This is a genomic window from Methylobacterium aquaticum (assembly GCF_001043915.1).
GTDB lineage: Bacteria > Pseudomonadota > Alphaproteobacteria > Rhizobiales > Beijerinckiaceae > Methylobacterium > Methylobacterium aquaticum.
This window is the reverse complement of record NZ_LABX01000129.1, coordinates 1-57,338: the sequence shown is the minus strand read 5'-3', so window position 1 is coordinate 57,338 and position 57,338 is coordinate 1. Positions and strand designations below refer to the sequence as shown.

Sequence of the window (57,338 nt, the reverse complement as noted above, 5' to 3'; positions counted from 1 at the left end):
GGCCCTGCGATGCCGAGATGGAGAAGTTGCGCGACGATTTCGCCCGCGAGGTCGATCCGGTGAAGCAGAAGGCGATCGCCGAAGCGGTGCAGATGCGCTGGCGCGAGGTCGTGCCCTACATCCCGCTCGGCCAGTATTACATCCCGATCGCGGCCCGCAAGACCATCACCGGCATCCTGACCGCACCGGCACCGGTGTTCTGGAACGTCGAGAAGAAGAAGTAAGCCTCACGCCATGCTCGGCTACGTCCTGCGGCGGTTGCTCGCCGCCATCCCGGTCCTGGCGATCGTCGCGGTGCTGGTCTTCCTGATGCTGCGGCTCACCCCCGGCGATCCGGCGGCGGTGATCGCCGGGGACAACGCCTCGAGCGAGCAGATCGCGCAGGTGCGCCAGCAGCTCGGCCTCGACCAGCCCCTGCTGGTCCAGTTCCTGATCTGGATCGGCAACCTGCTGAAGGGCAATCTCGGCGAGTCGTTCTTCTTCAAGAAGAGCATCGGCGAGCTGATCCTCGGGCGGATCGAGCCGACCCTGTCCCTCGCCGCCGCCACGATGCTGATCGCGGTCTGCGTGGCGATCCCGCTGGGAGTCGTGGCGGCCTACCGCCACGGCTCCTGGCTCGACCGGATCGTGATGGGCGTGTCGGTGCTGGGCTTCTCGGTGCCGGTCTTCGTGATCGGCTACGGGATGATCTACGTGTTTTCGATCACGCTCGGCTGGTTCCCGGTCCAGGGCTACCAGCCGCTCTCCGGCGGTCTCGGCGGCTACCTGCACCGGCTGGTCCTGCCCTCGGTCACCCTGTCGGTCGTCTACATCGCGCTGATCGCCCGGATGACCCGGGCGAGCGTGCTGGAGGTGCTGAACGAGGACTATATCCGCACCGCCCGGGCCAAGGGCCAGGTCGAGCGAAAAATCCTCTTCCGCCACGCCCTCAAGAACGCCGCGGTGCCGATCGTCACCGTGGTCGGCATCGGCATCGCGCTCCTGATCGGCGGGGTGGTGGTGACCGAGAGCGTGTTCGCGATTCCCGGCCTCGGCCGCCTCACCGTCGATGCGGTGCTGGCCCGCGACTACCCGACGATCCAGGCGCTGATCCTGCTGTTCTCGGGCGTCTACGTCCTCATCAACCTCCTGATCGACCTGAGCTACAGCCTGTTCGACCCGAGGATCCGCCATTGAGGTCCGACCCATGAGTGCCGAGCCGACCCTGCTGGCGCCCGCCATCGCGACCCTGCCGCCGCCCAAGACCCTGGCCGCGCGCCTGCTGCGCAACCCCGTCGTGGCGATCGGCGCCGGATTCCTGCTGCTGATGGCACTGGTCGGGCTCCTCGCCCCGTTCCTCGGCACGATCGATCCGACCGCGATCAACCCGGCGACCCGCAACCGCCCGCCGGGCTTCGAGCGCACGATTCGGAACGATGATGGAGGCACCACCACCTACCGCCACCGGATGGGCACCGACAGCCTGGGGCGCGACGTCTACAGCCGGGTCCTCTACGGCGCCCGGGTGTCGCTGGTGATCGCCGTCACGGTGGCGGTCCTGGCGCTGGCGATCGGCCTGCTGCTCGGGCTGGTCGCCGGGTATATCCGCCCCCTCGACGGGCCGATCATGCGGCTGATGGACGGGCTGATGGCGATCCCCGGCATCCTGCTCGCCATCGCGGTGGTGTCGCTGTTCCGGGCCGGGCTGCCTGCCGTCATCGCGGCGATCGTGGTCCCGGAGATTCCCCGGGTGGTGCGGCTGGTGCGCTCCATCGTGCTCTCGGTGCGGGAGGAGCCCTATGTCGAGGCCGCGATCATGGCGGGCACCCGCCTGCCGCTGCTGATGGCGCGCCACATCCTGCCCAATACCGTCGCGCCGCTGATCGTGCAGGGCACCTTCATCGCCGCCTCGGCGATCCTGGTCGAGGCGGTGCTCTCGTTCCTCGGCATCGGCATCCCGCCGGAGACGCCGAGCTGGGGCAACATCATGGCGGAGGGCCGCAACCTGTTCCGGGTCTACCCGCACAACATCCTGTATCCCGGGATCTTTCTCGGCCTGACGGTGCTCGCCGTGAACATGCTGGGCGACGGCCTGCGCGACACCCTCGATCCGAAGATGACAGGCCGGTGACCTTGCCGATGACCTTGCCGATGAGCACCGTCCCCGCTCCCGTCCTCGAGGTCGAGAACCTCGCCATCGCGCTGCCGGGCGGCGGCGACCGGCTCCGCGCCGTCGACGGCGTCTCCTTCACGGTCGCCCCCGGCGAGATCGTCTGCGTCGTCGGCGAATCGGGCTCCGGCAAGTCGGTCACCGCCTTCTCGGTGATGGGGCTGCTCGCCCGGGTGCTCAAGCCCGTCGCCGGGGCGATCCGGCTGCTGGGCGAGGACGTGCTGACGGCGAGCCCGCAGCGCCTGCGGGCCCTGCGCGGCGACCGCATGGCGATGATCTTCCAGGAGCCGATGACGGCTTTGAACCCGGTGCTGACCGTCGGCGACCAGATCGAGGAGGTGCTGCGGATCCACACCGATCTCGGGCCGAAGGAGCGCCGCGCCAAGGTCCTGGCGATGCTGGAGGCGATGCACCTGCCCGATCCGGAGCGGATGCACGCCTCCTATCCGCACCAGCTCTCCGGCGGCCAGCGGCAGCGGGTGATGATCGCCGCCGCCCTGATCCTCGATCCCGCCCTGCTCATCGCCGACGAACCGACGACGGCCCTCGACGTCACCACCCAGGCCCAGATCCTGCGGCTGATCCGCGAGATGCAGGAGCGCCGCAGCACCGGCGTCCTGTTCATCACCCACGATTTCGGCGTGGTGGCCGAGATCGCCGACCGGGTGGTGGTGATGCAGAGCGGCCGCATCGTCGAGCAGGGGCCGGCGATGCAGGTCCTCGACGCTCCGCAGCACCCCTATACGAAGATGCTGATCGCGGCGGTGCCGACCATGAGTCCGGCCCGGCGCACCCCGGTGACCGGCGCCCTGGCGCTGGAGACCGCGGGCCTGGGCAAGACCTATCGCAGCCGCAGCCTGTTCAAGAAGGAGCGGGTGGTTCAGGCCGCCGCCGACGTGGCGTTGCGCATCCGTCGCGGCGAGACGGTCGGCATCGTCGGCGAATCGGGCTCGGGCAAGTCCACCGTCGCCCGCTGCATCGCCCGGCTGATCGCCCCGAGCGAGGGACAGATCATGGTGGGTGACCAGGACATCGCCCGCCTGCCCGAACGCCGGCTCCGGCCCCTGCGGCAGAAGATCCAGGTCGTGTTCCAGGACCCGTTCCGCTCCCTCAACCCGCGCCGGTCGGTCGGCGCCTCGATCATCGAGGGGCCGGTGAATTTCGGCACGAGCCCCTCCGCCGCGATGGCCCGGGCCGGGGAGCTGATGCGCCTCGTCGGCCTCGATCCCGCGGCGCTCGCCCGCTTCCCGCACCAATTCTCCGGCGGCCAGCGCCAGCGCATCGCGCTCGCCCGGGCGCTGGCCATGGAGCCCGAGATCCTGATCGCCGACGAGGCGGTCTCGGCCCTCGACGTCTCGGTGCAGAAGCAGGTTCTCGCCCTCCTCGACGACGTGCAGAGGCGCTTCGACCTCGCGATCCTGTTCATCACCCACGACCTGCGGGTGGCGGCCCAGATCTGCGACCGGCTGATCGTGATGCAGCGCGGCCGGATCATCGAGGAAGGCCCGACGGCGGAGATCTTCGCCCGGCCGGCGGCCCCCTATACCCGGGCCCTGATCGAGGCGGCGCCGGGGCGGGATTTCGGGCGCGGCGCGGAGCGCTTTCGGGAAGCGGCCTCCGCCTGATGCGGACGAACGACGATGAAGCCCCTCCCCTTGTGGGAAGGGGCACGGGCCTCGTCGTGAAACGAAAACTGAAACGATAACAGGATCGAGACAATGACCCTCGCCATGACGTGGGAGGAATGGGCGCAGCACGATGCCTGCGCGCTCGCCGCGCGGGTGCGCGCCGGCGAGGTGACGGCGGCCGAACTCGCCGCCCAGGCGGCGGCCGGGGTGGCGCTGACGAACCCGGCGACGAGCGCCGTGATCGAGCTGTTCGACGATTGCATCGCCGACCCGGCGACGGACGGGACCGATCTGGATGGCGCCTTCGCGGGCGTGCCGTTCCTGATGAAGGATCTCGGCCCGACCCTGAAGGGCCGCTTGCAGGAGATGGGCTCGCGGCTGATGCGGGGCCATCGCGCCGCGAGCGACAGCTACCTGACCGGGCGGATGCGGAAGGCCGGGCTCAACCTCGTCGGCCGCACCACCACGCCGGAATTCGGCGTGTGCAGCTCGGCCGAGAACCCGGCGGTCTACGTCACCCGCAACCCCTGGAACCTCGACTACACCACCTGCGGCTCCTCGGCCGGCGCGGCGGCGGCGGTGGCCGCCGGCGTGGTGCCGATGGCGCATTCCACCGATGGCGGCGGCTCGATCCGCATCCCGGCCGGCGTCAACGGCAATCTCGGGCTCAAGCCCTCCCGCGGCGTGTTCTCGATCGCGCCCTACGGCTCGGATCTCACCAGCGTCGTGTCGATCCAGGGGTGCCAGTCGCGCAGCGTGCGCGACACCGCGACCTTCGTCGATCAGTGCCGCGGCGGCGCACCGGGCGAGTTCATGCCCTACTGGACCGCGCCCGAGCCCTATGCCACCCTGATCGCGCGGGATCCCGGCCGCTTGCGCATCGCGCTGTCGCACGAATGGGGCGATTACCGCGCCGTGCCCCACCACGTCGCCGAGCTGGAGCGGATCGGCCGCGTCCTCGAAGGGCTCGGCCATCACGTCGACTGGGCGCTGCCGGCGGTCGACATCCGGGCCGCCTTCCAGGCCCAGACCACCTGCTACATCACCAACTTCGCCCAGACCATCAACGGGCTGATCGCCCTGAAGGGACTCGAGCGCCCGCCCGAAGACCTGATCGAGCCGATGAACATCCGGATCTGGGAGGCCGGGCGCCACACGAGCTACGCCGAGCGCGCGGCGATGCAGGCGGCGTTCAACACCACGGCGCGCGGCTTCGGCGCCTTCTTCGAGGAGTGGGACATCATCCTGACCCCGATCACCGCCGTGCCGACGCCGCGCGTCGGCACCACCGAGTACCTGACGATCAGCGACAACCCGTCGGTCCACGACTGGTTCGAGAACCTGTGGCGCAACTTCGCCTATACGCCGCTCGCCAACCTGTGCGGCCTGCCGGCCCTGTCCATGCCGCTGGCCTGGAACGAGCACGGCCTGCCGCTGGGCATCCAGGCCCAGTCGCGCCAGGGCGCCGACGGCCTGCTGCTGCAACTCGCCGCGCAGGTCGAGCGGGCGATCGGGGGCCGGTGGAACGACGGCAAGCGACCCGGCGTGCACGTGACGGCGGGAGGCTGACAGGTCGCGCGAACGAGCCAAAACGAAGAACCGACGTCATTCCATCCGCCGAGCCGGCGTCGCGGGCGCCCGAGTGGCGACGCTCGACACGGTCCGTGCCAGCCGGCCATCAGGAGACCCGCCCGTGAAGCTCTTCATCGCCGCGCTCGGCACCGAGACCAACACCTTCTCGCCGATCCCGACCGGGCGCGCGGCGTTCCTCGAGGATCTCTACGTCGAGACGAACGCCTCCCGCACCTCCGACCATTGGTTTGCCGGGCCGCTCAAGGTCTGGCGGGCGCTCGGCGAGGCCGGCGGCTATGAGGTGGTCGAGAGCCTGGCGGCCTTCGCGCCGCCCGGCGGGCCGACGCGCCAGGACATCTGGATCTGGCTGCGCGACCGCATCCTGACCGACCTCACGGCGGCCGGCCCGGTCGACATGGTCCTGTTCGATCTCCACGGCGCGATGATCGCCGAGGGCCAGGACGATTGCGAGGGCGAGCTGGTCGCCGCGGCCCGGGAGATCGTGGGGAGCGGGGTGACGATCGGCGTCGAACTCGACCTGCATTGCCACCTGACCGATCGGATCGTCGACGCCTGCGACGTGCTGCTCACCTACAAGGAATATCCGCATATCGACGTCGACGACCGGGCCCGCGACCTGTTCCGCCTGTGCGAGGACGCCAGGACCGGCCGCACCCGGCCGACCATCGCCGTCGCCGACTGCCGGATGCTGGCGGTGTGGCGCACGCCCAACCAACCGACCCGTGGCTTCGTCGACCGGATGATCGCGGCGGAGGGGCGGGACGGCATCCTGTCCCTGTCGCTCGCGCACGGCTTTCCCTGGGCCGACATCCCGGATGTCGGCGCCAAGGTGGTGGCGGTGACCGACGGCGACCCCGACCTGGCGCAACGGACCGCCGACGCGCTCGCCCGCGAGCTGTGGCAGATGCGGGAGGCGACTACGGACCGGCTGCTGACCCTCGACGAGGCCGTGCAGGTGGCGCTCGCGCCCCCGGCGGGCGTGACGGTGCTGGCCGACGTCTCCGACAATGCCGGGGCCGGCTCGGCGAGCGATTCGACCTTCCTGCTGCGGGCGCTGGTCGCGGCCGGCGCGACCCGTTGCGCCATCGGCAGCATCTGGGATCCGGTCGCGGTCCGGCTCTGCCGCGAGGCCGGCGAGGGCGCTCGCCTGCCCTTGCGGATCGGCGGCAAGACCGGGCCGATGTCGGGCGACCCCGTCGACCTCACCGTGCGGGTGATGGGCATCCGGCCCGACGCGGTCCAGACCTACGGCAACGGCAAGCAGCCGATGGGCGATTGCGTGATGGTCGAGGCCGGGGGCCTGCACATCGTGCTCAACGCCTTGCGCACCCAGGTCTTCCAGCCGAGCGTGTTCGAGCAGTTCGGCGTGCGGCTGACCGACTACGCCACCGTGTTCGTCAAGTCGGCCCAGCACTTCAATGCCGGCTTCGCGCCGCGGGCCGACCGCATCCTGCACGTCGCCGTGCCGGGCAGCGCCAATCCCGACTTCGCGCGGCTACGCCTGCCGAAGGCCGCCCGTCCGCTCTGGCCGATCGTCGCCGACCCGTTCTGACGGGCGGGATCGGATCGACGCTCCGGGGCGAGGCGCCGCCGCGTCGCCCCACCCACCGTCTTGACCGGGGTTCACCGCGCGACCGCCACGAGCCGCCCGTCCTCGCCCATCCGGCAGCGGACCCACTCGCCGTTGGCGAGGCTGCATCCCGTGACCGCCATGATGAATCCCCAGTGGCACACGACCAGGGTCTGAGCCCAATCGGGATCGTCGGCCATCCCGGCCCGGAAGGACGCGGTGCGCGCCGCGAACAGGTGGTCAGGCTCCTCCTCCGCCTCGTCCTCGGCCTCGCGCCACCAGACCTCGTCGATGTGGCTCAGGTCGAGCTGCGGCCAGGCGCGGGCGAGGTCGGTGCGGCAGGTGCCGATGTCGCAACTCGCCCCCCGGCGCTCCCGCACCGCCGGCGTGACCAGGACCGGCAGATCGAGGCGGGAGGCGACCGGGGCGGCGGTCTGGAGCGCGCGGGTGAGCGGCGAGCAGAGGATGCGCCGCAATCCCTGCGCCGCCAGGGCGCGGGCGGCCGCCTCCGCCTGCTGGTGCCCGAGCGGCGTCAGCGGCGCATCGACGATGCCGGGATCCATGCCGGTGGCATGGAAATGGAGGTTGAACTGGCTCTGGCCGTGGCGAAGCAGGATCATGGCCGAGAAGGTAGGGCGCGGCGTCACGCCGGGCTCGCGACGCGGAGCCGCGCCGCGAGGTGCCGGCGGTAGCGCGCGGCCTCGGCCATGAGCCTTGGCCGCTCCGCGGCGTCGGCACTGTCGCCGGCCATCGTCGCCGCACCGAGCTGGAAGGCCGCGTAGGCGATCTCCAGCCAGGCGACCAGGCCGGGATCCAGGTCCCGACCGGTCCGGTGCGCGATGACCGCGCGCAGGTGCCGCCCGGCCGCGCCCTCCAGCCCCAGCTCGATCGCGGCCCCGGCCACGTCCCAGGCGATGTCCTGGCAGCCGACGAGATCGTGGGCGGCGTGGTGGTCGACGGCATCGGTCTTCAGGATCGTGCCGTCCGGCAGGACGAGCCATTCCCACAGGTGAAGGCGGTTGTCGGTCTCGACCGGCCGCACCCGGGTGGCAAAGCCCGGCACAGCCGTGCGCCAGCCGTCGATCGCCCGCACCGCGGGGTCGCCCAGAGCCTGCGCCGCGTTGTGCCGCGCCATCTCCCACATCTCCTCGACGGACGCCCCGCGCCCGGGCCCACAGGCGAAGGCCGTGGCGCGAAACCCGAGATAGTCGCCGACCCGCTCGGCGAGGCGAAGGGGATCAGGCTGAGTGCGGTCGAGCGGCGTCGCCCCCTCGATCCAGCGTTCGACCAGGAAGCCATGGCAGAATCCGGCAACCTCGGGAGTGAAGCCGGCTCTGTGCAGAGCCCGGCCGCGCGCGACCTTCCGCTCGCCCTCCGCCCCGAGGCCGACGAACTTGGCGAGCCAGGTCCCGCTCGCAGTCCGGGCCAGGACCTTGCGGCGCTCCTGCATCGGGTTGGCGGGCGGCCAGGCCGCCCGGTCATCCTGATGATGGGCCCGCCAGGCTCCGCCCGAGATCTCTTCGAGCGGCGCGGTCAGCGGCCCGACGAGCGGGGCGAGCCAGGTCTCCAGGCGGTGCTCCGGCCGCTCCGCCCGGAGCACGAGATCGTCGAAGGTGCGGATGTGGCGCCGGGCCTGCCCGTAACGCCGCCGCGTCGCCTCGTCCGCGGCGTGACCCGGCTCGCCGCCGTGGCTGGGGAACAGCGCGACGCGCTCAGCGGGAACTCCCCGCTCGTCCAGCACGCCGAGCACCGCCCCGAAGGAACTGCCCGACAGCCCCGGTCCCTCGTCGGCGACGGCAAAATCGCGGCGCGGGCCGAGCCGGTCGCGCAGCGTCTCCGACAGGCACAGCACGCGCCGGAACGGGTGGCCGGTCGGCCGCACGGTGACCAGATCGGTCGCCCCGATTCCGGCCGTCACCATCGCGCCGAGGGTCGTCCCGATGCTGCGCAGGCCGATCACCGTCGTGCCGGCACCGAGCCCCGAGGCGGAGGCGGCCCAGGCATAGGCTTCCGGGTAGACGGCATAGAAGGCAAAGCCCTCGGGCAGACGGATCTCCAGGGGATCGGGCGCCAGCCCCGCGCAGGCGAGGGCGATCGCGTGGCGATCCGGAATGTCTGCCGCCGCAAAGCCGCTCCGCCACGACGCCCAGACGCTGCCGGCGAGCCGCACCAGCAGCCCGGTGAGCCGGGCCGTCGCGCCGTCCGGCGCGTCGACGCCGGTCTCCCGGAACGCCGCATCCGCCACGCCCTGGACCAGTTCGCCCGCTCCGATCAGCGCACCCACCAGCGCGGCGTGGCGCGTAAGGCCGGGGGCGAGATAGCGGGCGGCGTCGAGGGAGTCCTTGAGGCGGGCGATCGCGTCGCGGGGATCGGCCTGGCGTCGAGCATCGCCGTAGACGAGCATGAGGGGAATGCACCTCGTGGCGAGGATGAGCAGGTGGCGATCCGACCGCCGGCAATATTCGAGTGGCAATCAGGTTTCACATTCAGAGGGCCATCCCGGTGCTCGTCGAAAGCAAGAGCCCGGAATGACGATGGGGGGCGAAATTTCTCCCGTCCAACTCGGATCCTCTGCCGAGACAACTCGCCCTGATCCCCACTCACGGCGCCACCGCCCGATCCGGCGCCTCCGCCGCTTCACACCCCACCCCCGGGCTCATCAATTCCCGCAGGGTGGCCGCCAGGTCGGCCATGCCCAGGCCCGCCTTCGGGAGGATGCGGTCGGCCTGGCCGGCGAGGCGGCGGCGGTCCTCGGCGGTGACGTCCTTGGCGGTCAGGACGACAACCGGGATGTCGCGCCAGTCCGGCCGGTCGCGCAAGGCACGCAGGAAGCCGAACCCGTCCAGCTCCGGCATCATCAGGTCGAGGAGGATCAGGCCCGGCTTGCGCACACCGACCGCCTCCAGGCCGGCCAACCCGTTCTCGGCGCTCGCCACCCGCCAGCCCTCGCGGGTCAGCATGGTGGTCATGCGCTCGCGCACGTCCGGGTCGTCGTCGACCACCAGGACCGGTCCCTCGTGGATGGCGGGGCGGAAGCGCTCCATCGCCTCCTTGAGCGCCCCCCATTCGACCGGCTTGTGCAGGTAGTCGGTGGCGCCCAGCGAGAAGGCGAGATTCTGTTCGTCGAGCACCGTGACCATGATGACGGGCGTCGCGCCGAAATCGGGATCGGCGCGCAGCGCCCGCAACACCGCCCAGCCATCCATGCGCGGCATCGTCACGTCGAGGAGGACGACGCGGGGACGCAAACGCCGCGCCTGCTCCAGGCCGGCGCGGCCATCCGCGGCGGTCGCGACCGTGAAGCCGTCCCGACGCAGGAAGCGGGCGAGGAGGTCGCGGGTCGCCGGATCGTCGTCGACGACGAGGACGAGGTTTGAGCCAGGCTCGGGATGTGGCCCGGCCCCGGCCGGTGCCTCGGGCACGATCGGGCCGGCGGGCTCGGCCGGGCTGTCCTCCTGGTAGAGGGCCGGCAGTTCCAGGGTGAAGGTGGTGCCCTCCCCGAGCCGGCTCGCCACCGAGATCTCGCCGCCGAGCATCCGCGCGAAGGCGCGGGTGATGGCAAGGCCAAGCCCGGTGCCGCCGAAGCGGCGGGTGGTCGAGGCATCGGCCTGGGTGAAGCGCTGGAACAGCCGGGCCTGCTGCTCCTCGCTCATGCCGATGCCGGTATCGGTGACGGTGAACGACAACCGGTCGCCGCCCTCCCGGTGCTCGCGGCTTGCGGCAAGCGTGATGCTGCCGCCCTCGGTGAACTTGGCGGCGTTGCTCAGCAAGTTGATCAGGCATTGCCGCAGCTTCGTCGCGTCGGTCCGCGCCCGCCCGAGGCCGTCGCCGAGAGTCAGGCTCAAGCGATTGCCCTTCTTCACCACCAGGGCGTCGACCGTGGTGGCAACCTCCCGGACGGTCTCGGCGACGTCGATCTCCTCGGCGAAGACCTCCATCCGCTCCGCCTCGATCTTCGAGAGGTCGAGCACGTCGTTGATGAGGCCGAGCAGGTGGCGGGCATTCGCCTCGATCTTGCGCATGTCGGCGAGCAGGCTCTCCTCGCCGAGATCCTCCAGCTCCTCCTGCAACATCTCCGAATAGCCGATCACCGCCGAGAGCGGCGTGCGCAATTCGTGGCTCATATTGGCGAGGAACTGGCTCTTGGCGCGGTTGGCCTCCTCGGCCGCCTCCTTGGCGGCTTCGAGCGCCAGTTCGGCCTCCTTGCGGGCGGTCACGTCCGCATGCGCCCCGACCCATTCGCGCACCCGCCCGTCCTCCTCCAGGATCGGGACCGCGCGCCCCTCCATGTGGCGCCAGACGCCGTCATGGCGGCGCAAGCGGTGCGCGATGGCGTAGAGCCTGCGCGACGCCACCGCCTGCTCCCAGGCGTCCCGCGTCGCCTCCCGGTCGTCGGGGTGGATCGCCGCCAGGAAACCCTGGCCGGCGGCCTCGGCGGGAGCCTGGCCGGTGAAGCGGGTCCATTCCGAGGTGGCCAGCCGGAAGGCGCCGTCCGGCGTGGTGGTCCAGACGATGGCCGAGGTAGCCTCGATCAGGGAGCGGAACCGCTCCTCGCTGTCGGCAAGCCGGCGCTCGGCGAGCTTGCCCAGGGTCACGTCGTCCATGACGATGCCGACGCCGTCGGCCCGCTCGCTCTCGGGGCCGCTGCCGCGGCGGCGGAGAGGAAAGAAGCTCGCCTCGAAATGGCGGATGCCGCCCGGCGCGCTCGGGGCCGGCACTGCGACCGCGACATTGGCGGTGACGAGCCCGCTGTCGCGGGCGGCCGCGAGCTTCGGCCCGAGTTCGTCGCGCAAGGAGGGCAGCAGCGCCCAGATCGGCGCGCCGAGATCGGCGCCGAAGCCGCGCTCGCTCATGTTGCCGAGCGCCCGGTTCATGTGCCGGAGATTCAGGTCGCGGTCGAGGAAGCCGAGGCCGACCGGGGCGTTCTCCAGAACGCTCTCCAAAAGGTCGGCCATGCGCTGGCTCTCGCGGCGGCGCATCAGGGCGAGGCGGGCCAGAAGGGCGAACGCCGCGAGCGCGCCGGCGAGGGCGACGAGGGACAGGAGCGGCGAGCGCAGGGCCTCGGCCTCGGCGAGGCGGCGCAGCTCGGTGGCGGCCCGGTCCTGGACCTCCCGCGTCGTCTCGCGCACGGCATCCATGACGCGCTTGCCCTCCCCGGTCTGGATCAGCGCCAGGGCCGCGTCCGGGCCGCCGGTCCGGCGCGCCGTGACGACGCGGGCGGCATAATCCTGCTCGGCCGCGATGACGCCGCGGCGCCTCTCGCGCACGGCCCGGTCGGGCGTGACGGCGTCGAGGGCCGCGAGTTCGCCGTCGATCCGACCGAGCGCCGCCGCATAGGGTTCGAGGTAATCCTCGCGGCCGGTCAGCACGTAGCCGCGCTGGCCGGTTTCGAGATCCTTCATGCTCGACAGCACGTGCTCGCTCAGCGCCATCACGCGCCCCAGCCGCTCGGCCTCGGCCCGGCTGCGGGCGCCCGCGGCGTAGTTCCAGCCGCCGGCCGCGACCGCGACGGCGAGGAGGAGGACGGCCAGCGGCGAACCCGGCAGGCGCCGTCCGGGGGCGAGGAAGCGCCAGCGTTGCGTGGAGGCGGTCGTGCTGCTCATGTCACCATGCTCTCGCGGCCCCGGGCGGGGTCCGCGTTGTCCCTGTATCCGTCATGAAACGCCCGAGGACCGGCATCGCCCCCGCCCTTCGGGCTTCGGTCCGGCGGAATTGTCCCAGAGGAGCGACGGCGCGCGCGGGGCACCGTCGCGGGCGCTCACCACCGTGACCCCGCCCCGTCGGAGACCCGAACCGCCGGCGGCGCCGGACGTTCCGAGCGGGCATCGCTCCACCCGCGGCGGCGTGGCGAGCCGGGCGGGACCGGCCTATACGGCACACCACCCGCTCCCGAAGGAACCGCCGCCGTGCCTCACTCCCCGCCCGCCCCCCTCTCCCGCCGAGGCCGGCACCAAGACTGAGCGGCGTGCCGGCTTCCTGGCCGGATGCGGAGCGGAGACGCAGCGCATCCACGCGCCGATCGTCGACCTCATGGCCTGCTGCGGCCACCTCAACCCGAGCGGCCTCGGGGAGGCTCGCGCCTTCTCGGATCTCGGCTCCCTCGGCCAGAGCAGCGTCGGCTTCGAGACGCTCGGCGAGTACGCGGCGGCCGACGCGACCGGCCGCGCGCCCTATGGCGGCGCCGAATACGGCGTCGTCCTGTCGCCGGAGGCGGAGGCGGTGTGCACCAAGTTCACCCACCTGCATGGCGGTGCCGGCGCGATCGTCTGCGCCTCCGGCCTGGCGGCGATCGCCACCGTCATCGATGCCTTCGCCCCGAAGGCCGTGCTGATCCCGGACGGGATCTATTCTCCGGCCTGGCGCTACCTGTCCGAGACCGGGCGCGCCGCGCTCCTGATCTATCCGGCCGGCGCCTCGGGCGCGGAGGTCGATGCCCTGATCCGCGAGGCCGGGACGCGCGTCGCGCCCGCCGAGACAATGATCTACCTCGAGGCGCCGGCAAGCGGCACCTTCGAGATCCCGGACATCGCCGGCATCGTCGCGGCGGCGAAGCGGGCCGGGATCCGCACGGTGATGGACAACACCTGGGCGAGCCACGTCCGCTTCCGGCCCCTCGACCATGGCATCGGCGTGGCGATCCAGGCGACGACGAAATACGAGGGCGGCTACGGCGACACGCCGAGCGGCATCGTGGTGGCGCGCGACGAGGCCGACATCGCCCGCCTGCGGCGTCAGGTGCGGATCAGCGGGACCGGCGCGGTCTCGCCGCAGACCTGCGCCCGCCTGTTCCACCGGGTCGACAGTGCGGACACCCGCCTGGAGCGGCACGCCGCCACCGCCGCTGCGCTGATGCGGTGGTTCGAGGACAAGCCCTTCACCGCCGACATCCTGAACCCGGCCCGGGCGGCAAGCCCGTACCATGCCCGCTTCCGGCAGTATTTCGGCGCCGGCAACAGCCTGTTCACGGTGGTGTTCGACGAAAGCCTTCCGACAGAGCGGGTCCACGCCTTCGTCGATGCGCTGCTGATGTTCCGCGTGGCCGAGAGCTGGGGCGGCCACGTCTCGCTGGTGCTGCCGGTCCATCCGCGCCGCGATCCGGCCGGTCTCTCCAAGAGATCTCTGCCGAACGGCGCGATGTTTCGCTTCAATGCCGGCCTGGAGGAGGCCGACGACCTGATCGCCGACCTGGAGCAGGCATCGCGGGCGACGCTGGCTTGACCTCCTACGGGTAGCCGTAGCGCGACTTGGCGGCGGCCAGCAGGTGCAGGGCCTCACCCTCGCGGCCGGCCGCGCAGGCGGCGGAGGCATTGGCGAGATCGGCCGAGAAGCGCTTGCCGACCGGAGCGTTGAGGTTGCCGGTGGCGACGTCGCTGTCGACGATCCCTTGCGTGCGGGCGATGGCGGGGCCGCAGCCGGTGCCGGCGGGGAGAGCCCCGGCGGGCAGCGCGGCGACCGGGCCGAGGGCGGCGGGCGGCGGCACGGCCGGCTTCGACTGGCAGGCGGCGAGGGCGAGGAGGGCCGCGAGGGCGAGCCCAGGCTTCCAGGACGACACGGGAAGGCTCCACCTTGATGAGCACGTAAGGCCGAGCTTGTCGCAAGCATGGACGGGACGGTCAATCGCGAGACGATGCAGGGGCCTGGCTGCGGATCGTCATCGCTCCCGCGTCACCATGCCCTTGTCATCGATCCTCCGGGCCGGTACACAGGCCACCCTCGCCCCGGGTCCAGCACCCTTCAGGAGACGCGAGCCGTGGCTCATGCCGGCTCCCCGCTGACGCTTCCGACGACCGCCCTTTCGGCGGCGCGGGCGCGCGCGCTCCTCCTCGGCGGCCTTCTTCTCCTTATCAGCCCCTGAGGGCCGTCCGGGCGTGCGCCTGGGCCCTTGGGGGATCGAGGACCAAGACACCGTTTCCGATTGCGCGCCCGCGCGACCCCTGATCCCGGGCGAACCAGGATTCCCGACCATGACCGACCAGGCTAGCCGCACCACGACCGCCGCCGAGCGCGTACTGATCTTCGACACCACCCTGCGCGATGGCGAGCAATGCCCCGGCGCCACCATGACGCTGGAGGAGAAGCTGGCGGTGGCCGAGATGCTCGATGCGATGGGCGTCGACATCATCGAGGCCGGCTTCCCGATCGCCTCCAACGGCGATTTCGAGGCGGTGGCGGAGATCGCACGCCGGTCCAAGTCGGCGGTGATCGCCGGCCTCGCCCGCGCGATTCCCGCCGACATCGTCCGGGCCGGCGAGGCGGTGAAGTTCGCCCGCCGCGGGCGCATCCACACCTTCGTGTCGACCTCACCGATCCATCTGGCCCACCAGATGCGCAAGACCGAGGACGAGGTCCTGGAGATCATCCTGAAGACCGTCGCCCAGGCCCGCGACCTCGTCGAGGACGTCGAGTGGTCGGCGATGGACGCGACCCGCACGCCGATCGACTATCTGTGCCGCTGCGTCGAGGCGGCGATCCGGGTCGGCGCCACCACCATCAACCTGCCCGACACGGTCGGCTACGCCACGCCTGACGAGTACCGGGCGATGTTCCGCAGCGTGCGCGAGCGGGTGCCGAATTCCGACAAGGCGGTGTTCTCGGTCCATTGCCACAACGACCTGGGGTTGGCGGTGGCCAACTCGCTCGCCGGCCTCGAGGGCGGCGCGCGCCAGATCGAGTGCACCATCAACGGCATCGGCGAGCGGGCCGGCAATGCCGCGCTGGAGGAGATCGTGATGGCGATCAAGACCCGCGCCGACGTGCTGCCCTACGAGACCTCCATCGACACCACCCAGCTCGTGCGCGCCTCGAAGCTGGTAGCCGGCGCCACTCACTTCCCGGTGCAGTACAACAAGGCGATCGTCGGCCGGAACGCCTTCGCCCACGAGAGCGGCATCCACCAGGACGGGATGCTGAAGAACCAGACCACCTACGAGATCATGACGCCGGAATCGGTCGGCGTGCACAAGACCTCGCTGGTGATGGGCAAGCATTCGGGCCGGGCCGCCTTCCGCTCGAAGCTCGATGACATGGGCTACCGGCTGTCCGACAACCAGTTCCAGGACGCCTTCGAGCGGTTCAAGGCGCTGGCCGATCGCAAGAAGCACGTCTACGACGAGGACATCGAGGCCCTGGTCGACGAGAACCTGGCCACCGCCCATGACCGCATCCGGCTCGTCTCCCTGACGGTGATCGCCGGCACCCGCGGCCCGCAGCGGGCGACGCTGCGGCTCGACATCGACGGCCGCACCGTCACCGAGGAGACGGACGGCAACGGCCCGGTCGATGCGGTGTTCAACGCCATCAAGGCCCTGGTGCCGCACGAGGCCGCCCTGGAGCTCTACGACGTCCACGCCGTCACCGAGGGCACCGACGCCCAGGCCGAGGTCTCGGTGCGCCTGCGCCAGGACGACCGGATCGTCACCGCCCGCGGCGCCGACCCGGACACCCTGGTCGCCTCGGCGAAGGCCTACCTCGCCGCGCTGAACAAGCTGATGGCCGGCGCCAGTCGCCTGCACGCCCAGCACGCCGCCGCCGAGTAACCTGGGCCGGGGGACCATCCCAGCAGAGTCAGGGGCCAGCCGGCAAAAAATCGACGGGGCGGCGGGATCGGGACTGGACAGCCCCCCGCCGTCCCATTAAACGACCCTCACCGCCGGGGCGGTTTGGTGGCTTCCCCGGACGCGCTCTTGTGAGAGCGGGCGCATAGCTCAGTTGGTAGAGCAGCTGACTCTTAATCAGCGGGTCCTAGGTTCGAGCCCTAGTGCGCCCACCACACAAAGCCAGGTTACTCTTGCGGTAACTTGATCCGGATGCTCCCAGGAGCACCCGACCCATCAGGAACGGTTGGTGGCCGTTCCCCTTTCGCCTCCGGGCGATGGGCGCATAGCTCAGTTGGTAGAGCAGCTGACTCTTAATCAGCGGGTCCTAGGTTCGAGCCCTAGTGCGCCCACCACTCCCCTCCCCTTGCGATGACGAAGGCCGGCCGGCGGCAGCCCCGACCAGAGACCATGCCCGAGGCACACGGGATCGTCGTGCTGTTGCACGGCCTGGGACGCACCCGCCGCAGCATGGCGCGACTGGCGTCACGCCTCACGGCGGCGGGTTACCGTGTCGAGACCCTGGATTACCCGTCGCGCCGCCTCGGCATCGCGGCCTGCGCTGCACATCTGCGTCCCACCGTCTCGGCGATCCGGCAGCGGGCCGGCGGCCCGATCGTCCTCGTCGGGCATTCCATGGGCGGCCTCGTCGCCCGGCACCTGGCGGCACCGGATCCGGCCCTGGCGGCCGGCCTCGTGATGCTCGGCACGCCGAACCGCGGCAGCGAGGCAGCCGACTGCGTGTCGGCCTCCCGCCTCGGCCGGGTGGTGTTCGGCCCGGCGCTCCGCGATCTGCGCACCGATGCCTCCGCGGCGATTCCCGTGCCACACTGCCCGATGGCAGTCGTGGCGGGCACGCGGGCGCTCATCCCGTTCTTCCGCAGCCGGATCCCCCGGCCTCATGACGGGCTGGTCAGCGTGGCGCGCGCGGGGCTCGGGGCCGGCGAGCGCTCGTGCACGGTGCCGGCCCATCACACCCGGCTGATGGACCATCCCGCGACGGTCGCGGCGGTGCTGGAGACCCTGTCGGCCTGGTTCCCGGCGGCCGGCCGGGCCGGGTGACCACGATCCGGCCGCGAAGGCCCACCGTCCCGTGAACGCCGCGGCGCGCGGCCGCCGTGCCAGTCGTATCGGACTGCCCCTCCGTCAATCGATCAGGATTAAGAGAGCGCTGACGAAAAGATGGGAGAGTGCGAGGCCCACGCGGGACAATCCGGGACAATGTGTGCAAAGCCATGCCGTCGAATGCGTTTTCCCGCCACGCTCGCAAATCTGTGCCTCCCTGTGCGTCAGGCGAGCCGGGGCAGCGGCCGGCAGGTGACGGGCGGCGCGCGCGCGCCGTCGGGCGAGCCGTGAGACCAACCCTGCCGGGGCCCACGACGCGCATCCTGCTCACCCTGATCCCCCTGGCCGGCTTCGCCGCCGACGCCCTCGCGGCGGATCTGACCCGCCGGGCGGCCCTGCCTGATCCGAGCCTGCCCGTGTTCACCTGGACCGGGATCTATAGCGGCCTCTTCACCGGCTATGGCCGTCTCGACAACCGGACGAGCCCCGCCTGCATCGGCGCCGATGGCCGCACGAACGGCCTGCAATGCCCGGTGCGATCGGCGTTCTCGCCCAAGGCCGACGATGTCGTCGCCGGCAGCGAGGTCGGCTACACCTACCAGCTCTCGCCGGGGCCGAGCCTCGTCGTCGGCGCGGCGGGCGATTACCAGTTCACGCCGATCCGCTCCTACGGCGTCCGGACTGGGGCCTTCGCGCAAGCGGGCCAGCCCGGCGCCGTCTATCCGGGCGGCGTCTACCAGGCCGGTCAGCGCCTGGACTGGCTCGGCACGGCCCGGGGCAAGATCGGCTACGCCTTCGACCGCGTCTTCATCTACGGGACCGGCGGCGTCGCCTTCGGCAGCGTGCGCCTCGACACCGCCACGACGGCGGATGGCGGCGCCTTCGGCGAGCGCGTGAACCGGCCCGATTTCGACGCCCGGAAGAGCGCCTTGCGGGTCGGCTGGGTGGCCGGCGGCGGCGTGGAATACGCCATCAGCCCGCATCTCTCGATCAAGGGCGAGGCGCTGTACTACGATCTCGGCGCCCGCACCGTCCTTGCCGGGGATGCGAGCGGCTTGCGGCCCGGCGTGGCCGCCGGCACCCGCGTCGAGACGAGCGGCGTCCTCGGCCGGATCGGGCTCAACTACCGCTTCGACCGCGGCCTGCCGGTCATCGGCCCGTTCGTCGATGTCGGGAAGGCGCTGATCGACCCGGTCCCCTACGTCCCGCCGGTCGCGCAGACCTGGGACTTCGAGATCGGCAACCGCTACGTCTACAATTCGGGGAGCTTCAGCAAGGCGCTCTATCGGCCGGGCAACGAGCCGATGGCCTCGCGCCTGAGCTATCGCGACGTGGCGGCCCATTCCACCGAGACCTTCGCCCGCCTCGACCACAACCCGACCGGCCTGTTCGCCAAGGGCTTCCTCGGCTCGGGCTTCGTCACCTCCGGCGGGCGGGTCACCAACGAGGACGATCCGCCGGGCCTGCGCGGCAACGCTCCCTCGAACACGCTGTCGCGGATCCGGGACGGCGGCGTCGTGATCTCGGCCGTGGATGCCGGCTACCATGTCCTGCGCACCGACACGTTCCGGCTCGGCGCCTTCGTCGGCTACCAATCGGCGATCGAGCGGGTCAATGCGGCCGGGCTGGTCCAGACGGCGGCGAACCCGGTCATCGGCGCCGGCGGCGTGCCGAACAGCGTCGTGGTGGCGAGCCAGGATAACCACTGGACTGCGTTGCGCGTCGGCCTCGTTGGCGAGGCCCGCTTCGACCGGTTCACGCTGTCCCTGGAGGGCGCCTATCTCCCGGTCGTCGGCCTCGACGGCTACGGCCGGCACTGGCTGCGGCCGGACATCACTCCGCAAGCCGAGCACGGCACCGGCAGCGGCTACTTCCTGCAAGGCATGATCGCCTACGATCTCACCTCGAAGATCAGCATCGGCGTCGGCGCCCGCACCTGGCGCATGACGGTCGACCGGCAGGACGGAACGGCGCAGCTCCCCGCCCTGGCCCAGCCGGCCAAGTTCGTCAGCGAGCGCTACGGCGCCTTCGCGCAGATCTCGTACCGGTTCACCGAGTCGGATCTCGACCTGGGCGGGCTGATGGCAAAATAGCCGGCCGTCGCGAAAGCCGCGGGCCGGTCGACGATCCGCTTGACGGTGAAGGCGGGGGGCGACAAGGTCGAGAGCGATGATCGGAAACCGGACCCTGTGCGATCGACGCCGACGCCGCCTGCCAGCGGCGGCCGTGCGGCTGCGCGTCGATCAGCGTCCTTCCGCGGGGTGACGGCGTCACGTCCGTCCGGCCCGGAAGCCGCCCGGCCCGCATCTCCGAAACAGCCCCCGCAGCCACCGGCTCCGGGGGTTTTCTTTTGCCTGCCTTCCGAAAAAAGGACACCACACCCATGAGCCTGCGCGTCGGCATCGTCGGGATCAGCGGCTTCGGCGGCGGCGAGGCATTGCGCCTGATCGCCGGCCACCCCTCTTTCGATCTGGTCTATGCCGCGGGCGACGGCAGCGCCGGCCGCCGTCTGGTAGACCGGTTCCCCGGCGTGGCGCCCCGGCTGGCCGACCTCGTGATCGAGAGGTGGGTCCCTGAATCGCTGCCGCCGCTCGACGTGCTGTTAGCGTCGCTGCCCACCGGCACCTCGGCCGCGGCGTTGGCGCGCGTCCCGCCGGAGGTGAAGATCGTCGATCTCGGCGGCGACCACCGCTATGCCGAGGGCTGGACCTACGGCCTCGCCGATATCTGGCCGGACCGGATCGTCGGCCGGAGCCGGATCGCCAATCCCGGCTGCTTCCCGGCGGCGGCGCTGACCGCCCTGGCGCCGCTCCTGGCCGAAGGGCTGATCGAGCCGGGCCACATCGTGATCGACGGCAAGACCGGCATCTCGGGCGCCGGCCGGGGCGGCGGCGACAGCCGGTTCGGCTATGCCGAGAGCAACGAGAACCTGGTGCCCTACGGCCTGCTCCAGCACGTCCACATGCCCGAGATCGCCGGGACGATCGAGCAGCTGAGCGGCGGCAGCGCGGCCGGCCTCGTCTTCACGCCGCATCTGGTGCCGATGACCCGCGGGCTGCTGGCCACAATTTACTGCCGCGGCCGCGCCACCACGGCCCAGTGCCTGGCGGCGGCCCGGCGCTTCTATGCCGGGCGGGCCTTCATCCGCGTGACCGACGCGCCGCCGCAGACCAAATGGGCGACCGGCTCGAACCTCGCCTTCGTCAGCTACGCCGCCGATCCCGGGCGCAACCTGGTGATGGCGATGGGCGTGGTCGACAATCTCGGCAAGGGCGCGGCCGGCCAGGCGGTGCAGAACGCGAACCTGATCTGCTGCCTGCCGGAGGGGACGGGGCTGGAGGGTGCGCCTGTCTGGCCGTGATGGTCCTAAGCAGATTTCGCCGAAGTGGTCACCGGTTCGGCGAAATCTGCTTAGGTGTCGGAGCCGCCGGCGGGTCGTGCTCAGACCTGGTCTGAGCGTGAGAACCGACTTCGCGCGCGTGTGCGGTTGTATCCCATTCGCGTGTATCCCATTCGCGACCTCATCCTGAGATGCCGGCGATCATCGATCGGCCAACGCCTCAGGATGAGGTTGCGTGGGTCGGATCTCCGATGTTGAGAACGTGGGTTGATGAAGCCGCGCGAACAGGCGGTCAGGCCGCCCGCACCGTCACGAGGAAGCGCGCCACCTCGGCCGCGAGATGCTCGGACTGACGCGACAGCGCGCTCGCCGCTCCCAGCACCTGGCTCGCCGCAGCGCCGGTCTCCTCCGCGGCGCCCGCCACTCCGGCGATGGTATCCGTCACCTCGCTGGTGCCCTGGGCCGCCTGAGAGACGTTGCGGACGATCTCCTGGGTCGCCGCCCCCTGCTCCTCAACCGCTGCCGCGATCGAGGTGGCGACCTCGCTGATCTGCTCGATCCGCGCGGTGATCTGGCCGATCGCACCGGCCGCGTGGCCCGTGGAGGCCTGGATCGCCGCGATCTGGCTCGTGATCTCCTCGGTCGCCTTCGCGGTCTGGCCGGCGAGTTCCTTCACTTCCGCCGCCACCACGGCGAAGCCGCGGCCCGCCGCTCCGGCCCGGGCCGCCTCGATGGTGGCGTTGAGGGCCAGCAGGTTGGTCTGAGCGGCGATCGATGAGATCAGTCCGACCACGTCGCCGATGCGGGCGGTGGCCTCGGTCAGCGCCCGGACCTGCCGGGCGGTCTGGCCGGCTTCCGCGACGGCGGCCTGCGCGAGCCGCGCCGAGCCGTCGACCTGTCGGCCGATCTCGCTCACCGAGGCGCCGAGTTCCTCGGCGGCTGCCGCTACGGTGCCGACATTCGAGGACGCCTCCTCGGCCGCCGCCGCCACGGCGGTGGACTGGGTGGCGGTCTGGGTGGCGGTCGCCGTCATGATCTGGGCGGTCGCCTGGAGTTGGGTGGCGGAGGCCGAGACCTGGCCGACGATGCCGCCGACCGCCGCCTCGAAGGCATCCGCCATCTGGCGCATGCCGGCGCGGCGCTGCTCATCCGCCGAGGCACGGGCCAAAGCCGTCTCCTCCTCCAGCGCCCGGGCGCGGATCAGCCCATCCTTGAACACCTGCACGGCCGCCGCCATCGCGCCGATCTCGTCGCGCCGGCCGGTCCCCGGGATCGCCACCGTGAGGTCGTGGCCGGCAAGCCGGCCCATCGCGGCGGTCATGCGGGCGATCGGGCGGGCGATGCCGAGGAGGCTGAAGATCGCGGCGCCGATCGCCGCCGCCAGCGCGAGCGCCGTCATGACCCCTGCCGCCAGGACGCCGCGATCGGCGCTGGCGCTGCTCTGCTCGGCGCTCGCCTGGGCCGCGGCGGCAGTCCTCGCCACGATCGCCCGCAGGGCAGCGGTCGCCTCGGCATTGGCGCCGGTCATGCCGGGGCCGGTCAGCGTGGCCAGCGCCGTGGCCTGGTCGCCCGCCGCCATCGCGCCCGTCACCATCTTCTGGTCTTCGAGATAGTCGCTCCACCGGGCGACGAAACGCCCGAACGTGGTCCGCTCCTCCGGCCCGGAGATCAGCGATGCGTACTGGGCCTGGAGGTCGACCAGGGCCTTGCGGCTGTCGATCAGGGCCTGCTCGTTGCGATCGTAGGCGGCATCGTCGGTCGAGGTCACGACGAAGCGATAGAGATGGATGCGGTAACTCTGGGTCTCGGCGTAGATCTGGTTGATCAGGTTCGAGGCCGGGATCTGGATCCGGGCGACATCGACGATCTCGTCCCGCAGCGTCACCAGACGCAAGATTCCATTGCCGCCCTGCGCCACGCTGAACAGCATCAACGTCATGATCGTCCCGATCAGGACGTGTTTGATCGACAACTTCATCATGCGACTGCCCGGCATCGATAGTCACGCCCGTGAGCCCGAGGCGTGCCTATGCTATAGAAATCACTTCGTTAGCCCCTGGTGAAGAAAAATGTCTTTGGCGCATGAAGCGCCAGATCACCGCGCATTTCAGCACGGGAGCCGATCGTCAGGGCCGAGGATGCCTGCTCCGTGGGCAATCCGATTCCGCCCCCGAGTGATACCAGCGGTCGTTGGAAACGACCCTTGGTGCCGTTCGCGCATTTTCGCCAAGCCCGAGGTCCCGGACATCTGCGCTTGGCATCGACAATTCGAGATTGGATCAGCGGCCGCGTCGATCTCGGGCCTGCCCGAGATCGAATCGATGCGTCGGCATCGTCGGCCGTTGGTATGATGCGGCCGCAGGCACCTTGCGCCGCAGGGCGATCCCTGTTTGCGCAGCGTGGGGAATTCGCGAGGAGCCTGGTCGCAGCCGGACCGATCGAACCGCGCAGGGACCGGCTGGTCGTCCTGGCGGGGACTCAGGGTAGCGACCTCCCCGGCGGAGAAAGTTTATACTTGAAATATCGTCGCGCAGGAGGGCACGCGGCGGCCTCACGGCCAACCCGCCCACGAACCAGCCCGATCGCTGGCGCCCGTCCTATTGCTGCAATGCAATGATGAAAAGGGCTTGTTTTTCAGCATTGTGCTCGCTGCGCTGCACACCGATTCGGCAGGACGGAAAAATCATCAAAGGCGGTTGCCAGGCGATATTTCATGCGTAAAGTATTCCGCGCTGGACGGCGTCGGGATCCGACGAAAGAGCGCCGCTTTCGCGCGCCCGCCGTCTCGACTTCGACCGCGGCGCGCCGGACAAGTGCCGTCGATGCTCTCGACCAGGAGATTTTCGGGATGATGCCGATCCGGAACGCCAGCTCCCTCGCGCCCGCGCTGTTATGCGCCACGCTGCTGGCCGGCCCCGCCGCCGCGCAAGGGCCTGAGAAGGTCCGGGTCGGGCTGATGTTCACACTCTCGGGGCCCTCCGCGGTGCTCGGCGAGCAGGGCCGCGACGGGTTCCTGCTCGCCCTTGACGCACTCGGCAAGAAGCTCGGCGGCCTCGACGCCGAGGTGGTGACCGTCGACGACGAGCTGAAGCCGGACGTCGCCACCAACAAGGCGCGGGAACTGGTCAAGCGCGACAAGGTCGATTTCGTGGTCGGGCCGACCTTCTCGAACGTGCTGCGCGCGGTGGTGCGGCCGGTGACCGAGAGCGGCGCCTTCCTGATCTCGCCCAATGCCGGCACCTCGAACTATGCCGGGGCGGAGTGCAACCCGAACCTGTTCGTTTCTTCGTACCAGAACGATCAGGTCCACGAGGTTCTGGGCAAGTACGCCCAGAACAAAGGCTACAAGCGCCTCGTCCTGCTGGCGCCGAACTACCAGGCCGGCAAGGACTCGCTCGCCGGATTCAAGCATTCCTACAAGGGCGAGGTGGTGAACGAGATGTTCACGCCGCTCGGCCAGCTCGACTTCTCGGCGGAACTCGCGCAGATCTCGGCGGCCCAGCCCGACGCGGTCTTCGCCTTCATGCCTGGCGGCATGGGCGTCAACCTCGTGCGCCAGTACCGGCAGGCGGGCCTGAGCACGATCCCGTTCCTCTCCGCCTTCACGGTCGACGAGAGCACCCTGCCGGCCCAGAAGGACGCGGCCGTCGGCTATTTCGGCGGCGCCAACTGGGCGCCGGATCTCGACACGCCGCAATCCAAGGCGTTCGTGGCGGCCTACGAGAAGAAGTATGGCAGCGTGCCCGGCACCTACGCCATGCAAGCCTACGACGCCGCCCTGATGATCGACGCCGCGGTCAAGCGCGCCAAGGGCGATTTGAAGGACAAGGAGTCCTTGCGGGCCGGCCTCAAGGCCGCCGAGTTCCAGTCCCTGCGCGGCAACTTCAAGATCGGCAACAACCACTACCCGATCCAGGACTTCTACCTCGTCAAGGCGGCCAAGCGTTCGGACGGCAAGTACGAGACCCAGATCGTCGAAAAGATCTTTTCGAATTATCAGGACAACTACGCCGCCGAGTGCAAGATGAAGTGATGGACGGACGGAGGGTGCCGGGCCGATGCTCAACCTGTTCCTGATCCAGGCGCTGAACGGCGTCCAGCTCGGCATCCTGCTGTTCCTGGTGGCGGCGGGGCTGACGCTGATCTTCGGGGTGATGGACGTCATCAACCTTGCCCACGGCGCGCTCTACATGATCGGCGCGTACCTGGCCGCGACGCTCACCGCCGCCACCGGCAGCTTCGGCCTCGGCCTTCTCCTGGCGCTCCCGGCGACGCTCGCCTTCGGGCTCGCCCTCGAACTCCTGGTGATCCGCCACCTCTACGGGCGCGACCATCTCGACCAGGTGCTCGCCACCTTCGGGCTGATCCTGATCCTCAACGAGGGCGTGCGGATCGTCTGGGGCGCCGCGCCGATGAGCGTGCCGGTGCCCGACGCCCTGTCGGGCTCGCTCCACCTCGTCGGCACCCTGCATTACCCGCTCTACCGGGTCGCGATCATCGCCGCCGGTCTCGCCACGGCGCTCGGGCTCCACCTCCTCGTCAACCACACCCGCCTCGGCATGCGGCTGCGGGCCGGGGCCAGCAACGGCCCGATGGTGGCGGCGCTCGGCATCGACATCCGCCGGCTGTTCCTGGTCGTGTTCGGCCTCGGCGCCATGCTGGCGGGATTCGCCGGCGCGATGGTGGCGCCGATCCTGTCGGTCGATCCCGGCATGGGCGATTCGGTGCTGATCCTGACCTTCGTGGTCATCGTCATCGGCGGCGTCGGCTCGGTGCGGGGCGCCTTCGTGGCCGGCCTTCTCGTCGGCCTCGCCGATCAGCTCGGCCGCACCTTCGGGCCGATCCTGCTGCGCAGCGTCATGGACGCCTCCGCCGCCTCGCAGACCGGCCGCACCCTCGCCCCCATGCTGATCTACATCCTGATGGCCGCCATCCTGTTCTTCCGGCCCTCCGGCCTGTTCCCGGCGCGGGGCAGCCGATGAGCACCCTCGTCGCCCGCATGGCCGCCGCGCCGCCCCGCCGCCGGGCCATCCTGCCCGGCGCCGCCCTGGCGGGGCTGGCCCTCGCGGCGCTCGCCGCCCTGCCGGTCGCGGCGGACGCCGCGGGGCTGCCCTTCCTGGTCGTCATCGCGACCCGGATGATGATCTTCGGGCTCGCCGCCCTCTCCCTCGACCTGGTGCTCGGCTACGGCGCGATGGTCTCGTTCGGCCATGCCGCCTTCATCGGGCTCGGGGCCTACGCGGTCGGCATCCTGGACGCCCACGGCATCCGCGACCTCGCGGTCCAGGCGCCGGTGGCGGCTCTCGTCTGCGCGCTCTTCGCCCTCGTCACCGGGGCGATTTCCTTGCGCACCCGCGGCGTCTACTTCATCATGATCACGCTGGCCTTCGGGCAGATGGCGTATTTCTTCATGGTGTCGCTCGCAGCCTACGGCGGCGACGACGGGCTGCCGCTGGCGGGCCGCTCGACCCTGTTCGGGATGCGGCTGATCGAGGGCGATCCCGCCCTGTTCTACGCCGTGCTGGCGGTGCTGGCGGTCGCGCTGCTCGGCTTGCGCCGGGTCGTCGCCTCGCGCTTCGGCCGGGTGCTCCGCGGCAGCCGCGACAATGCGGTGCGGATGCAGGCGATCGGCGTCTCCCCCCTGCCCTACCGGCTCACCGCCTACGTCATCGCCGGGGCCATCGCCGGCCTCGCCGGGGTGCTGCTGGCCAACCAGGCCGAGTTCGTCTCGCCCGCCTACATGAGCTGGCAGCGCTCGGGCGAGCTGATCGTCATGGTGGTGCTCGGCGGCATGGGCACGCTGATCGGCCCGGTGATGGGGGCCGCCGCGCTGATCGCGCTCGAGGAGGTGCTGGCGCATTACTCCGACCATTGGCGCCTCGGCCTCGGGCTGATGCTGGTCGCGGTGGTGCTCCTCTCCCGCGGCGGCCTCGCCGGGCTGGCGGCGAAGCTCGGGAGGCGCGCATGACCCCGCTGCTCTCCGTTCGCGCCTTGCGCAAATCCTACGGCGCCCTGCGGGTCACCGACGACGTCAGCCTCGACGTGGCGGCGGGCGAATTGCACGCCGTCATCGGCCCGAACGGCGCCGGCAAGACCACGCTGATCCACCAGCTCTCCGGCAGCCTTCGGAGCGATTCCGGCACGGTGCATCTCGCCGGCGAGGACATCACCGCCCTGCCGATGGTGGCGCGGGTGCGCCGGGGGCTCGCCCGCTCGTTCCAGATCACCTCGATCCTCGACGGGTTCTCGGTGCTGGAGAACGTGGCGCTCGCGGTCCAGGCCCGCTCCGGCTCGAGCTTCCGGTTCTTCCGCCCCGCCGCGACCGAGACCAGGCTCAACGCCGAGGCGATGGATGCGCTCGGCCGCGTCGGCCTCGCCGACCGTGCCGCGCGGCGGGCCGGCAGCCTGTCGCATGGCGAGAAGCGCCAGCTCGAACTGGCGGTGGCGCTCGCGACGAAGGCCCGCCTGCTCCTCCTCGACGAGCCGCTCGCCGGCACCGGCCCGGAGGAATCGGCGATCCTGGTCGGGCTGATGCGCGAGCTGAAATCCACCCACACGATCGTGCTGATCGAGCACGACATGGAGGCGGTGTTCGCGCTGGCCGACCGGATGAGCGTGCTGGTCTACGGCCGGGTCATCGCCAGCGGCGCGCCCGCGGCGGTCCGTTCCGATCCGGCGGTGCGCGCCGCCTATCTCGGCGAGGAGGAGGCGGCCTGATGCTCGCGATCGAGGGATTGGAGAGCGCCTACGGCGATTCGCGCATCCTGTTCGGGATCGACCTCTCGGTCGCCAAGGGCGAGGTGGTGACGCTGCTCGGCCGCAACGGCATGGGCAAGACCACCACGGTGAAGTCGATCTTCGGCCTGCTCAAGCCCCGGGCCGGCCGGATCCTGATCGACGGGGAGGACATGGCCGGGCGCCCGTCCCATCTCGTCGCCCGGCGGGGCCTCGGGCTGGTGCCGGAGGGACGCCAGGTCTTCCCGACCCTCTCGGTCGAGGAGAACCTGGTCGCGACGCATCGCGGCGGGCGTGGCGCCAAGTGGAATCTGGAGGCGGTCTACCGGCTGTTTCCGCGCCTGAAGGAGCGGCGGCGCAACGGCGGCGACCAGCTCTCCGGCGGCGAGCAGCAGATGCTGGCGATCGGCCGGGCGCTGATGACCAACCCGCGCCTCGTCGTCCTCGACGAGGCGACGGAGGGGCTCGCCCCGCTGATCCGCGAGGAGATCTGGGCCTGCCTGCGGGCGATCAAGGACGAGGGCGAGGCGATCCTGGTCATCGACAAGAACGTCGATGCGCTGGCCCGCTTCGCCGACCGCCACGTGGTGATCGAGAAGGGCCGCGTGGTCTGGACCGGCACCACCGCCGCGCTCCGGCAGACGCCGGAGGTGAAGGACCGGTTCCTTCATGTGTGAAAGATTGGCGCCGCCCAACCCTCTGCCGCGAAGGGGGGTGATGCGCGGCAGCCCTCCGTCCCAGTCTCGTGAAGGAGTTCATCCATGACACCGATGACCGCAGGCATCACTCCCGCGGGTGAAGGCATCGAGGGCGTCCGCTGGAACATCCTCGGCCAGATCTACATCCCCAAGCAGCTCTCCGAGAACTCGCTGTCCTGGCACGCGACCTTTCCGCCGGGCACCTTCGTGCCGCCGCACATCCATCCGACGCAAGACGAGTTCCTGTACATCCTGCAAGGGCAGCTCACCGCCGAACTCGACGGGCAGGTGAGCGTGGCCGGACCCGGCGACACCATCCGCCTGCCGATGGGCCAGCCGCACGGGCTGTTCAACCGCTCGGATGCCGACGTGAAGTGCCTGTTCTGGGTCTCGCCGGCCCGCCGCCTCTACGACCTGTTCTGGGCCCTGCACAACCTCGGGCCGCAGGCCGATCCGGCCGACGTGGTGGCGATCTCGGCCAAGCACGAGGTCGACTTCTTGCCGCCCCCCGACGCGGAGTGAACGATGCGCGTCATCATCGTCGGTGCCGGGATCGGCGGCCTCGCCACTGCCCTGATGCTTCACCGGCGCGGAATCCGCGCCGCGATCTACGAACAGGCGTCCGAGGTGCGCGAGGTCGGGGTCGGCATCAACACCCTGCCGCACGCCATCCGCGAACTGGCCGAGCTGGACCTGCTGCCGGCCCTCGACCGGGTGGCGATCCGCACGAGGGAACTCGCCTATTTCAACCGCCAGGGCCAGGAGGTCTGGCGCGAGCCGCGCGGGATCGAGGCCGGCCATCCGGTGCCGCAATTCTCGATCCATCGCGGGCGGCTGCAAGCGGTCCTGTACGAGGCGGTGCGCGAGCGTCTCGGGCCCGACGCGGTGAGGACCGGGCTGGCGCTCTCCGGCTTCCTCCAGGACGAGGGCGGGGTCACCGCTCACTTCACCGATGCGCTCAGGGGCGATGCCGGCCGCACCGTGCGGGGCGACGTGCTCGTCGCCTGCGACGGCATCCACTCGGTGGTGCGCAAAAAATTCTTCCCCGACGAGGGCCCGCCGCGCTGGGACGGGGTGCTGATGTGGCGCGGCGCCACCGAATCGGCGCCCTGGGGCGACGGCCGCACCATGGCGATCGGCGGCGGCATGGGGGCGAAATGCGTCCTCTACCCGATCGCCGAGGCCGAGGGTGGACGCCAGCTCATGAACTGGGTGGTGTTCGTGAAGATGGCGGACGGCAAGGTCTCGCCGCCGCCGAAGGAGAGCTGGTCGCGGCCCGCCCACCGCGCGCAGGTGCTTCCTTACGCAAGGCGCTTCGCCCTGCCGGATTTCGATCTCGCGGCTTTGGTCGAGGCGACGCCGCAGATCTTCGAATACCCGATGTGCGACCGCGATCCGCTGCCGCGCTGGACCCATGGCCGGGTGACGCTGCTCGGCGATGCCGCCCATCCGATGTACCCGGTCGGGTCCAACGGCGCCTCGCAGGCGATCCTCGACGCGCGGGCGCTCGGCGATGCCCTCGCGAGGGCCGAGCATCCGATGCAGGCGCTTCACGCCTACGAGGCCGAGCGCCGGCCGAAGACCGCCGAGATCGTGATGCTCAATCGCAAGGGCGGACCGGAGCGGGTGATCGACGAGGTCGAGAAGCGGGCGCCGGCAGGATTTTCCCGGATCGAGGACGTGCTCAGCCACGCCGAGCGCCAAGCGATCGTCGGGGGATATGCCGGCAAGGCGGGATTCGCCGTGGGGGGCAAGGTGAGCCCGCTGCGGGTGGCGGTGTGAGGCAGACCGCACCGTGAGCCTCTCCCCGCGAGCGGGGAGAGGCGCCGAAATCCTTTAAGGGTAAAATATCCATGGCCAGCCTCTCTCCCCGCCCCACCCCGGTCACCGGCGCCACCTCCGGCATCGGGCGGGCGGGCGCGGCCGGGCGGGATACCGGCGCCGTCACCGGCCAGGCCCTCGCGGTGGCGGGAGGCGCGCTGTGAATGCCGCCGTCGAGATCCCCACGGAGATCCCGGGGCACCGCACCGAATTGCGGCTGTGGCTGCGCCTGCTCACCACCGCCAACGCCATCGAGGCGGAGATCCGCCGGCGCCTGCGCGACCATTTCAACACCACCCTGCCCCGCTTCGACCTGATGGCGCAGCTCGACCGGGCGCCGGACGGCATCCAGCTCGGGGAATTGTCTCGCCGGATGATGGTCTCGAACGGCAACGTCACCGGCCTCGTCGAGCGGCTGGCGCAGGAGGAGCTGATCGACCGCCAGGTTTCGGAAACCGACCGCCGGGCGGTGCAGGTGCGCCTGACCCCGAGAGGCCGCACGGTCTTCGCCGCGATGGCGCGGGCGCATGCCGACTGGATCGCCGAACTCGTCGGCGCCCTCGCTCCCGCCGAGCAGGAGGCGCTCTCGACCCAGCTCTCCGCCCTCAAGGCTTCGGTGCGGCCGGGCGGCGGCACACCACCAAAACCAAAACGCCAGGGAGGCACCATGAGGCGCCAGAACGCCATCGCGGCCCCGCTCGCCGGGTTCACGCCGCAGCATTTCGGCTTCGCGATCGACGGCGGCATCGCGACCGTGACGCTGAACCGGCCGGAGAAGAAGAACCCGCTGACCTTCGAGAGCTACGCCGAACTCCGCGACACCTTCCGGGCCCTGCGCTTCGAGGAGAGCGTGACGGCGGTGGTCGTCACCGGGGCCGGCGGCAACTTTTCGAGCGGCGGCGACGTGTTCGAGATCATCGCGCCGCTGACCACCATGGGCGCCGCTGATCTCCACGCCTTCACGTCGATGACCGGCGATCTCGTCAAGGAGATGCGGGCCTGCCCGCAGCCGGTCGTGGCCGCGGTCGAGGGCGTCTGCGCGGGCGCCGGGGCGATCATCGCCATGGCGGCCGACCTGCGCGTCGCCGGCGCCGGCGCCAAGGTCGCGTTCCTGTTCAACAAGGTCGGGCTTGCCGGCTGCGACATGGGCGCCTGCGCGATCCTGCCCCGGATCATCGGCCAGGGCCGGGCCTCCGAGCTTCTCTATACCGGCCGTTTCATGGGCGCCGAGGAGGGCGAGCGCTGGGGCTTCTTCAACCGGCTGGTTCCGGCGGGAGAGGCGCTGGCGGCGGCCCGCGAGACCACCCGGGCGCTGGTGGAGGGCCCGGCCTACGCCAACGGCCTGACCAAGCGGATGCTGCACATGGAATGGGCGATGGGGGTGGATGCCGCCATCGACGCCGAGGCGATGGCCCAGGCGCTCTGCATGAAGACCCAGGATTTCCGCCGCGCCTTCGAGGCGTTCGCGGGCAAGACCAAGCCGGCCTTCGAGGGCAACTGAGATGCCGGATCGCAGCTTCCTCGACTGGCCGTTCTTCGCACCGCACCACCGCACCCTCGCGGCCGAGGCCGATGCCTGGGCCGCCCGCACGGTCCCGGCCCTGGTCGATCATCACGATGTCGACGGCTCGTGCCGGCGCCTCGTCGCGGGGTTGGGCGAGGCCGGCTTCCTCCGCTTCGCCGCCCCCGAGGACGGGCGCTTCGACGTGCGGGCCCTGTGCCTGCTGCGCGAGACCTTCGCCCGCCATGACGGGCTCGCCGATTTCGCCTTCGCCATGCAGGGCCTCGGCACGGGAGCGCTGACGCTCGCCGGCACGGAGGCCCAGCGCGAGGCGGTGCTGCCCGGGGTGCGGGCGGGCCGCCGCATCGCCGCCTTCGCGCTGACCGAGCCGGAGGCCGGCTCGGACGTCGCCCAGATCGCGCTCTCGGTGCAGCCGGCCGGCGACGGGATGGTCCGGCTCGACGGCGAGAAGACCTGGATCTCGAATGGCGGCATCGCCGACCACTACGTCGTCTTCGCCCGCAGCGGCGAGGCGCCGGGCGCGCGCGGCCTCTCGGCCTACCTCGTGCCGGCGGACACGCCCGGCCTGACGGTGGCGGAACGGCTCGACACCATCGCGCCCCATCCGCTGGCGCGGTTGCGCTTCGCGGATTGCCGGGTGCCGGCGCAGAACCGGATCGGCGAGGCGGGCGCGGGCTTCAAGGTCGCGATGGCGACCCTCGACGTGTTCCGGGCCACGGTGGGCGCCGCGGCCCTCGGCTTTGCCCGTCGCGCCCTCGATGCGTCCCTGGCACGGGCGCAGACCCGACACCTGTTCGGGGCGCCGCTCGCCGCGATGCAGCTGACCCAGACCAGCCTCGCCGAGATGGCGACGGCGATCGACTCGGCAGCGCTGCACGTCTACCGCGCCGCCTGGACCCGGGATTCCGGCGCGCCCCGCATCACCCGCGAGGCCGCGATGGCCAAGATGGTGGCGACGGAAGCCGCGCAAGAGGTGATCGACCGGGCGGTGCAGCTCCATGGCGGCGAGGGCGTCCGCTCCGGCTCGGTGCCGGAGACGCTCTACCGCGAGATCCGGGCACTGCGGATCTACGAGGGCGCCACCGAGGTCCAGAAGCTCGTCATCGCCCGCCAGATTCTCGCCTGAGAGGAGGTTCGTCCGATGGAGGCTGCCGTGCCGGAAACCCGCATCCCGGAAACTCACATCCCGGAGAATCCTGCCGTCCCGCCTCGCGCGGCCTCCCCTCGCCCCGGAGGCAGCCCGTGGGCGCGGCGCCCCGACACCTTCGTGCGGGACAACCTGCCGCCGCCGGACCGGATGCCGGCCTTCGTCAACCTCGACCGGCTCGGCTACCCCGAGCACCTCAACGCCACGGTCGAGCTGGTCGACCGGCACGTGGCGGAAGGGCGCGGCGACCGGGTGGCGCTGGTCGGCCCGGATGCGACCTGGACCTATGCCGCGCTGAAGCGGCAGATCGACCGGATGGCCAATGTCCTGGTCGATGAGCTCGGGCTGGTGCCGGGCGGGCGGGTGCTGCTGCGCTCGGCCAACAACCCGACCATGGTCGCGCTGTATCTCGCGATCATCAAGGCGGGCGGGATCGTGGTGGCGACGATGCCGCTCTTGCGGGCGAAGGAACTGACCCAGATCCTCGACAAGGCCCGCATCCCGCTCGCCCTCTGCGATGCCGGCCTGATCGACGAGATGGCGAAGGCGGTGGAAGGGCGCGCCGATCCGGTGCGGATCGTGACCTGGCGCGGCACCGCCGGGGGCGAACTCGGCGATCTCCTCGACGGGGTCTCCGACCGGTTCGAGCCGCCCCGGACCCGCGCCGACGATCCGTGCCTGCTCGGCTTCACCTCCGGCACCACCGGCCTGCCGAAGGCGACGATCCATTACCAGCGCGACCTCCTGGTGATCTGCGACGCTTACGCCCGCGAGGTGCTGCGGGCCACCGAGGACGATGTCTTCATCGGCTCGCCGCCGCTGGCCTTCACCTTCGGCTTAGGGGGTCTGGTGCTGTTTCCGTTCCGGGTCGGCGCCCGGGCGGTGCTGCTCGAGAAGGCGGGACCGGCCGACCTCGCGGCGGCCATCGCCCGCACCCGGGCCACGGTCGTGTTCACCGCGCCGACCGCCTACCGGGCGATGCTCGGCCTGATCGGCCAGCACGACCTGTCGTCCTTGCGAAAGTGCGTCTCGGCCGGCGAGACCCTGCCGGCGCCGACCTGGCATGCCTGGTTGAAGGCGACGGGCCTGAAGCTGATGGACGGCATCGGCGCCACCGAGATGCTGCACATCTTCATCGCCTCGCCCGAGGACGAGATCCGCCCCGGCGCGACGGGACGGCCGGTGCCCGGCTACGAGGCGCGAGTGATCGACGAGGCCGGCCGGCCCTGCCCGCCCGGCGTGCCGGGACGGCTCGCGGTGCGCGGGCCGATCGGCTGCCGCTACCTCGCCGACGAGCGCCAGACGGTTTACGTGCAGGACGGCTGGAACGTCACCGGCGACACCTACCTCCAGGACGAGGACGGCTATTTCTGGTTCCAGGCCCGCAACGACGACATGATCGTCTCGGCCGGCTACAACATCGCCGGGCCGGAGGTGGAGGCGAGCCTGCTCGCCCATCCGGCAGTGGCGGAGGTCGGCGTCGTCGCGGCCCCCTGCCCCGAGCGCGGCCGCATCGTCGCCGCCTACGTGGTGCCGAATCCCGGCTTCAGCGGCAATGAGGCCCTGACCAAGGCGTTGCAGGAGCACGTGAAGAACGACCTCGCGCCCTACAAGTACCCGCGGGCGGTCCGTTACGTGGCGGCCCTGCCCAAGACCGAATCCGGCAAGCTGCAACGCTTCGCCCTGCGCCGGCAGGCCGAGGCGGAGGCGGCGACCGCCCAGGGAGAGACCGCATGACCGCCAGCCCGATCCCGCTGCGCCCCGACACCGGGAGCGCCGCTCTCTCGACGCTCCAGCCCCCGGGCTGGAAGAAGCCGAAGGGCTACGCCAACGGCATGGCCGGCCGCGGGACCGTGGTGATGACCGGCGGCCTGATCGGCTGGGACGAGAACGAGGTTTTGGCCGAGGGCTTCGTCCCCCAGGTCGAGCAAGCCTTGCGCAACATCCTGGCGGTGCTGGCCGAGGCCGGGGCCGGGCCGGAGCACCTGGCCCGGCTGACCTGGTACGTGCGCAGCGTCGACACCTACCGGGCCTCGCTCGCCGAACTCGGGCCGGTCTACCGCCGGGTGATGGGCCGCCATTTCCCCGCCATGGCCCTCGTCGGCGTCGCCGATCTGGTCGAGCCCGGGGCGCTCGTCGAGATCGAGGCGACCGCGATCGTGCCGGAGGCCGCGTGATGCAGGCCCCGTCCTGGATCACCGGCGGCACGCTCGGGGACATCGACCGCGCCTACGACAATGCCGGGGCGATCGCCGACGCCAAGGCGTATCCGCCGCGCTGGAGCGAGGCGGCGGCGGCCTTCCGCGCTCGCCTCTCCGAGGCGGGGCGCGCCCGCCTCGACCTGCCCTACGGCGCCGGCCCGCGCCACGCCTACGACCTGTTCCTGCCCGAGGGCACGCCCGCCGGCCTCGCGGTGTTCGTCCATGGCGGCTACTGGAGGGCGTTCGACCGCTCGGTCTGGTCGCACCTCGCCGCCGGGCCGCTCGCCCGCGGCTTTGCCGTCGCGCTGCCGAGCTACACGCTCTGCCCGGAGGCGCGCATCGCCGGCATCACCCGGGAGATCGCCGCCTTCCTCGACCGGGCGAGCGCCGAGGTGCCCGGACCGATCCATCTGTCGGGCCACTCGGCCGGCGGCCACCTCGTCACCCGGATGCTCTGCACCGACGTCGCGCTCGCCTGCGCCGACCGGATCGCCGGCGTGGTCTCGATCAGCGGCGTCCACGACCTGCGCCCGCTCCTGGCGACGCGGATGAACGAGACCCTGCATCTCGATGCCGCCGAGGCCCGGGCCGAGAGCCCGGTGCTGCATGCGCCGCGCCCGGGCGCCCGGCTGATCGCCGTCGCCGGGCGGGACGAATTGCCGGAATTTCGCCGCCAGAACCTCCTCCTGCCGACGATCTGGCATGGGCTCGGGGCCGAAGCGGCAGCCTTCGAGATCGCGGGAACCCAGCATTTCAGCGTGATCGACGGTCTGACCGAGCCGGACAGCGCGCTCACCGGGGCACTGATCGGCGGCTGACGCGCCTGTGGTCCGATCCGCCCGCCAGACGAGCCCTCGGACGGGCGTCGTCGTCTCCCCGCGGGCGCCAGGACGGTCCGGAGAAAGACGGAGCGCACGCTTCCCCTCCCCGGGCGATCCCGCTTTGGAGAAAAGAGAAACGCACAATCAACGACGTGCGGTTTGTTTCGATGAGACGGGCATCAAGGGTCGCGCCGACGGTCATCCCATGCTCTAACCCCCGTGAGACGGGCAAGACCCGGGGCCTCCGGCCCGGGCCGGGGGTGGATGAGCCGATGATCGCGGGCTGGACGGTGGTGCTGGCGGCCCTCGTCTATCTCTGCGCCCTGTTCGCGGTCGCCCATTGGGGCGACGTCGCGGGGCGGACCCTGATGCGCGACGCGCGGGTGCGGCCGACGATCTATGCCCTGTCGCTCGCGGTCTACTGCACCTCCTGGACCTTCTTCGGCTCGGTCGGCCTCGCCAGCCATGCCGGCCTCGACTTCCTCACCATCTATGTCGGCCCGGTCCTGGTGGTGGGCCTCGGCCACCGGCTGGTCGCCCGGGTGGTGCGGATCGCCAAGGCGCAGAACTCCACCTCGATCGCCGATTTCATCGCCGCCCGCTACGGCAAGAGCGAGCGCATCGCCGCCCTGGTCTGTCTGATCGCGGTGGTGGGGGCGGTGCCCTACATCGCCCTGCAATTGCGGGCGGTGACCGCCTCGCTCCAGGTCTTCCTGCGCGCCACCGACGGGGTCGGGGCACCGGCCGGCATGCTGGGCGATCTCAGCCTGCTGGTGGCCCTGGTGCTGGCGGGCTTCGCGGTGGCCTTCGGCACCCGCCATGCCGACGCCACCGAGCACCAGGACGGGCTGACGCTCGCGGTGGCGCTCGAATCCCTCGTCAAGCTGCTCGCCTTCGTCACCGTCGGCGGCTTCGTGGTCGGCTGGATGCTGCGGGACCTGCCGGAGGCGTCGAGCGCCATTCACGGCCTCGGGGCGCTCGCCGGCCAGACCTCGGGCCCCGCCACGCTGATCGTCCAGACCCTGCTCGCGGCCGCCGCGGTCCTGCTGCTGCCGCGCCAGTTCCACATGGCGGTGGTGGAGAACCGCGCGGTCGCCGATGTCCGGCGGGCGGCCTGGACCGTCCCGCTCTACCTCGTGCTCATCAACCTGTTCGTGGTGCCCCTGGCGCTCGCCGGCCTCGCCCTGTTCCCGGAAGGCACGGTGCAGCGCGACATGACGGTGCTGGCGCTGCCCCTGCACGAGCGGGCCGACGGCATCGCGCTCGTCGCCTTCATCGGCGGGCTCTCGGCAGCGACCGCGATGGTGATCGTCGAATCGGTCGCGGTGGCGATCATGATCTCGAACCACCTCGTCATCCCGGTGTCGCTGCGCCGGCGCAACCTCGTGGCGGGGGCCGCGCCGTCCCCCGAAGCCGGCGCGCCGGATCTCGGCGGCTACGTGCTGGTGGTGCGGCGGATCGCCATCGTGGCGGTGGTGCTGGTGGCCTATGCCTATTCGCGGGTCGCCGGCGAGGTGGCGCTCGCCTCGATCGGGCTCCTGTCCTTCGCGGCGGTGGCGCAGATCGCCCCGGCCTTCGTCGGGGCGCTCTACTGGGGCCGGGGCACCGGCCTCGGCGCCGCCGCGGGCCTCACCGTCGGCTTCGCGGTCTGGCTCTATACCCTGCTGCTGCCGAGCCTCGTCACGGGAGACGGCTGGGGCGCCCAGCTGATCGCCGACGGGCCATTCGGCATCGGCGCCTTGAGCCCGACGGCGCTGATGGGCGTCGACGACTTTCCGCGCCTCGTCCACGGCTCCCTGTGGAGCCTCGGTCTCAACGCGCTCGCCTACATCGTCTTCTCGCTCCTGCGGCCGCCGAGCGCGATCGAGCGGCTTCAGGCCGAGGCTTTCGGGCACCAGGCCGGGAAACCGGGGGCGCCAAGCTTCCGGCTGTTTCGCAGCGCCGTGACCGTGACGGAGCTGCGCGCCACGGTGGCCCGGTTCCTCGGCGAGGAACGGGCGATGCGGGCCTTCGAGGAGTTCGCGCATGGACAGGGGCGCGGGCCGCTGCGGGACGACGCGGTGGCCGGGCTGCCCGAATTGCGCCACGCCGAGCACCTGCTCGCCTCGGCGATCGGGGCCTCCTCGGCCCGGCTCGCCCTGTCGCTGCTCCTGCGCCGCCGCAACGTCTCGCCCCGCGCCGCGCTCAAGCTCCTCGACGACGCCTCGGCGGCGTTCCAGTACAGCCGCGACATCCTCCAGCACGGGCTCGATCACGCCAAGCAGGGCATCACGGTCTTCGACCGCGACATGAAGCTGATCGTGTGGAACCGCGCCTTCACCGACCTCTACGACCTGCCGCCGGACATGATCCAGACCGGCATCGGGCTCGAGGCGATCGTGCGCTTCAATGCCGGCCGCGGCGCCTACGGGGCACGGAACGCCGACACCCTGGTGGCCGAGCGCATCGCCGCCTTCCGGCTCGAATCCGGGCCGCAGCGCCTGCGCCTGCATCCGAGCGGCCGGGTGATCGAGATCCGCGCCAACCTGCTGCCGAATGGCGGCGTGGTGGCGACCTATACCGACGTGACCGAGTCGGTCGCCGCCGAGGAGGCCCGCACCCGCCTCAACGAGGAGCTGGAGACCCGGGTGCGCGAGCGCACCGAGGAGCTGACCCGCCTCAACGCGGCGCTGACCCGGGCCAAGGCCGAGGCCGACGAGGCCAACGCCTCGAAGACCCGCTTCCTGGCGGCGGCCAGCCACGACATCCTCCAGCCGCTCAACGCCGCCCGGCTCTATGCCAGCGCGCTCGTCGAGCGCGACCGGGGCACCGACCCGACGCTCGCCGAGAACGTCGATGCCTCCCTGGACGCCGTCGAGGAGATCCTGACCGCCCTGCTGGAGATCTCGCGCCTCGATACCGGGGCGTTGAAGCCCCAGCTCTCGATCGTGCGGGTCTCGGAACTGTTTCGCCAGGTCCAGCGTGAATTCGGTCCGATGGCGCAGGAGAAGGGACTTCGCCTCACCGTGATGCCGTCCTCGCTCGCCGTGCGCTCCGACCGGCAATTGCTGCGCCGGCTGCTGCACAATCTGGTGTCGAACGCCATCAAGTACACGCCGCGGGGGCGCGTGCTCGTCGGCGCGCGGCGGCGCGGCGACCGGGTGGTGCTGATGGTGCTCGATACCGGGCTCGGCATCCCGGCGGGGCAGCAGACCCTGGTCTTCCGCGAGTTCCAGCGCCTCGACCAGGGCGCGCGGGTCGCCCGCGGCCTCGGCCTCGGCCTGTCGATCGTCGATCGGACCGCGCGGCTCCTCGACCATCCGGTCAGCCTCGCCTCGCGGCCGGGCCGCGGCTCGACCTTCTCGGTCGCGGTGCCGGGCGCCCCCTTGCGGCCGGTGGTCGAGGCGCAGGGCGAGGCGCCCCGCCCGGCCATGGTGCCGCTCGCCGGTTTGACGGTGCTGGCGGTCGACAACGAGCCGGCGATCGTTGACGGGATGCGGGTGCTCGTCGGCAGTTGGGGCTGCACGCTGCACACCGCCGGCTCGCTCAGCGAGGCGCTGGCTCTCGTCCTCGGCGACCGCTTGCGCCCGGATGTCATCGTGGCCGATTACCACCTGGATCAGGGCACCGGCCTCGACCTGATCGCGGGATTGCGGGCGGCGCTCGCCGCCGACATCCCGGCGGTGCTCCTGACCGCCGACCGCTCGCCGGGCGTGCGCGACGCCGCGGCGGCGCAGCGCGTCCAGGTACTGAGCAAGCCCATCAAGCCCGCCGCGCTCCGCGCCCTGCTGACCCAGTGGCGCACCCGGCAGGCCGCGGAGTGAACAGCCTCAGTGCCGCACCCACATCACCCGGGCCATCCAGGCGATCTCGGAGGTCGGGACGATCCGGTCCGGCTCCCCGGGAACCGGCCCCCTGAGTTCGGCGGTCCGGGCGGTGCGGCGCTTCAGCTCGGCGACCAGGATGCTGCCACCGCCGAGGCAGGTCACCACCCGGTCGCCCTTGCGGATCGCCGCGGTGGGAGAGACCACCAGCACGTCGCCGTCCCGGTAGAGCGGAGCCAGGGCGCCGTCCCGCACCGCGATGGCAAAGCAGCGTTCCTGCCCGATCCGCGGCATCATCACCTCCTCGACGACGCTGCCGTGAGACGGCAAGCCGTTGGCGCCGATCTGGCCGGCCGCGCTCTCGCTGCCGATCAGCGGCACCGCGGCGATGCGGGCGTCGATCTCCCGCGGCTCGATCAGGCGCAGGAAGTCGTCCAGGGTGGCACCGGTGGCCGCCAGGATCTTGGAGACCGATTCCGTCGAGGGCCAGCGCTTGCGCCCGTCGGGGCTCACCCGCTTCGAGCGGTTGAAGCTCGTCGCATCGAGACCGGCACGCTTCGCGAGGCCCGACGCCGTCAAGTTGTTGCGCTGGGCGAGCTGATCGATCGCGGACCAGATTCGCTCGTGGGACAGCATGGGAGACTTGGCCTGACGCGGGTCGGCGTTCACCACCGAACTAACAAATGTAAAGTACCGCACCCTCTCCGAAAGGCAACGGGCGTTGCCGGCTTGTCCCGGTGCGGCTATCGCTCGCCCTCGTCCCGCCAAGGAGGCCCGCGGCATCCATGACCCTGATCTTCAAGATATGCCCGGCCGTCCTGTGGCGTGAAGCCGAGGCGGCCGGCCGCTTCGACGGCGCGCCGGTCGATCTGGCGGATGGCTTCATCCACTTCTCGACGGCCGCTCAGGCCCCCGAGACGGCCGCCAAGCATTTCTCGGGACAGGATAATCTTCTCCTGATCGCCGTCGACGCCGAGGCGCTCGGGGAGGCCCTGCGCTACGAGCCGTCCCGCGGCGGGGACCTGTTCCCGCATCTCTACGGGCCGCTGCCGCTCTCTGCCGTCCGGCACGTCGAGCGGCTGCCGGCGGGACCCGGCGGCGTGCATATTTTTCCTGATTCCATAAGGGGTTGATCTTGCTCTCGGCTGTTTTCCCGCTCGTCCGCCCGGTGTTGCAGGCCCTCGACGCCGAGACCGCCCACACCCTGACGTTAGGGGCATTGGCGCGCCTTCCCCTGGGACATCCGCCGATCGATGATCCTCGTCTCTGCGTAACGGTTATGTCCCGGCGCTTCCCCAATCCGGTCGGTCTGGCGGCGGGGTTCGACAAGGGGGCGCGGGCGCCCGACGCCTTGCTCGGGCTCGGCTTCGGCTTCGTCGAGGTCGGCGGCGTGGTGCCCCGGCCGCAGCCCGGCAACCCGCGCCCGCGGGTCTTCCGGCTGCCGGAGGACGGGGCGGTGATCAACCGGTTCGGCCTCAACAGCGAGGGGCTGACGACGGTCCGCACCCGCCTCGCCGCCCGGCGCGGCCGGCCCGGCATCGTCGGGGTCAATATCGGGGCCAACAAGGACTCGGCCGACCGCCTGTCCGACTATGTCGCCTGCACGACAGGGCTTGCCGGGCTCGTCGACTTCATCACCGTCAACGTCTCCTCGCCCAACACGCCGGGCCTGCGCGATCTCCAGGGGGAGGCGTTCCTCGACGACCTGCTCGCCCGGGTGATCGCGGCCCGCGACGCTTCCGGCGCGGGCACGGCGTTGCTGCTCAAGATCGCCCCCGATATCGGCCTCGACGGCCTCGACGCGATGACCGCCACGGCGCGGCGCCGGGGCGTCGACGCGCTCGTCGTCTCCAACACCACGGTGGCGCGGCCGGCGAGCCTCGCCGGGGCTGCCAGGGCCGAGACCGGCGGCCTGTCCGGCCGCCCGCTCTTCGCGCCCTCGACCCGCCTCCTCGCCGAGACCTATCTGCGGGTCGGGGCCGAGCTGCCGCTGATCGGCGTCGGCGGGATCGACTCGGCGGAGGCCGCCTGGACCAAAATCCGGGCCGGGGCGAGCCTGGTGCAGCTCTACTCGGCGCTGGTCTATGCGGGGCCGGGCCTGATCGGCGAGATCAAGGCGGGGCTGGTGCGCCGGATGGAGGCTGAGGGGCTCGAGAGCCTCGCGGGCGTCGTCGGGCGCGACGCGGCGGAACTGGCCCGCTCGGCGTGATACCAACGGCCCAAGATGCTGACGCATCGGGCCGTTGACCCATCTCGAATTTTCGATGTCAAGCCAGAGGCTTGGCGAAAATTCGAGAACAGAACCAAAGGTCGTTTTCAACGACCGTTGGTATGAGACGCTGACATCATCGAAAAGCCGCCCCCATGGACCCTTCCCCCCTGCGGGCGAGGGTCCGGCCATGCGTGCCCCGAATGTCGGGACGCTCACAATTCCGGATTGGTCGGCTCGGTCCGCCGCGCCACCACCGTGTAGCAGAGCCTCTTCTGCCCGAGCAGCGGCGGGCGGTGATAGGTCACGGCCGACTCGCCGAAGCCGAGGATCGCCAGGAGTTCCTGCATCGTGCCCGGGGCGATGGTCCACCAGGTATCGAAGCGGATCCGCTGGCTCGATCGGGGCAGGAGGAACAGCGGCAGGCCGAGGCTGCGCGGCCAGTAGCGCAGGAATTGCAGCGATTTCGGCAGCATCTCGGTCACCACCACGGTCTCTCGGGTGAGCCGCAGGGCACCGTGGAGGGCCCGGAACGGGTCGCGCAGGCGCGCCAAGGCGTTGCCGAGCACCGCAACGTCGACGGGTCCGATCGCCTCCGGCACGTCATAGAGCGAGCCGCCGGCCCGCCGCGCCCGCGACCCGAGTGCGGCGTGCGAGAACCAGAACGCATTCTCGAACCGGCGCAGGTGATTGCGGATCTCCGGCGCGATCACCGCGCGCTCGAAATCCGGATACGGCACCATCTCCCAGCAGGCCGCGCCGGAAAAGTCGTAGGACACCACCTCGGCGCCGCGCGCCTCCATGGCGAAGCCGAGATAGCCGCTGGTGGCGCCGACATCGAGGACGCGCTTGCCCGCCACCGCGACGTGGCCGAGATAGGCGTCGAGCCCCGCCCGCAGATCCCAGGCTCCCGCCATCGTGCCGTGCCCCGGCAGGTCGATGGCGTGGTTGAAGGTGCAGTCCGCCGGGTCGTCGACCCGGCGCGGCGCCAGGTACGGCGCCTCGGTCTCGAGGTCAGCGGTCGGGTCCGCCATCGTCATGCGGGATCGTCTCGTGCGGCGGAAAGAAACGGGTCGGAGAGCGGATCAGGCCCCGCGGGCCTGCGGATGGCAGGGCAGCCCGGACGGCAGGACGACCCAGGACAGGCGGCGGGAGACCCAGACGTGGTCTTGCGGCGGAAAGCGCTCGGGATCGTCGAGGCTCGCCAGGCTCAGGTCGATCTCGTCCGGCAGGTCGTCGGCGCGGTAGGTGAGCGGCGTGCCGCAGCACGGGCAGAAGCCGCGCTCGGCTCGGTGGCTGGAGCGGAACCAGGACGGCGCCGCGGTGAAGCGGCAGGCATCCCGCCGCACGGTGAGCCACCCGACCATCGGCGCCCCGGTGGCGCCGCGGCAATCGGCACAATGGCAGACGGTGACGTTCCACGGCTCCCCGTCCGCCGTGTAGCGCACGGCGCCGCAGCGGCATCCGCCCAGGATCATCGTGCTCATCGCGTCGCCTCCGTCAGGACACCGACCCGCGGCGGCGGGAAGGCGGCGGCCGCGAGCCGCCGATAGAGCAGCGCCTGGCCGAGGCCGCGGGCGGCCAGGAAGGTCAGCATGGCGAGCCACAGGCCGGTATTGCCGAGATCCCGCGTCGCCGCCAGCATCGCGGCATCGACGGCAAGGGCTGCCAGCATCAGGTTGCGCATCGCCCGGGTCCAGGTCGCCCCGATATAGATTCCGTCGAAGGCGAAGGCTGCCGCCGCCGCGAGCGGCGTCAGGGCGGCATAGACGAGGTAATCGCGCGCGAAGGCCCGGATCTCCGGCGCGGTGGTGATCGCGTCGATGAACGGGCCGCCAATGGCGAGGAACAGCCCCGACACCGCCAGCGCGAAGCCGAGGCACCAGCCGAGGGAGAGCCGGACGGCACCCCGGAAGGCGCCCTCGTCGCGGGCGCCAAGCGCCTGGCCGCACAGGACCTCCGCGGCGGTGGCGAAGCCATCGAGGAAGAAGCTGCCGATCAGGAAGAGGTTTTGCAGCACCGCATTGGCCGCGAGCGTCACGTCGCCGGCCCGCGCGCCGAGCCCGGTGAACAGCGCGAGCGCAGTGATGAGGGCCAGCGTGCGGACCATCACGTCGCCGTTCACCGCCAGCATCCGGGTGAGGCCGGCGCGCTCGACGATCTCGGCCAGGGGCACGCGCCAGGGCCGGCAGCCGAGGCGGTGCAGCACCAGGAGCCCGAGGGCCGTGCCGGCGACCTCCGCCAGCAGGGTGGCGAGCGCCGCCCCGGCGACGCCGGCTCCGAGGCCGAGGACGAACAGCAGGGTGAGCCCGACATTGACGGCGTTGATCGCCACCTGAAGGCCGAGGCCGAGATCGGTGCGGCCGCGCCCGAGGGTCGAGCCGAGGATGGCGTAGTTCGCCAGGGTGAACGGCGCGCACCAGATCCGCACCGCGACGTAGCTGGCGAGCGCGGCATTCACCGCCGGGCTGGCGCCGAACAGCCGGAGGGCCACCGCCCCGAGCGGACCTTGCAGCACCACCATGACGAGGCCGACCGCCAGCGCCACCGCGAGCGCCCGGGCGAGCGTCCGGTCGATCTCAGGGCCGTCGCCGGCCCCCGCCGCCTGGGCGGTGAGGCCGGCCGTGGCCATGCGCAGGGCGCCGAAGGTCCAGAACAGGTAGTCGAAGACCACCGCCCCGAGGGCCAAAGCCCCGAGGAGTGCCGCATCGCCGAGCCGCCCCACCGCCGCTGTCCCGACGAGGCCGAGGAGCGGCGTCGTGACGTTGGCGAGCGTCATCGGCAGGGCGAGGGCGAGGATCCGGCGGTGCGTGACCTCCGGACTCGCGCCGGACCGGCCCGGGGCGGCGGGATGCATCGCTCCGGATCCGCTCAACGGCTGCGGGCGAAGACGCGCGAGAGGAGCCAGAGCGGCACCACCACCACGGCCCCGGCGACGAACCAGCGGCCGGCATCGTGGAAGGTCTCGAAGCCGAGCGCGACCAGCGAATGGATCGTCTCGTAAGCCTGGGCGAACAGGAGGCCGGGCGTGACCCCGATCATCGCCATGCCGGCGCCGACGAGGAGCGACAGGAACACCAGCCGCACCAGCACGGCCCCCGGCGAGCCGCCGAGGAAGCGATGCAGGGTCGACCGCCGGTCGGCCCGGTCACCCGGACCGTAGCCGCCGGGCGCCTGGCCGTAGGGCTCTTGCCCGAAATCGTTCCCCCCGCGGGGGCCCGGTCCCTGCCCGCCGAAGGGGCGTTGGAATCTCTGCTCGCTCATGCTGCCTCGCCACCCTGCCGGTCCGGAGATGCGGTCACCCGTTGCGGTGCGCAATCCGCACGGTCCGCGGTGCGGAACCGCAACGTTGCGGGATTGTCACATCCTGAACGAAACCCGGTGCGACCCGACGCATTGCACCGTTTGGCAATCCGGACCTGAGATGGCAACCTTCGTGGAATATCCCAAGATGCCCGGTGACTCATCCGGGCAGGACGTGGCCCGCCCGCAACCCCGAGACGCTCCGCCGCCCCGCGCCGGCGGCGCAGCGCCGCGAGATTGATACTCCGAGCATGATCGACCACGCGCTCTTCGACCCGGCGAAAGCCGACCCCGACGCCGAGCGGCTGAACCGGGAGATCATCGCCGCCCAGGCTCAGGCGCCTGACCCCTGGTCCATGCCGGTGGACGAGGTGCGCGAGCGCCGCCGGCGCGGCAGCCTCGCCTATCCGGCGATGCCGCCCAGCGCCCGGGCCGAGACGATCACGATCCCGGGACCCGGCGGGCCGCTCGCCCTGCGGGTGATCCGGCCGCAGCGGAAGCCCCGCGGCGCCTACCTGCACATCCATTCCGGCGGCTGGGTCTGGGGCGGAGCCGACGAGCAGGATCCCTGGCTCGAGCGCATCGCCGACCGCTGCGGCTTCGTCTGCGTCTCGGTCGCGTACCGGCTGGCGCCCGAGCATCCCTATCCGGCCCCGATCGACGATTGCGAGGCGGCGGCGCTCTGGCTCCACCACGAGGGCCGCAAGCTGTTCGGGGTCGAGGCGCTGACCATCGGCGGCGAATCGGTCGGCGCGCATCTGAGCGTGATGACGCTGCTGCGCCTGCGCGACCGCCACCGGCTGCCCAAGGCGTTCCGCGGCGCCAACCTGTTCTCCGGCCTCTACGACCTCGGCGTCACCGCGAGCGCCCGCAACTGGGGCGAGGAGCGCCTCGTCCTGAACTCGACCGACATCCGCCGCTTCGCCGACGGCTTCGTGCCCAAGGGCGTCCCCCGGCGCTCGCCCGACGTCTCGCCACTCTATGCCGACCTCGCCGGCCTGCCGCCGGCCCTGTTCTCGGTCGGCACCCGCGATCCCCTCCTCGACGACACGCTGTTCATGTCGATGCGCTGGGCCGCGGCCAACAATGGCGGCTACACCTCGGTCTATACCGGGGGCTGCCACGTCTTCATCCGCTACAACCTCGCCATGACCCAACGGGCCCTGGAGCTGATCGAGCGCTTCCTGATGGCGCTGGCATGAGGGTGTGGGCGTGAAGGGCGGCCGCTCGGCCGCGGCCGCCTATGCGCTCCTCGCCTTCGCGACGTTTCTCTGGGCCGGCAACGCGGTGGCGAGCAAGGTCGCGGTCGGCCTCGTCTCGCCGCAGGCGCTGGTCGCCCTGCGCTGGTCGATCGCGCTCACGGCGATCGCGCTGGTGGCCGGGCGCGAGATCTGGGCGCATCGGCGTGCCCTGCTGCGGCATTGGCCGATGATCCTGCTGATGGGCGGCGTCGGCTATACCGGCTTCAATGCGTTGACCTACGAGGCGGGCGCGCTGACCAGCGCCGTCAACCTGTCGCTGATCGAGGGCACGATCCCGGTCCTGGTGCTCCTCCTCAACTTCCTCGTCCGCGGCGTCGCAGTGCGGCCCGGCCAGATCCTCGGCTCCGCCATCACGCTGGCGGGCGTGGTGCTGGTGGCGAGCCACGGCGACCTCGCGCGTCTGCGCGCCCTCGACGTCAATGGCGGCGACCTCCTGGTCCTGCTCGCTTGCCTGTTCTACGCCGGCTACACCATCGCCCTCCCCTCGCGGCCGGCGGTGCCGGGGCTGGCCTTCTTCGCCGCGATGGCGGTGGCGGCCTGGGCCACATCGATGCCGCTGCTGATCGGCGAGTGGGCGGCGGGCCGCCTGCTCTGGCCCGGCGCCGCCGGCTGGGCGCTGATCGCCTTCACGGCGCTCGGGCCGTCGCTGGTGGCGCAGCTCGCCTATATGCGCGGGGTCGAGACGATCGGGCCGAACCGCGCCGGGCTGTTCAACAACCTCGTCCCGGTCTTCGGGGCGATGCTGGCGGTGGGGCTGGTGGGCGAGTCCTTCGGCCTCGTCGAGGCTGCGGCCCTCGCCCTGGTGCTCGGCGGGATCGCCGTGGCGGAGTTTTTCGGGCGCCGCACGGCCTGAGCGGTCAGCCCTTCTGACCGCCGATCCCGAGCCTGCGGATCAGCAGGAACGCCGCCGCGGCCGACGCCACGGCGATCAGGATCGCGACCGTCGACCCCTCCTCCCAATCGGCGAGCGGCAAGCCCTTGGTGTTCATGCCGAACAGCCCGGTGACCAGCGTCGGAGGCAGGAACAGGGCGGTCAGGACCGACAGGGTCTGGAGCTGCCGGTTTGACTGCCGGGCGAGCAGGGCCGACAATTCCTCCTGCAACAGCCGGCTGCGGTCGGCCAGAACCACCATGTCGCGGTCGATTGCATCGAGCCGCTGGGCGATGCGGGCGGCGGCCTCGAGCGTCGCCTCCGGCAGGGCGTCGCCCTCCTCCTCGAGGCGGTGGAACACCGCCCGCAACCCGTTGAGCTGGCGGTGCAGCCGCACGGCGTCGCGGCGGATCGGCCCGAGCTGCCGGGTCTCCTCGCGGATGCGCTCGTCGAGGATGTGGTCCTCGATCCCGTCGATCTGCTCCGACATCGCGCCGCCGCGGGCGGCAATCGCCGCAGCGATCTGGCCGATCAGCGTCTCCAGCAGCGCGACCGGGCCGGGCAGCGCCCGGCCTTCGGCGATGGCCTCGCGCAAGGCGTCGGGCCCGACGATCGGGTGCCGGCGCCCGCTGACCAGGAAGTTGGGCCCGAGGACGAAATGCAGCCGGCCGGCCGCATCGGCCAGCCGCTCCGGCCCGGGCGGCCCGTCGCCCTCACGGGCGAGGTCGGCGATCACGCCGCCGACCTGACCGTCCTCCACCGTGACCCGCTGGTGCGGATCGCTGGCGAAGGCCGCGCCAGCGAGGCCGGGCGGGCCGAACCGCCCTTCGGCGATCAGGCCCGGCACCCGGGCATCGTTGAGGTTGACGTGGAGCCAGACGAACCCCTCGCCGAAACGCCCCAGGGGCGGGATCTCCTCCCCGGGACCGACCATGCGCCCGCGCCCGTCAGCGTCGAACCGCATCGCCCAGAGCAGGCCCGGAAGGGCCGGCTCGTCGCTCAGAAGATGGCTCATCGCTCGGTCAACCCCCCGTCCCGTCAGAAGACGCGGGCGAACACGACGTAGAGCAGGCCCGAGAGCAGCATCGCCACCGGCAGGGTCAGGACCCAGGCCATGGCGAGGTTGCGCAGGGTGGCGAGTTGCAGGCCCGAGCGGTTGGCCGCCATCGTGCCGGCGACGCCCGAGGAGAGCACGTGCGTCGTCGACACCGGCAGGCCGAACATGTCGGCGGCGCCGATCGTGCCGGCGGCGACGAGCTCGGCCGAGGCGCCCTGGGCGTAGGTCAGGTGCGTCTTGCCGATCTTCTCGCCGACCGTGACCACGATCCGCTTCCAGCCCACCATCGTGCCGAGACCGAGGGCGATCGCCACCGCGACCTTGACCCAGGTCGGGATGAAGCGGGTCGCCTCGTCGAGGCTCTTCTTGTAGGCGTTGAGCGTGGTGATGTCGGTAGGCGACAGCTCGCTGCCCTTGTCCTTCACCAGGAAGCGCAAAGCCTCGGAGGCGAGGTACATGTCGTTGCGGGTGTTGCTGACCGCTTCCGCCGGGACGCGGGCGAGCGAGCCGTAGCGCTCGACCTGGTCGCTGATCTGCGTGATCAGGACGGCGAGGGACGGGTAGGTGCCGCCCTCGATCGTGTGGGCGGCGACGTAGGCGGTCACCGCCGGGCGCGGGTCGCCGATCACGCTGTAGCCCGCCGCCTTCTGGCTCACCACCGCCGAGGCCGCCTGCGAGGTCGTCCGGAAGGTCGCGACGGACGATTCCGGCAGGGCGCGGTTGAGGGCGTAGGCGGTCGGCACGGTGCCGATCAGGATCAGCATGATGAGGCCCATGCCCTTCTGGCCGTCATTGGAGCCGTGGGCGAAGGACACACCGGTGCAGGTGGCGATGAGGAGACCGCGGATCCACCACGGCGGCGGCTCGGCGCCCTTCGGCTCGGCGTAGAGGGCGGGGTTGCGCACCACGGCCTTCAGGACGAGGAGCAGCGCGCCCGCGACCATGAAGCCGAAGACCGGCGAGAGCAGCAGCGACCAGCCGATCTCCGTCGCCTTGGTCCAGTCGACCCCCGACGTGCCGGAGCGGCCGTGCAGCATCGCGTTGGCCACGCCGACGCCGATGATCGAGCCGATCAGGGTGTGGGACGACGAGGCCGGCAGGCCGAAATACCAGGTGCCGAGATTCCAGATGATCGCCGCGATCAGGAGGGCGAACACCATGGCGAAGCCGGCACCCGAGCCGACCTGGAGGATCAGCTCCACCGGCAGCAGGCTGACGATGCCGAAGGCGACCGCGCCCGACGACAGCAGCACGCCCAGGAAGTTGAAGAAGCCCGACCACACCACCGCGACGTTGGCGGGCAGCGAGTGGGTGTAGATCACGGTCGCCACCGCGTTGGCGGTGTCGTGGAAGCCGTTCACGAACTCGAAGCCGAGGGCGATCACCAGGGCGACGAACAGCAGGATGTAGGGCAGGTAGGTCGCCGGCCGCGCCCCGCTGGCATCGACGTCGATATAGATGCTGTAGGCGACATAGAGCAGGGCGGCGGTGATCGCCCCCAGGAAGGCGATGGCTGCGAAGATCGAGCGGTTGCCATCGAGGTTGGGCCGCCCGTGTTGCGTCGGGGCGGCGGGCTCGATCAGGCCCGGCAAGGCGTTCTCTGCGGGTGATCCAGACATCGGGACGGTCTTCTCTGCGGGGGGAACGGGATGGGGCGACCGCCTCCGCCGCGGCCCGGCTCGCCGCGGCTTTGGCCGGCGGCGCTCCCGGGGGCGGCGGAGACGAGGAGCGGAACCGACCGTCAGCGCGGCGCGTAGCCGGGACGCGGCTCCGCCCTGTCGTCAGCCGCCATGTAGTCAAAGGCGACGGTGCCGAGGCCGAGGGTCAGGTCGGCCGTGAAGTGGACGGCCGAGACGACCTCCCGCACTGGCAGCCGGCCGACATCGGCGAGGACGTGGGCGTGCAGGTCGAGGGCCGCCGGCCCGGTCCAGGCGCCCTTCAGGACGATGTCCTCGAGGTAGTAGCGCACCAGCTCGCAGATCCGCAGCGAGCCGTCGACATGGGGCACGATCTTGAGCACGAAGCTCGGCGTGCGCATCTCGGCGAGGATCGGCTCGGGCGGGATGATCCGGTGCTTGTAGCCCATCGTCGCGGTGGCGCAGAGCACCGAGCCGTAATGCAGCGTGCCGACGACGACCTCGCCCTCGTGGCTGATCCGCGGCGTGGCGAGCTTCTTGGGAAAGCCCCAGATCTCGCGGCCGCCCGCGATCGGCGCGTCGTCGTCCAGGTACATCGAGTGGACGTAGCCGCCCCGCTCGCCCCGGAAGCTGACCGGGATCACCTGTCCGGTCTCGGTGTAGTCGCCGAAGCCGGTCGAGTCCGGCATCCGGATGAACTCGTACTTCACCAGCGGCTCGGTCACCTCCAGGGGCTCCGGCACCACGGCGCGCAACGCCTCGATGTCGGTCCGGTAGGTGACGATAATGTATTCCCGGTTGTAGAATCGGTATGGCGGCGGCGGATAGGCCGGGTTGGTCAGCGGCATGGCGAAGGCGTTCGCCCGCACGTCCTCGATCTTCATGATGCAGCCTTCCTGGAAGAGGAAGCGACGGGGCTTTAGGCCCCGGCGCGTCAGTGAGCGGTCCAGCCGCCGTCAACCGGGATGTTGGCGCCGGTGATCTGGCTGGCGGCATCCGTGCACAGGAAGGCGGCGAGTGCCCCGACCTGCTCGACGGTGACGAATTCCTTGGTCGACTGGGCCTGGAGCAGGACGTCGTGGATCACCTGCTCGCGGGTGAGGCCGCGGGCCTTCATCGTGTCGGGGATCTGCGCCTCGACCAGCGGGGTCCAGACATAGCCGGGCGAGATGCAGTTGACGGTGATCTTATGGGTGGCGAGTTCGAGCGCCGCGGTCTTGGTCAGGCCGGCGATGCCGTGCTTGGCCGCCACATAGGCCGCCTTGAAGGGCGAGGCGACGAGGGAATGCGCCGAGGCGGTGTTGATGATCCGGCCCCAGCCCTTCTTCTTCATGCCGGGGATCGCCGCCCGCATGGTGTGGAAGGCCGAGGACAGGTTGATCGCGATGATCTGGTCCCACTTCTCGACCGGAAACTCCTCGATCGCCGAGACGTACTGGATGCCCGCATTGTTGACCAGGATGTCGACCGCGCCGAAGTCCGTCTCGGCCTGCGCCACCATGGCGGCGATCTCGTCGCCCTTGCTCATGTCGGCGCCGGAATAGACCGCGCGGACGCCGAACTCGGCCTCGATGCCGGCCCGCTCCTTTTCGATCGCGTCCGGCTGGCCAAAGCCGTTGAGGACCACGTCGGCGCCCTGCTGCGCCAGCGTCCGCGCGATGGCGAGGCCGATGCCGCTCGTCGACCCCGTGACGATGGCCACTCGTGAGGTGCGCGTCATGATCTCGGTTCCCGCGGCGTTGCGAAAAAAAACTTCGCTGTTGCGGGATGACGCTGATCGTTAACGCTTTTATGACCGCTGCGGGTCGGCCGGTGCTTTCCCCGGCGATCGCTGCCGCTCAGGAAAATCGGCCTCCGATCGTCATCGTGGGGTCACGGAGCGGCCGGCATTGATCACCCCTGGTCTCTCAGCGACCGACGACTTGACGGATCAGTTGGATGAACGTGCACACCGCCGATCTTCGCCCGGCCGTCGGCTGGCGGCCGGAGCGTTGCGACCGGATCGCCCTCGTGCTCCAGGGCGGCGGCGCCCTCGGCGCCTATCAGGCTGGCGTCTATCAGGCGCTGCACGAGGCCGGGATCGAGCCGGACTGGGTCTCAGGCGTGTCGATCGGTGCGGTCAACGCCGCGATCATCGCCGGCAACCCGCGCGAGCGGCGCCTGGAGCGCCTGCGGAGCTTCTGGGACCGCATCACCGACCGGCGCTTCTGGCCCTATACGCCCGACGGCGACGTGTTCCGGCGGATGCGCAACTCGGTCAGCGCCCTGGCGAGCCTCACGCTCGGCCAGCCCGGCTTCTTCCGGCCCCGCACCGTCAACCCCTGGTTCGCCCCGGCGGGAGCCAAGGACTCCACCAGCTACTACGAGACCGGCGCGCTCGAGGAGACGCTGCGCGACCTCGTCGATTTCGACCTGATCCGCGAGCGGCGGATGCGCGTCTCGGTCGGCGCGGTGAACGTGCTCACGGGCAACTTCGTCTATTTCGACAACGCCCATGACGAGATCCGGCCCGCCCACGTGATGGCGAGCGGCGCGCTGCCGCCGGCCCTGCCGATGGTCAAGATCGGCACCGACTATTTCTGGGACGGCGGCATCGTGTCGAACACGCCGCTGCAACATCTCCTCGACCAGGACGACCGTATCAACAGCCTGGTCTTCCAGGTCGACCTGTTCAGTGCCCGCGGCGCGATCCCGCGCACGATCCAGGACGTGATGTCCCGTCACAAGGACATCATGTATTCGTCGCGCACCCGCTACAACACCGACGTCTACCGCCGCATGCACGCCTGGAAGGTCCGGACCCACGCGGCCCTCGCGCAAGTGCCCGACGAGCGCCTGACCGCGGCCGACCGGGCCCTGCGCGACGACCTCGCCCACCTGCCCGAGATCGTGATCCTGCAACTGATCTACCAGCAGAAGTCCTATGAGGGGCACGCCAAGGACTACGAGTTCTCCGGCACCTCGATGCGGGAACACTGGAGCAGCGGCTACGAGGACACCCGCGGCACGCTCAAGCGCCGCGAATGGCTCGCCATGCCGGAGGCCGGGGCCGGCATCGTCGTGCACGACGTCCACCACGCCTCCGGCGGAGCGTGACGCCAGGCCCGGGACAACGGTGGCGCCGGGGGGCGAATCCCCCGGCACGGGTCTCTTACGCCTCCATCGCCTCCAGCTCCGCGATCATGCCCTCGATCATCGACAGGCCGATCTGCCAGAAGGCCGGGTCGCGGGCGTCCAGCCCGAACGGCGCCAGCAGCTCGCCATAGGGCCGGCTGCCGCCGGCCGCGAGCAGCGCGAAGTACCGCTCGACGAACGCCGCCTCTGCCGACGGATCGCCGCTCGCCCGCTGGTAGACACCGTAGAGCGAGTTCACCAGGCAGTCGCCGAAGGCATAGGCGTAGACGTAGAACGGCGAGTGGATGAAGTGCGGGATATAGGCCCAGTACGGCTCGTAGCCGTTGTCGAGGCGGATCGCCGGGCCTAGGCTCTCGGCCTGCACCGACATCCACAGCGCGTTGATCGTGTCGGCGGTCAGCTCGCCCTCGCGGCGGGCGAGATGGACCTTGCGCTCGAAGGCGTAGAACGCGATCTGGCGCACCACCGTGTTGATCATGTCCTCGACCTTGGCGGCGAGCATCGCCCGGCGCTGCACCGGCTCGGTGGTGGCCTCCAGCACGCGGCGGAAGGTCAGCATCTCGCCGAACACGCTGGCGGTCTCGGCGAGCGTCAGCGGCGTCGGGGCCATGAGCGCACCGTTATGGCCCGCCAGCACCTGGTGCACGCCGTGGCCGAGCTCGTGGGCGAGCGTCATCACGTCCCGCGGCTTGCCCTGGTAATTGACCAGCACGAAGGGATGGGCCGAGGGCACGGTCGGGTGCGCGAAGGCGCCCGGCGCCTTGCCGGGGCGCACCGGCGCGTCGATCCAGCCGCCGTCGAAGAAGCGTCGGGCGATCTCGGCCATCTTCGGCGAGAAGGCGCCATAGGCCGACAGGACGGTCTCGCGCGCCTCCGCCCAGGGGATCGTGCGCTGCTCGACCTTCGGCAGCGGCGCGTTGCGGTCCCAGTAGGCGAGGCTGTCGCGGTGAAACCACCGCGCCTTCAGCGTGTAGTAGCGGTGCGAGAGGCGGGGATAGGCCGCCTGCACGGCGGCGACCAGTGCGTCGACGGTGTCGCGCTCGACCCGGTTGGCGAGGTGGCGGGCATCCGCCACGTCGGTGAAGCCGCGCCAGCGGTCGGAGATCTCCTTGTCCTTGGCCAGCGTGTTGGTGATGAGCGTGAACACCCGCAGGTTTGCCCGGAACACGCTGCTGAGTGCGCCCGCCGCGTCCCGGCGCACGGTCTCGTCCGGGTCCTGGAGCTTGTTGAGGGTGGGCTCCAGCGTCAGTTCCTCGCCCCGCAAGGGGAAGCGCAAGGACGCGATGGTTTCGTCGAACAGCCGGTTCCAGGCGGCACGCCCGGTCACCGACTTCTCGAGGAAGAGCTTTTCCGCCTCGTCGCTGAGCTGGTGCGGCTTCTCGCGGCGGATGTCCTCGAGCCAGGGGCGATAGCGGGCGAGCGGCGGGTGGGCCGCCGCCGCATCGATCAGCTCATCCTCGACCCGGTTGAGTTCGAGGGTGAAGAACAGGAGGTCGCTCGACGCCGTGGTCAGGCGCTCCTGGGTGTCGCCGTAGAACTTGGCCCGGGCAGGATCGGTGGTGTCGCCCGAATAGACGAGGCCGGCATAGGACATCAGCCGGCCGAGCCGGTCCTCGATCGCCTCGTAGGCGGCGACGGCCGTGCCGAGCCGGTCGGACGCGCCCTCGGCGGCGGCGAGATCCCGAATGCGGCCGCGATAGCTCTCGGCGAAACCCCGGCACTCGGCCTCGGCCTGGGCGAGATCGTCGGCGAAGGCCGGATCGTCGAGGCCGGCATAGAGGTCCGACAGGTCCCATTCCGGCAGCGGACCGAGATCGACGGCGCGGGCGGTGGCCTGGGCGGTGCTCAGGGCGCTGTCCGACGGCGCGGCGGCACTCAGCGGCATGGACGATGTTCCTCTCGGGGCAAGCGATGCCGGGGACATATCGGTCCCGACCGGCCCGCGATCAACCGAGCCTGTCCCGATTGCCGCGCAAGCCCCCCCCACACGGTGACCGCTCGTTGGCGTTAAGAGCCACTTTACGGTTGTGCCGCAGCATACGGCTCGAAACGAAACAGCCGCGCGATTCGCGGATGGCCCCCTCGCGGGGTGGGCCGCCGGACGCGACAGGCACTCAGGGCGACGCTCCGCGGCGCCGATCCCTTCGAGGAGAGCAGATGACCACCACGGTCCTCATCGTCGACGACGATCCCGTGCAGCGCCGGCTGGCGGAGGCCATGGTGCGGCGCCTCGGGTTCGAGGCCGTGGTGGCGGAGAGCGGGGCGGCCGGCCTCGACGCCATCCGGGCCCCCGAGTCCGGCATCGACGTGGTGCTCCTCGACCTCGCGATGCCGGGCGGCCTCGACGGTCTCGGCGTGCTCGCCGAGTTGCGCAAGGCCGGCATCGACACGCCCGTGATCGTGCAGACGGCCAACGGCTCGATCGACGCCGTCGTCAACGCCATGCGGGCCGGCGCGGTCGACTTCGTGGTCAAGCCGGCGGGGCCCGAGCGGCTCCAGGTCTCGATCCGCAACGCGCTCCAGGTCGACCAGCTTCAGGACGAGATCCGGCGGATGCGCCGAAGGGCCTCGGGGGCCCTCACCTTCCGCGACCTCACCTCGAAGAGCCCCGACATGGCCCGGGTGATGCGGCTCGCCGAGCGGGCGGCGAAATCGACGATCCCCGTGCTGATCGAGGGTGAATCCGGCGTCGGCAAGGAGGTGCTGGCCCGCGCCATCCAGGGCTCGGGCGAGCGCCGCGGCAAGCCCTTCGTCACGGTCAATTGCGGGGCGATCCCGGACAACCTCGTCGAGTCGACCCTGTTCGGCCACGAGAAGGGGGCCTTCACGGGCGCGACCGAGCGCCATCTCGGCAAGTTCGTCGAGGCATCCGGCGGCACCCTGTTCCTCGACGAGATCGGCGAATTGCCCCTCGACGCGCAGGTGAAGCTGCTGCGGGCGCTCCAGGAGGGCGAGGTCGATCCGGTCGGCGGGCGCAAGAGCGTGCGGGTCGACATCCGGCTGATCTCGGCGACGAACCGCTCGCTCCTCGAGCTCGTCAAGCAGGGCCGGTTCCGCGAGGACCTGTATTACCGCCTCAACGTCTTTCCGATGACCCTGCCGCCGTTGCGGGCCCGGCGCGAGGACATTCCGGATCTCGCCCGCTCGTTCTGCGCCCGGTTTGCCGCCGAGGAGGGCAAGCGGGTGCGCGGCATCGCCTCGGAGGCGATGTCGCTCATCACCCGCTACGACTGGCCGGGCAACGTGCGGCAACTCGAGAACGCGCTGTTCCGCGCCGTGGTCCTGGCCGATGGCGACGAGCTGACGATCGCCGAATTTCCCCAGATCGCCGCCCAGGTCCAGGGCTTCGACGTGCGGATTCCCCCGGCCCCGGCGGCGCCCGAGCCCGGCACCGGCCCGGCCCCGGTGCGGGAGATCGTCCGGGTCGAGGTCCGCGATCCCCACGCGATCTCCCTCGTCGCCGAGGAGAGCGGCGAGATGAAGACCATGGAGGGGCTGGAGGGCGAGATCATCCGCTATGCCCTGCAATTCTACCGCGGGCGGATGTCGGAAGTCTCGCGCCGGCTCGGCATCGGCCGCTCGACCCTCTATCGCAAGCTGAAGGAACTCGGCCTCGACGAGGAGAAGGCCGAGGACGCGGCCTGATCTTCGCACCGGCGGCTCGCATCAGCGCGGGGCCCGGTCCGAAGAAAACCGCATTTCGCGGGTCTTGAGCGAGGCATCCTGGTAGGATTGCGGAGCACCCGGCTCCGCGCTTGCCTGATCCTCGTCGTCGCGACGCGACACCAGCGCCTCAGGACCGCTTGAGGTGGCATGCCGCCCGGGTGTGGCTGCCGTGCGATGGCACCGCCTGCGGCGACGTGTTTACGTGTCTGAATTGACCAGCGTGGCCGCTCTCGTCGGCCTCGGCTTCGAGGAGAGGACCATGGCTCCCAGGCGCAGGACCGGCCGGAATGCGGGCGCGGCGGCGACCCTTGCGGTGCTGCTGGCGGCGCAGTCCGGCCTGCCGGCGGCGCGGGCCGAGGGCGTCGCCGCGGTGCCGGGGGCCGGGCCGAGCGTGCCGGCCCCGCCTCCCGCCGTCACCGCGATCCCGGACGCCCCCAGGCCGGGCCCGGATCCCCGGAAGCCCGGGACGGAGGTCAAGGCCGCCGAGCTGCCGAAATCCGCCGCCGCGCAGC

General features: G+C 71.0%; 46 protein-coding genes, 2 tRNA genes and 2 pseudogenes (1 of these 50 running past the window's edge). 35 read left to right on the top strand and 15 right to left on the bottom strand.

The features are described 5' to 3' along the window. From VP06_RS16940 to VP06_RS16915, 6 genes are all read left to right on the top strand, one after another. A protein-coding gene (locus tag VP06_RS16940) for an ABC transporter substrate-binding protein (protein ID WP_048464949.1) crosses the window boundary here: on the top strand, positions 1–224 show its final stretch. 1,351 nt of this gene lie to the left of the window's left edge; only the last 224 of its 1,575 coding nucleotides appear in the window; its start codon lies beyond the left edge, outside the window; the stop codon is at positions 222–224. Positions 225–234: 10 nt separating this feature from the next. Next, positions 235–1,176 carry an ABC transporter permease gene (locus VP06_RS16935; RefSeq protein WP_048464948.1) on the top strand — a complete coding sequence of 314 codons (942 nt, stop codon included), beginning with the start codon at positions 235–237 and terminating at the stop codon, positions 1,174–1,176. Between the two features lie 10 nt (positions 1,177–1,186). Further along, positions 1,187–2,110, top strand: a complete 924-nt coding sequence (locus VP06_RS16930; protein WP_048464947.1) for an ABC transporter permease — start codon at positions 1,187–1,189, stop codon at positions 2,108–2,110. Positions 2,111–2,130: 20 nt separating this feature from the next. Further along, on the top strand, positions 2,131–3,774 hold the full coding sequence (locus VP06_RS16925; protein WP_197093222.1) for an ABC transporter ATP-binding protein: 1,644 nt from the start codon (positions 2,131–2,133) through the stop codon (positions 3,772–3,774). Between the two features lie 93 nt (positions 3,775–3,867). Further along, complete coding sequence (locus tag VP06_RS16920) at positions 3,868–5,346, top strand: amidase (protein ID WP_048464946.1); 1,479 nt, start codon at positions 3,868–3,870, stop codon at positions 5,344–5,346. A gap of 124 nt (positions 5,347–5,470) precedes the next feature. Beyond that, a complete protein-coding gene (locus VP06_RS16915; protein WP_048464945.1) occupies positions 5,471–6,922 on the top strand; it encodes a M81 family metallopeptidase in 1,452 nt (483 codons plus the stop codon). Between the two features lie 71 nt (positions 6,923–6,993). On the opposite strand, the gene VP06_RS16910 is transcribed toward VP06_RS16915, so the two are convergent. The 3 genes from VP06_RS16910 to VP06_RS16900 all read right to left on the bottom strand — a co-directional run bounded on the left by VP06_RS16910 (position 6,994) and on the right by VP06_RS16900 (position 12,543). Next, a complete protein-coding gene (locus VP06_RS16910) occupies positions 6,994–7,587 on the bottom strand; it encodes a histidine phosphatase family protein (protein ID WP_245291211.1) in 594 nt (197 codons plus the stop codon). Then, a complete protein-coding gene (locus VP06_RS16905; protein WP_048464943.1) occupies positions 7,584–9,344 on the bottom strand; it encodes a protein kinase family protein in 1,761 nt (586 codons plus the stop codon). Before VP06_RS16905 ends, VP06_RS16910 begins: the two co-directional genes overlap by 4 nt. A gap of 196 nt (positions 9,345–9,540) precedes the next feature. Beyond that, positions 9,541–12,543, bottom strand: a complete 3,003-nt coding sequence (locus VP06_RS16900; protein ID WP_048464942.1) for a response regulator — start codon at positions 12,541–12,543, stop codon at positions 9,541–9,543. A gap of 163 nt (positions 12,544–12,706) precedes the next feature. On the opposite strand from VP06_RS16900, the gene VP06_RS16895 reads away from it, so the two are divergent. Then, entirely contained in the window at positions 12,707–14,158 is a 1,452-nt protein-coding gene (locus VP06_RS16895) for a trans-sulfuration enzyme family protein (RefSeq protein ID WP_197093221.1), read from the top strand. Between the two features lie 4 nt (positions 14,159–14,162). Here VP06_RS16895 and VP06_RS16890 read toward each other — a convergent pair whose 3' ends face one another. Continuing rightward, entirely contained in the window at positions 14,163–14,492 is a 330-nt protein-coding gene (locus tag VP06_RS16890; protein WP_048464941.1) for a hypothetical protein, read from the bottom strand. Between the two features lie 412 nt (positions 14,493–14,904). Between VP06_RS16890 and VP06_RS16885 the strand changes: the two genes are divergently transcribed. The 6 genes from VP06_RS16885 to argC all read left to right on the top strand — a co-directional run bounded on the left by VP06_RS16885 (position 14,905) and on the right by argC (position 20,959). Then, entirely contained in the window at positions 14,905–16,476 is a 1,572-nt protein-coding gene (locus VP06_RS16885; RefSeq protein WP_048464940.1) for a 2-isopropylmalate synthase, read from the top strand. 157 nt (positions 16,477–16,633) lie between these two features. Continuing rightward, positions 16,634–16,709, top strand: a tRNA-Lys gene (locus VP06_RS16880). A 104-nt stretch (positions 16,710–16,813) separates the two neighbouring features. After that, positions 16,814–16,889, top strand: a tRNA-Lys gene (locus VP06_RS16875). Between the two features lie 55 nt (positions 16,890–16,944). Then, a complete protein-coding gene (locus VP06_RS16870; protein WP_048464939.1) occupies positions 16,945–17,595 on the top strand; it encodes an alpha/beta fold hydrolase in 651 nt (216 codons plus the stop codon). A 290-nt stretch (positions 17,596–17,885) separates the two neighbouring features. Then, complete coding sequence (locus VP06_RS16865; RefSeq protein WP_245291210.1) at positions 17,886–19,691, top strand: outer membrane protein; 1,806 nt, start codon at positions 17,886–17,888, stop codon at positions 19,689–19,691. A 290-nt stretch (positions 19,692–19,981) separates the two neighbouring features. Then, positions 19,982–20,959, top strand: coding sequence for an N-acetyl-gamma-glutamyl-phosphate reductase (gene argC / locus VP06_RS16860; protein ID WP_048464938.1), 978 nt, complete (start codon positions 19,982–19,984; stop codon positions 20,957–20,959). A 271-nt stretch (positions 20,960–21,230) separates the two neighbouring features. Here the strand turns inward: argC and VP06_RS16855 are convergent, their stop codons facing one another. Then, entirely contained in the window at positions 21,231–22,916 is a 1,686-nt protein-coding gene (locus VP06_RS16855) for a methyl-accepting chemotaxis protein (RefSeq protein WP_048464958.1), read from the bottom strand. 870 nt (positions 22,917–23,786) lie between these two features. On the opposite strand from VP06_RS16855, the gene VP06_RS16850 reads away from it, so the two are divergent. The 15 genes and pseudogenes from VP06_RS16850 to VP06_RS16790 all read left to right on the top strand — a co-directional run bounded on the left by VP06_RS16850 (position 23,787) and on the right by VP06_RS16790 (position 39,686). Further along, on the top strand, positions 23,787–24,971 hold the full coding sequence (locus VP06_RS16850) for an ABC transporter substrate-binding protein (protein WP_048464937.1): 1,185 nt from the start codon (positions 23,787–23,789) through the stop codon (positions 24,969–24,971). A gap of 25 nt (positions 24,972–24,996) precedes the next feature. After that, entirely contained in the window at positions 24,997–25,920 is a 924-nt protein-coding gene (locus VP06_RS16845) for a branched-chain amino acid ABC transporter permease (protein ID WP_048464936.1), read from the top strand. Then, positions 25,917–26,906: a branched-chain amino acid ABC transporter permease gene (locus tag VP06_RS16840; protein ID WP_053081862.1), complete on the top strand. Its 990-nt coding sequence runs from the start codon at positions 25,917–25,919 to the stop codon at positions 26,904–26,906. The genes VP06_RS16845 and VP06_RS16840 overlap by 4 nt, the downstream gene beginning before the upstream one ends. Further along, entirely contained in the window at positions 26,903–27,655 is a 753-nt protein-coding gene (locus VP06_RS16835; RefSeq protein ID WP_048464935.1) for an ABC transporter ATP-binding protein, read from the top strand. Before VP06_RS16840 ends, VP06_RS16835 begins: the two co-directional genes overlap by 4 nt. Continuing rightward, on the top strand, positions 27,655–28,350 hold the full coding sequence (locus VP06_RS16830; protein WP_048464934.1) for an ABC transporter ATP-binding protein: 696 nt from the start codon (positions 27,655–27,657) through the stop codon (positions 28,348–28,350). Before VP06_RS16835 ends, VP06_RS16830 begins: the two co-directional genes overlap by 1 nt. Positions 28,351–28,434: 84 nt before the next feature. After that, positions 28,435–28,893 carry a cupin domain-containing protein gene (locus VP06_RS16825; protein ID WP_048464933.1) on the top strand — a complete coding sequence of 153 codons (459 nt, stop codon included), beginning with the start codon at positions 28,435–28,437 and terminating at the stop codon, positions 28,891–28,893. 3 nt (positions 28,894–28,896) lie between these two features. Then, the gene (locus VP06_RS16820) at positions 28,897–30,153 is read left to right on the top strand and encodes a flavin-dependent oxidoreductase (RefSeq protein ID WP_048464932.1); all 1,257 of its coding nucleotides are present in this window, start codon (positions 28,897–28,899) and stop codon (positions 30,151–30,153) included. A gap of 71 nt (positions 30,154–30,224) precedes the next feature. Beyond that, complete coding sequence (locus VP06_RS38620) at positions 30,225–30,356, top strand: hypothetical protein (RefSeq protein ID WP_280950224.1); 132 nt, start codon at positions 30,225–30,227, stop codon at positions 30,354–30,356. Further along, positions 30,353–30,652: pseudogene (locus tag VP06_RS37250) on the top strand (MarR family winged helix-turn-helix transcriptional regulator); the annotation flags it as partial. The gene VP06_RS38620 and the pseudogene VP06_RS37250, both read left to right, overlap by 4 nt. Positions 30,653–30,859: 207 nt before the next feature. Next, positions 30,860–31,693: an enoyl-CoA hydratase family protein gene (locus tag VP06_RS37245; RefSeq protein ID WP_048464956.1), complete on the top strand. Its 834-nt coding sequence runs from the start codon at positions 30,860–30,862 to the stop codon at positions 31,691–31,693. A gap of 1 nt (position 31,694) precedes the next feature. After that, positions 31,695–32,840: an acyl-CoA dehydrogenase family protein gene (locus VP06_RS16810; protein ID WP_048464931.1), complete on the top strand. Its 1,146-nt coding sequence runs from the start codon at positions 31,695–31,697 to the stop codon at positions 32,838–32,840. A gap of 171 nt (positions 32,841–33,011) precedes the next feature. Further along, the gene (locus VP06_RS16805; RefSeq protein WP_048464955.1) at positions 33,012–34,598 is read left to right on the top strand and encodes an AMP-binding protein; all 1,587 of its coding nucleotides are present in this window, start codon (positions 33,012–33,014) and stop codon (positions 34,596–34,598) included. Continuing rightward, positions 34,595–35,038: a RidA family protein gene (locus tag VP06_RS16800; protein WP_048464930.1), complete on the top strand. Its 444-nt coding sequence runs from the start codon at positions 34,595–34,597 to the stop codon at positions 35,036–35,038. The genes VP06_RS16805 and VP06_RS16800 overlap by 4 nt, the downstream gene beginning before the upstream one ends. Then, positions 35,038–35,880: an alpha/beta hydrolase gene (locus tag VP06_RS16795; protein ID WP_048464929.1), complete on the top strand. Its 843-nt coding sequence runs from the start codon at positions 35,038–35,040 to the stop codon at positions 35,878–35,880. Before VP06_RS16800 ends, VP06_RS16795 begins: the two co-directional genes overlap by 1 nt. Positions 35,881–36,155: 275 nt before the next feature. Then, a complete protein-coding gene (locus tag VP06_RS16790) occupies positions 36,156–39,686 on the top strand; it encodes a hybrid sensor histidine kinase/response regulator (protein ID WP_048464928.1) in 3,531 nt (1,176 codons plus the stop codon). A 6-nt stretch (positions 39,687–39,692) separates the two neighbouring features. On the opposite strand, the gene VP06_RS16785 is transcribed toward VP06_RS16790, so the two are convergent. After that, positions 39,693–40,322, bottom strand: coding sequence for a S24 family peptidase (locus VP06_RS16785; protein ID WP_048464954.1), 630 nt, complete (start codon positions 40,320–40,322; stop codon positions 39,693–39,695). 149 nt (positions 40,323–40,471) lie between these two features. On the opposite strand from VP06_RS16785, the gene VP06_RS16780 reads away from it, so the two are divergent. Both VP06_RS16780 and VP06_RS16775 read left to right on the top strand, forming a co-directional pair. Next, positions 40,472–40,819 (top strand): DUF952 domain-containing protein, encoded by a 348-nt coding sequence (locus tag VP06_RS16780; RefSeq protein ID WP_048464927.1) that lies wholly within the window; start codon positions 40,472–40,474, stop codon positions 40,817–40,819. Positions 40,820–40,821: 2 nt separating this feature from the next. Continuing rightward, entirely contained in the window at positions 40,822–41,895 is a 1,074-nt protein-coding gene (locus VP06_RS16775; RefSeq protein WP_048464953.1) for a quinone-dependent dihydroorotate dehydrogenase, read from the top strand. Between the two features lie 215 nt (positions 41,896–42,110). On the opposite strand, the gene VP06_RS16770 is transcribed toward VP06_RS16775, so the two are convergent. From VP06_RS16770 to VP06_RS16755, 4 genes are read right to left on the bottom strand one after another with little or no spacing between them, the layout of a single operon-like run. Then, a complete protein-coding gene (locus tag VP06_RS16770) occupies positions 42,111–42,935 on the bottom strand; it encodes a class I SAM-dependent methyltransferase (RefSeq protein WP_053081861.1) in 825 nt (274 codons plus the stop codon). 45 nt (positions 42,936–42,980) lie between these two features. After that, entirely contained in the window at positions 42,981–43,382 is a 402-nt protein-coding gene (locus VP06_RS16765) for a GFA family protein (RefSeq protein WP_245291209.1), read from the bottom strand. Beyond that, complete coding sequence (locus VP06_RS16760) at positions 43,379–44,752, bottom strand: MATE family efflux transporter (protein ID WP_048464926.1); 1,374 nt, start codon at positions 44,750–44,752, stop codon at positions 43,379–43,381. The genes VP06_RS16765 and VP06_RS16760 overlap by 4 nt, the downstream gene beginning before the upstream one ends. Before the next feature lie 14 nt (positions 44,753–44,766). Next, a complete protein-coding gene (locus VP06_RS16755) occupies positions 44,767–45,159 on the bottom strand; it encodes a DUF6460 domain-containing protein (protein WP_048464925.1) in 393 nt (130 codons plus the stop codon). A gap of 290 nt (positions 45,160–45,449) precedes the next feature. On the opposite strand from VP06_RS16755, the gene VP06_RS16750 reads away from it, so the two are divergent. Together VP06_RS16750 and VP06_RS16745 are read left to right on the top strand one after the other, a co-directional pair. Continuing rightward, positions 45,450–46,400, top strand: a complete 951-nt coding sequence (locus tag VP06_RS16750; protein ID WP_048464924.1) for an alpha/beta hydrolase — start codon at positions 45,450–45,452, stop codon at positions 46,398–46,400. A gap of 4 nt (positions 46,401–46,404) precedes the next feature. Further along, entirely contained in the window at positions 46,405–47,313 is a 909-nt protein-coding gene (locus VP06_RS16745; protein WP_048464923.1) for a DMT family transporter, read from the top strand. A 4-nt stretch (positions 47,314–47,317) separates the two neighbouring features. Here the strand turns inward: VP06_RS16745 and VP06_RS16740 are convergent, their stop codons facing one another. The 4 genes from VP06_RS16740 to VP06_RS16725 all read right to left on the bottom strand — a co-directional run bounded on the left by VP06_RS16740 (position 47,318) and on the right by VP06_RS16725 (position 51,745). Further along, positions 47,318–48,346, bottom strand: coding sequence for a CorA family divalent cation transporter (locus VP06_RS16740; RefSeq protein WP_048464922.1), 1,029 nt, complete (start codon positions 48,344–48,346; stop codon positions 47,318–47,320). A 23-nt stretch (positions 48,347–48,369) separates the two neighbouring features. After that, positions 48,370–50,007 (bottom strand): inorganic phosphate transporter, encoded by a 1,638-nt coding sequence (locus VP06_RS16735; protein ID WP_048464921.1) that lies wholly within the window; start codon positions 50,005–50,007, stop codon positions 48,370–48,372. A 122-nt stretch (positions 50,008–50,129) separates the two neighbouring features. Further along, on the bottom strand, positions 50,130–50,909 hold the full coding sequence (locus tag VP06_RS16730; protein WP_048464920.1) for an acetoacetate decarboxylase: 780 nt from the start codon (positions 50,907–50,909) through the stop codon (positions 50,130–50,132). Between the two features lie 50 nt (positions 50,910–50,959). Then, the gene (locus tag VP06_RS16725) at positions 50,960–51,745 is read right to left on the bottom strand and encodes a 3-hydroxybutyrate dehydrogenase (protein ID WP_048464919.1); all 786 of its coding nucleotides are present in this window, start codon (positions 51,743–51,745) and stop codon (positions 50,960–50,962) included. 218 nt (positions 51,746–51,963) lie between these two features. Between VP06_RS16725 and VP06_RS16720 the strand changes: the two genes are divergently transcribed. Next, complete coding sequence (locus VP06_RS16720; RefSeq protein WP_048464918.1) at positions 51,964–53,121, top strand: patatin-like phospholipase family protein; 1,158 nt, start codon at positions 51,964–51,966, stop codon at positions 53,119–53,121. Positions 53,122–53,176: 55 nt separating this feature from the next. Here VP06_RS16720 and VP06_RS16715 read toward each other — a convergent pair whose 3' ends face one another. Next, positions 53,177–55,045, bottom strand: coding sequence for a M3 family oligoendopeptidase (locus VP06_RS16715; RefSeq protein ID WP_048464917.1), 1,869 nt, complete (start codon positions 55,043–55,045; stop codon positions 53,177–53,179). 272 nt (positions 55,046–55,317) lie between these two features. Here VP06_RS16715 and VP06_RS16710 point away from each other — a divergent pair, with 272 nt between their 5' ends. Together VP06_RS16710 and VP06_RS16705 are read left to right on the top strand one after the other, a co-directional pair. Next, positions 55,318–56,805 carry a sigma-54-dependent transcriptional regulator gene (locus VP06_RS16710; protein WP_048464916.1) on the top strand — a complete coding sequence of 496 codons (1,488 nt, stop codon included), beginning with the start codon at positions 55,318–55,320 and terminating at the stop codon, positions 56,803–56,805. Positions 56,806–57,085: 280 nt separating this feature from the next. Next, positions 57,086–57,338, top strand: a pseudogene (locus VP06_RS16705) (hypothetical protein); the annotation flags it as partial.

What these genes read in the sequence shown, in the direction of transcription:
- VP06_RS16935 (WP_048464948.1), top strand. Translation starts at nt 235, where the DNA reads ATGCTCGGCTACGTCCTGCGGCGGTTGCTCGCCGCCATCCCGGTCCTG.
- VP06_RS16930 (WP_048464947.1), top strand. Translation starts at nt 1,187, where the DNA reads ATGAGTGCCGAGCCGACCCTGCTGGCGCCCGCCATCGCGACCCTGCCG.
- VP06_RS16925 (WP_197093222.1), top strand. Translation starts at nt 2,131, where the DNA reads ATGAGCACCGTCCCCGCTCCCGTCCTCGAGGTCGAGAACCTCGCCATC.
- VP06_RS16920 (WP_048464946.1), top strand. Translation starts at nt 3,868, where the DNA reads ATGACCCTCGCCATGACGTGGGAGGAATGGGCGCAGCACGATGCCTGC.
- VP06_RS16905 (WP_048464943.1), bottom strand. Translation starts at nt 9,344, where the DNA reads ATGCTCGTCTACGGCGATGCTCGACGCCAGGCCGATCCCCGCGACGCG.
- VP06_RS16900 (WP_048464942.1), bottom strand. Translation starts at nt 12,543, where the DNA reads ATGAGCAGCACGACCGCCTCCACGCAACGCTGGCGCTTCCTCGCCCCC.
- VP06_RS16885 (WP_048464940.1), top strand. Translation starts at nt 14,905, where the DNA reads ATGACCGACCAGGCTAGCCGCACCACGACCGCCGCCGAGCGCGTACTG.
- VP06_RS16870 (WP_048464939.1), top strand. Translation starts at nt 16,945, where the DNA reads ATGCCCGAGGCACACGGGATCGTCGTGCTGTTGCACGGCCTGGGACGC.
- argC (WP_048464938.1), top strand. Translation starts at nt 19,982, where the DNA reads ATGAGCCTGCGCGTCGGCATCGTCGGGATCAGCGGCTTCGGCGGCGGC.
- VP06_RS16855 (WP_048464958.1), bottom strand. Translation starts at nt 22,916, where the DNA reads ATGAAGTTGTCGATCAAACACGTCCTGATCGGGACGATCATGACGTTG.
- VP06_RS16850 (WP_048464937.1), top strand. Translation starts at nt 23,787, where the DNA reads ATGATGCCGATCCGGAACGCCAGCTCCCTCGCGCCCGCGCTGTTATGC.
- VP06_RS16845 (WP_048464936.1), top strand. Translation starts at nt 24,997, where the DNA reads ATGCTCAACCTGTTCCTGATCCAGGCGCTGAACGGCGTCCAGCTCGGC.
- VP06_RS16840 (WP_053081862.1), top strand. Translation starts at nt 25,917, where the DNA reads ATGAGCACCCTCGTCGCCCGCATGGCCGCCGCGCCGCCCCGCCGCCGG.
- VP06_RS16835 (WP_048464935.1), top strand. Translation starts at nt 26,903, where the DNA reads ATGACCCCGCTGCTCTCCGTTCGCGCCTTGCGCAAATCCTACGGCGCC.
- VP06_RS16830 (WP_048464934.1), top strand. Translation starts at nt 27,655, where the DNA reads ATGCTCGCGATCGAGGGATTGGAGAGCGCCTACGGCGATTCGCGCATC.
- VP06_RS16825 (WP_048464933.1), top strand. Translation starts at nt 28,435, where the DNA reads ATGACACCGATGACCGCAGGCATCACTCCCGCGGGTGAAGGCATCGAG.
- VP06_RS16820 (WP_048464932.1), top strand. Translation starts at nt 28,897, where the DNA reads ATGCGCGTCATCATCGTCGGTGCCGGGATCGGCGGCCTCGCCACTGCC.
- VP06_RS38620 (WP_280950224.1), top strand. Translation starts at nt 30,225, where the DNA reads ATGGCCAGCCTCTCTCCCCGCCCCACCCCGGTCACCGGCGCCACCTCC.
- VP06_RS37245 (WP_048464956.1), top strand. Translation starts at nt 30,860, where the DNA reads ATGAGGCGCCAGAACGCCATCGCGGCCCCGCTCGCCGGGTTCACGCCG.
- VP06_RS16810 (WP_048464931.1), top strand. Translation starts at nt 31,695, where the DNA reads ATGCCGGATCGCAGCTTCCTCGACTGGCCGTTCTTCGCACCGCACCAC.
- VP06_RS16805 (WP_048464955.1), top strand. Translation starts at nt 33,012, where the DNA reads ATGCCGGCCTTCGTCAACCTCGACCGGCTCGGCTACCCCGAGCACCTC.
- VP06_RS16800 (WP_048464930.1), top strand. Translation starts at nt 34,595, where the DNA reads ATGACCGCCAGCCCGATCCCGCTGCGCCCCGACACCGGGAGCGCCGCT.
- VP06_RS16795 (WP_048464929.1), top strand. Translation starts at nt 35,038, where the DNA reads ATGCAGGCCCCGTCCTGGATCACCGGCGGCACGCTCGGGGACATCGAC.
- VP06_RS16790 (WP_048464928.1), top strand. Translation starts at nt 36,156, where the DNA reads ATGATCGCGGGCTGGACGGTGGTGCTGGCGGCCCTCGTCTATCTCTGC.
- VP06_RS16785 (WP_048464954.1), bottom strand. Translation starts at nt 40,322, where the DNA reads ATGCTGTCCCACGAGCGAATCTGGTCCGCGATCGATCAGCTCGCCCAG.
- VP06_RS16780 (WP_048464927.1), top strand. Translation starts at nt 40,472, where the DNA reads ATGACCCTGATCTTCAAGATATGCCCGGCCGTCCTGTGGCGTGAAGCC.
- VP06_RS16770 (WP_053081861.1), bottom strand. Translation starts at nt 42,935, where the DNA reads ATGACGATGGCGGACCCGACCGCTGACCTCGAGACCGAGGCGCCGTAC.
- VP06_RS16765 (WP_245291209.1), bottom strand. Translation starts at nt 43,382, where the DNA reads ATGAGCACGATGATCCTGGGCGGATGCCGCTGCGGCGCCGTGCGCTAC.
- VP06_RS16760 (WP_048464926.1), bottom strand. Translation starts at nt 44,752, where the DNA reads ATGCATCCCGCCGCCCCGGGCCGGTCCGGCGCGAGTCCGGAGGTCACG.
- VP06_RS16755 (WP_048464925.1), bottom strand. Translation starts at nt 45,159, where the DNA reads ATGAGCGAGCAGAGATTCCAACGCCCCTTCGGCGGGCAGGGACCGGGC.
- VP06_RS16750 (WP_048464924.1), top strand. Translation starts at nt 45,450, where the DNA reads ATGATCGACCACGCGCTCTTCGACCCGGCGAAAGCCGACCCCGACGCC.
- VP06_RS16740 (WP_048464922.1), bottom strand. Translation starts at nt 48,346, where the DNA reads ATGAGCCATCTTCTGAGCGACGAGCCGGCCCTTCCGGGCCTGCTCTGG.
- VP06_RS16735 (WP_048464921.1), bottom strand. Translation starts at nt 50,007, where the DNA reads ATGTCTGGATCACCCGCAGAGAACGCCTTGCCGGGCCTGATCGAGCCC.
- VP06_RS16730 (WP_048464920.1), bottom strand. Translation starts at nt 50,909, where the DNA reads ATGAAGATCGAGGACGTGCGGGCGAACGCCTTCGCCATGCCGCTGACC.
- VP06_RS16725 (WP_048464919.1), bottom strand. Translation starts at nt 51,745, where the DNA reads ATGACGCGCACCTCACGAGTGGCCATCGTCACGGGGTCGACGAGCGGC.
- VP06_RS16720 (WP_048464918.1), top strand. Translation starts at nt 51,964, where the DNA reads ATGAACGTGCACACCGCCGATCTTCGCCCGGCCGTCGGCTGGCGGCCG.
- VP06_RS16715 (WP_048464917.1), bottom strand. Translation starts at nt 55,045, where the DNA reads ATGCCGCTGAGTGCCGCCGCGCCGTCGGACAGCGCCCTGAGCACCGCC.
- VP06_RS16710 (WP_048464916.1), top strand. Translation starts at nt 55,318, where the DNA reads ATGACCACCACGGTCCTCATCGTCGACGACGATCCCGTGCAGCGCCGG.